Raw genomic sequence first — 57,671 nt, forward strand, 5'->3', positions numbered from 1 at the left:
CAGCTGCGATCGGTCCTTATTCTCAAGGGATCACTGTAAATAATATGTTTTATAGCTCAGGCCAAATTCCATTAACAGCTGAAGGAGTAATTGTTGAGGGAGATGTACAGGCACAAACCCATCAAGTATTCAAAAATCTTCAAGCTGTACTAAAAGAGGCAGGTGCTTCTTTAGAAACGGTTGTTAAGGCAACTGTATTTATTAAAAATATGGATGAATTCGCAGCAATTAATGAAGTGTATGGGGAATATTTCCACACTCATAAGCCAGCACGATCCTGTGTAGAAGTGGCTCGGCTACCGAAAGATGTATTAGTAGAAATTGAAGTTATCGCACTTGTTCAATTATAATTGGAAAAAAACTCGTCATTAGGCGGGTTTTTTTGTTTTTATTTATAACTAACATTATTAAGCATCTATGTATCTAAAGGCGTATATAATAGTGTTTATATAGTCATAATGAATTAGTGAGTAATCATATGGTCTTATTTTATAACCAAATAATTCTAAAAAAATTTCCAATTAAAGAAGGAGAAATTAAAATGATGTTGAATCTATTAATTTAGGTATGCATCTTCTAGCAAAGGTGGTGAACAGGATGGAAGTAACTGACGTAAGACTACGCCGTGTTAATACAGATGGTCGAATGAGGGCAATTGCATCGATTACATTAGATCATGAATTTGTTGTTCATGATATACGCGTTATTGATGGAAATAATGGATTATTTGTTGCAATGCCTAGCAAACGCACTCCTGATGGGGAATTCAGAGATATTGCTCACCCTATTAATTCAGGAACGCGGGGGAAAATTCAAGAAGCTGTATTAAATGAGTACCACCGGTTAGGTGAATTAGAAGTTGAATTTGAAGAAGCTGGAGCTTCTTAAAAAAATAAAAGCAACTAGGGCCTACTTCAAAAGTAAGGCTCTTTTTTAATTCCAGTAATGCTTCGTTTAGCGTTAAGTTTGGCTCATTCCTCTTTTGTTCCTCTTCCTTATTTTCTTCACAGAAATGAATAATCGTAATAAACATATTTTTAATATAATAACAAAATAATGTAGTTTTTTTGGATTCCTTGAAATGAGCTGATTTTTAAGATATATTTTTAATGGATAAAAAGGTAATGGAGGCCGTTTAATGGATAATCGTTATGCAGTCATTTTAGCTGCGGGCCAAGGGACAAGAATGAAGTCTAAGCTTTATAAAGTCCTACATCCTGTGTGCGGAAAGCCGATGGTTCAGCATGTAGTTGATCAAGTTTCATTGCTTAGCATAGAAAAAATTGTGACAATAATTGGTCACGGTGCAGAACAAGTTCAGGCTCAGCTTGGAGAAAAAACTTTGTATGCTCTTCAGGAAGAGCAGCTAGGAACTGCTCATGCTGTTATGCAAGCGAAGGAAATTCTTAATGGGAGAGAAGGTGTTACGATTGTTGTTTGCGGTGATACACCGCTCATTCGTCATGAAACAATGGAAGCCCTTTTAAAACATCATGAGGCCTCTGCTGCAAAAGCTACAATCTTAACTGTCATGGCAGATGATCCAACAGGCTATGGTCGTGTTGTTCGAAATGAAAACAATCATGTTGAAAAAATCGTCGAGCATAAAGATGCAACAGATGAGGAGCGGAAGATTCAAGAAATCAACTCTGGAACGTATTGTTTCGATAATAAGAAGCTGTTCGAAGTCTTAAATCGAGTAACAAATGATAATGTTCAAGGAGAGTACTATTTACCAGATGTTATTGAAATTTTGAAAAAAGATGGAGAAATAGTAACCGCCTATCAAGCTGATGAATTTGAGGAAACGCTCGGTATAAATGATCGAGTGGCCTTGTCAGAGGCTGAACGAATTATGAAGAAACGAATAAACGAACAGCATATGCGCAACGGGGTTACCATTATTGACCCAATAAACACATACATTGGCCCAGATGTGATAATTGGTCAAGATACGACATTGCACCCAGGAACTACTCTTTCAGGACCTACATCTATTGGTGCGAATTGCCATATCGGCCCGTATAGTCAAATTGAAGATTGCATGATTGGTGAAAACACAATTATTCGACAATCAGCTGTATTTGATAGTCAAATTGGCTCAAGTGTACAAATTGGTCCATTTGCTCATATTCGTCCGAAATCAGATATTCATGATCATGTTAAAATTGGTAATTTTGTTGAAGTGAAAAAATCTGTCTTTGGAGAAGGAAGTAAAGCTTCCCACCTTAGTTATATCGGTGATGCGGAAGTCGGTCGTGATGTGAACATTGGCTGTGGTACAATAACAGTAAATTATGACGGCAAAAACAAATTTCTAACAAAAATTGAAGATGGTGTTTTTGTAGGCTGTAATTCAAATCTTGTAGCCCCTGTAACAATTGGGAAAAATGCATATGTTGCAGCAGGCTCAACGATTACTGAAGATGTTCCTGGGGAAGCGTTATCAATTGCTAGAGCCCGTCAAGTGAACAAAGAAAACTACGTAGCAAAATTAAACTTAAAGAAATAAAGCAATTGGAGGATAACATGTCAAATCAATATTTAGATCCGAATTTAAAGGTTTTTAGTCTGAATTCAAACCTTGATTTAGCTAGGGAAATTGCAAAGGTAATTGGTGTAGAATTAGGAAAGTGTACAGTTCAGCATTTTAGTGATGGAGAAATTCAAATAAATATTGAAGAAAGTATTCGTGGTTGTGACGTATATGTCATTCAATCTACAAGTTCTCCAGTAAATGAACATTTAATGGAACTGTTAATTATGATTGATGCGTTAAAACGTGCTTCTGCAAAAACAATTAATATTGTGATGCCTTATTATGGCTATGCACGCCAAGATCGGAAGGCAAGATCACGTGAGCCAATTACAGCAAAATTAGTAGCAAACTTACTTGAAACAGCAGGAGCTACTCGTGTGATAACACTTGACCTGCATGCACCACAAATCCAAGGATTTTTTGATATACCGATTGACCATTTAATGGGTGTACCTATTTTATCAGACTACTTTAAAAGTAAGGCAATGAATAAAGATATTGTTATTGTTTCTCCAGATCATGGCGGTGTAACTCGTGCTCGTAGAATGGCAGAGCGCTTGAAGGCTCCAATTGCAATTATTGACAAACGTCGTCCAAGACCGAATGTAGCAGAAGTCATGAATATTGTTGGTAATATTGATGGAATGGTTGCAATATTAATTGACGATATCATTGATACTGCTGGAACGATTACCCTTGCAGCCAATGCACTCGTTGAACATGGTGCATCTGAAGTGTATGCATGTTGTACACACCCAGTTCTATCGGGGCCAGCTATTGAGAGAATCCAAAACTCTTCCATAAAAGAATTAGTTGTAACGAATTCAATTGCACTTCCAGAAGAAAAGAAAACTGGAAAAATTGTTCAATTATCAGTTGCTCCATTAATTGCGGAAGCGATTATTCGTGTTCACGAGCATCAGTCAGTAAGTAAATTATTTGATTAATCATGTAATATGCGGTTTAGGCACCATGCTTAAACCGCTATTTGTAGTTTGTCCAAAACATACAGTTGGCGTTTCTGTCATTCTTTTCATTTTAATGATATAGTTGATATTGTTAGAAGGTTTAGACTCCCCCCATTTAGGGCATTTTTATATAGAGTCTGTAATTAATGTAATAAGGAAAGGGGACCTACTTATGACAACAGTATTACAAGCAAAGGAAAGAAAAGAATTTCGAGGATCTACTTTAACGCGTATTCGCCAAGAAGGAAATATTCCAGCAGTCTTCTATGGAGCAAAACTAGAAAGTAAGCCAATTTATTTTAGTGAGAAGGATTTTACACAGCTCATCAAAAAGGTTGGTAGAAATGGAGTTATCTCTTTAGATTTAGACGGTGTTAAGCACAATGTTGTTTTGAGTGACTATCAGGCAAATCCGTTGAAAAACGAGATTATTCATGCGGACTTACTTGCTGTTGATATGTCACAGGATATTACCGCAAATGTACGCCTCGTTCTAGTAGGTGACGCTCAAGGAGTGAAGGACGGCGGTGTTATGCAGCAGTCGGTACATGAGGTTTCTGTAACTGCCAAGCCAGATCTCATTCCACAATCTATTGATGTAGACATATCAAATCTTCTAGTTAATGAAACGATTTCGATTGCGGATTTGAAAACAAGTCATGAAATTGTTATTAATCATGAGCAAGAAGAAGTGATTGCCTCGATCCTTCCACCTAAACAAGAGGTAGAAATTGATAGTGGGGAAAAGCAAAATGAAGGCACACCAGAGAATGAAGAAGGAAGAGAAACACAATCAAGTGAGGAATAATTTCCTCTATAAATAAACATGAAGGGTCTGGCTTAGTCAGTCCCTTATTTTAAATTGCATAAGAAAAAGCTAAGGCATTCGCTGAGAGGACTTGGCGAATGCCAAGTTTTTCTGAATAAGTAACCGCTGTTAAAAGGAAATGTTAATTTGGCAGAGGAAATAGATAAGAAAGTATTAGTTCCGAAAGCGGTGAGAAAATGAAGTTAGTTGTTGGACTAGGGAATCCTGGTAAGCAATATGAAAAAACAAGACATAATATTGGTTTTGAAGTGATCGATGCACTTTCGGAACGATTAAACATCCCTCTTAATCTGGCAAAGTTTCAGGGAGTGTATGGGGTTGGCCATATTCATGGGGAAAAGGTTTTTTTGTTAAAGCCATTAACATATATGAATTTATCTGGTGAGTCCATTCGTGCCATGATGGACTATTTCGAAATCAATGATGACGAACTTGTTGTCATTTACGATGATTTAGATCTGCCTGTCGGTAAAATTAGACTGCGGCAAAAAGGCAGTGCAGGTGGACATAATGGCATTAAGTCTACAATTGCTCATCTTGGTACACAGGAGTTTAACAGAATTAGAGTAGGCATTGATCGTCCACCAAGTGGAATGAAGGTTCCTGATTATGTATTAGGACGTTTTTCTAAGGAAGAGCAAGAAGCGATGAGTGAGGTAATTCCAAAGTGTGCGGCTGCATGTGAGGAATGGGTTTTGAAACCATTTTTACAAATAATGAATGAATATAATCAGTAACCTACATATCTTATTTGCTTTTTCATAAAGATAAGTTAAACTGAATAATTTTATCCCCTCATGTTCATACTATTGTTATTCGAATGGGAACGATGATGGGGGGCGTTATATAAATGGCAATACAATATATTTGCCGTCATTGTGGAATAGAAATAGGGAAAATTGAGAGCAAGGATATGTATTCAGAAAGTCTTGGCTTTCATACGTTAAATGACGAAGAGCGCATGGAAATGATATCATATGATCAAACTGGTAATCTTCAAGTTAAAGCAATATGTGAGGACTGTCATGAGCTGCTTCAGCGTAATCCTGAGTATCATCAGCATGACTTTTTGATTCAATAACAGGCTTTGGACGACAATCCAAAGCATTTTTCTGTTGAAATAACAAATTTTCAACTTTGAAGCTAGACAACTATCTAGTTCTAGCGCTTTTCTAGAGAGATAAGAGGTATAAAATTTTTGAAGTTAGAGAACTGTCTAGCTCCAGCGCCTAGCGCCTAGCGAACTTCCCTCCCCCTCCTACGATAAGTCAACATCGACTCGCTACACTCGTCGTGTTTCCTTTATCTCGTCGGGGTCAGTCCAGTTCGTACGTCGCTGAGCAAGGCGCTTGCGCTTTTCTAGAGAGGAGGTTAGTGATGTTAGGACTTAAACAGAAAATAAGCCAGCAGGATGATTTTCGCTCTCTTTTAGCTGGTATTAATGAAGGGCTTAAGGAACAGCTCATATCAGGATTATCAGGTTCAGCACGCACAATGTTCCTTGCGGCTGTTTATGAGCAAACACGTAGGCCATTGCTTGTCGTTACGCATAATCTTCTTCAAGCACAAAAGCTTTATGATGATTTTGTTCAATTGCTAGGAGAAAGTGAAGTGCTTTTATATGCGGCAAATGAATTGATTGCGGCAGAGATTAGTATTGCCAGTCCGGAACTCAAAGCTCAACGTATTGACGTATTAAACTATTGGAGTAAGAATCAAAATGGAATTATTGTTGCTCCAATGTCTGGTTTGAGAAAAATCCTTCCCCCATCATCTTTATGGAGAAATTGCCAATTAACCTTAAAAGTAGGGGATGAATTTCTTGAAGAGCAATTAATGAACTTTGTTCGGATGGGCTATTCGCGTGTAGGTATGGTTTCGTCTCCAGGAGAATTTAGTGTGAGAGGCGGAATTATTGATATATATCCGTTAACTGAGCAGGATCCGATCCGGATAGAGTTATTTGATACAGAAGTAGATTCGATTCGTACCTTTTCAATGGATGATCAACGTTCAAAGGCAAAATTATTGGAGGTTACAATCGGACCAGCCACAGAGTATCCTTTAGATATTGAACATTTTCATACAATTATTGAAAATGTTGAAATCGGTTTAGGGCATAGCTTGAAAAAGCTGAAAGATGAGAAAGCAAAAGCTCAATTAGCTCAAAATATTGGCTATGAGCTTGAGCAACTAAAAATGGGCAATAAGCCTGACCAACTATTCAAATACCTTTCCTTCGCCTATAAGGGAGGAAATAGTTTAGTAGACTATCTTCCTCATAATGGACTCATTTTTATCGACGAGATTAGCAGAGTTCAGGAAATGAATGATTCTCTCGAAAAGGAAGAAGCCGAATGGTATACTAATTTATTAGGTGAGGGACAAATCATTCATGATGTGAAAATCTCTCATCATTTACGGGAGTTTTTGCAAAGAAGAAAGCAGCCTGTTATTTATTTGTCATTATTTTTAAGACATGTTCCAAATACGAATCCAGAAAATATTTTAAACATTTCCTGCAAACAAATGCAGAATTTCCATGGGCAAATGAATGTGCTCAAAGGTGAACTTGAACGTTGGAAAAAAGGGAACTATTCTGTTGTTTTTTTAGGACCAGATGAAGAAAGAGTTAAGAAATTAATGCGAGTTTTAGAAGACTATGAAATCGAAGCAACATTTATTAGCGAAGAACAGTCTCTTCTTATCGGAAAAAATCAAATAGCTGAGGGGAATTTGCACACAGGTTTTGAACTTCCTAGTTTAAAAATAGCTGTTATAACGGAAGAAGAGCTTTTTAATAAAAAGACAAAAAGAAAGACTCATCGCCAAAAGCTATCGAATGCCGAACGTATTAAAAGCTATTCAGAGCTTAAAGTTGGTGATTATGTTGTTCATATTAACCACGGTATTGGGAAATATTTAGGGATTGAGACGCTTGAAATTAATGGTGTCCACAAGGACTATCTTCATATTCGCTATCAAGGAAATGACAAGTTATATGTCCCTGTTGAGCAAATTGAACTTGTACAAAAGTATGTTGGCTCTGAAGCGAAAGAACCCAAAATTTATAAGCTTGGTGGAAACGACTGGAAGAGAGTAAAGAAAAAAGTTGAATCATCCGTTCAAGACATTGCCGATGATTTAATTAAGCTTTATGCAGAGAGAGAAGCGATGAAAGGGTATGCATTTAGCCCAGATGGCGAAATGCAGCGCGACTTTGAAGCATCATTTGCCTATCAAGAAACAGACGATCAAATTCGTTCCATTCATGAAATTAAAAAGGATATGGAAAGAGAGCGTCCAATGGATCGTTTGCTTTGTGGTGATGTTGGTTATGGAAAAACAGAGGTCGCTATTCGTGCAGCCTTTAAAGCGATTGCTGATGGAAAGCAGGTTGCCATTCTCGTTCCGACTACGATTCTTGCCCAACAGCACTATGAAACAATGCGTGAGCGTTTTCAAGATTTCCCTATTGAAATTGGTTTATTAAGTCGTTTTAGAACGAGAAAACAACAAACAGAAACAATTAAAGGGTTAAAGACAGGAACGATTGATGTAGTTGTTGGGACCCATCGAATTTTATCAAAAGATGTATCTTACCGTGATTTAGGCTTGCTTATTGTTGATGAGGAGCAGCGATTCGGTGTAACGCATAAAGAAAAAATTAAACAACTGAAAACAAATGTGGATGTGTTGACTCTCACGGCTACACCGATACCGAGAACACTTCACATGTCTATGCTTGGTGTACGAGATTTATCTGTCATTGAGACACCTCCCGAAAATCGTTTTCCTATTCAAACCTATGTGATGGAGTATAATGGTGGGATTGTTCGTGAGGCCATTGAGAGAGAGCTTGCAAGAGATGGGCAAGTATATTTTCTATATAACAGAGTCGAAGATATTGAACGAAAAGCAGAGGAAATTTCGATGCTTGTTCCAGATGCTAGGGTAACCTATGCTCATGGGCAAATGTCTGAAAATGAATTAGAGGCTGTTATGTTAGGCTTCCTTGCTGGAGAATTTGATGTACTTGTTAGTACAACGATTATTGAGACTGGTGTTGACATCCCTAACGTGAATACATTGATTGTGCATGATGCGGATCGAATGGGACTTTCACAGCTTTATCAACTGCGAGGCAGGGTCGGACGGTCAAATCGAATTGCTTACGCTTATTTCACGTATCGAAAAGATAAAGTATTGACGGAAGTTGCCGAAAAGCGACTTCAAGCCATTAAAGAATTTACTGAGCTTGGATCAGGCTTTAAAATTGCAATGCGTGATTTAACGATTCGAGGAGCAGGAAATTTATTAGGTGCGGAACAGCATGGCTTTATTGATTCGGTTGGCTTTGATTTATATTCGCAAATGTTAAAAGAAGCAATTGAGGATCGAAAAGGGAATATACATGAGGCCGCTAAACAGCAGATGGAATTGGATCTCGAGGTTGACGCATATATTCCTGATGCATACATTTCTGATGGTCATCAAAAAATTGAAATGTATAAACGGTTTAGAGGTGCAGCATCTATTGAGGATGTCGAAGAATTAAAAGAAGAAATGCTCGATCGCTTCGGGGACTATCCAGAGCAGATCGCTTATTTATTCCAAATGTCAGAAATAAAGGTTCATGGCGAACTTATCGGAATAGAGACGATTAAACAGACGAAAAATGAAGTGTTAATGCTTTTAAGTGAAGAGGCAAGCTCACATATAGATGGTCAGAAAATATTCCAAATTACAAGTAAATACGGAAGAATGGTTGGCCTTGGGATGGATGGCAAAAAACTAAAGACCGTTCTTCATATTAAAGGAATCGAACCAAGAGAATGGCTAAAGATAGCTCTTGAGATCGTTCTCGGACTGTATGAATCAAAAAAGGAAGAACAAAGCCAGCCTTAAAAAATTAGAACTGTATTGTAAAGGTTAGTTTATTTATCCAAACGTGGTAAAAATTTCACTAATGACAAAAAACTATTGAACGTGTATATTACTTTCCATATGAAAGATACTAAGTTTAAACATGGCGGTGCTTTCAATTTATCCCAGCAAAAGTTAAGGGCATTGCTAAAATAAGTAAGAATATATCTTATAATCATCAGATGAAAGTGAGGCAACATTGGATGAAAGCAACTGGTATAGTTCGTCGAATCGATGATTTAGGTCGTGTCGTCATCCCGAAGGAAATCCGTAGAACTTTACGTATTCGTGAAGGGGATCCATTAGAAATTTTTGTGGATCGTGATGGAGAAGTTATTTTAAAGAAATATTCTCCGATTAATGAGCTTAGCGATTTTGCCAAAGAGTATGGAGAGGCATTGTTTGACAGTTTAGGGAATCCGGTCTTAATCTGCGACAGGGATACCTTTATCGCAGTAGCAGGCATTTCTAAGAAGGACTATTTGAACAAGAATATAAGTGAGTTAGTTGAAAAAACGATGGAAGACCGTAATTCTGTCCTCATGAATGAGCAAAGTGAAATTTCACTTGTTGACGGAATTACAGAAGCTGCCTCTGCTTATACAATCGGACCAATTATCGCGAATGGTGACCCGATTGGATCCGTCATTATTTATGCAAAAGAAGGTACACTCGGAGCAGTTGAGCAAAAAGCAGTTGAAACTGCTGCAGGCTTCCTTGCAAGGCAAATGGAATCATAGGGACAAGCATAAGGAAAAGAGGGTGTGTAAAATTGAGATTTTACACACCCTCTTTTATATGGTTCGTTTATTTTAGTTACTCAAGGCTTTGGATTTTTTTACTCCCAATAAAGTTTTAAAGCCTTTCATGAGTGTTGAGGAAAATGCAGTTATGATCGTAACAATTCCAGCGATTGCTGTAATCGAGATAGCACCGAAATAAGTTGATAATAATCCTCCAAGTAAAATACCTATAATTACCCCTAAATTGGAAAGCATTTGTAATATTGACACAGCACGCCCTCTAATTGCATTCGGAGTAACAGTTAAAAATAATGAGCTTACTGGGATATTTAAAAATGCATTAAATAGACCAATAATTAATACCCAGCTATATAGGAAAAGCAAGCTAAACGCTTCGCCATATAAATAGATTGGCAAAATAACAATCATCCACAATCCTAATGATCCTGTTGCAAAAATAAAGAATAAACTTGGCTTAACACGTTTAATGATGGACGGACCAGTTAACGAGCCAATGATTCCTCCTACTCCCATTGCAGCACTAATTAATCCGTAATGATAACTAGATATTTTGAATTCTTGAAGAAGAATCACTTCAGAATTCGCATTAAAAATTCCTGCACAAAACATCACCATCACGATTAATAACAGCAAAAAGCGAAGTGGTGCGATTTGGAAAGTTTCGTTAACACCGATTTTTATTGATTGGATAATTGATTCCCCTGAAGAAGTAACTGACTTCGTACGTTTTTTAATATTTGCATGTTTCGCAGCGAAATAAATAAATGCTGTCGATGCCAAAAATGTAAAAATATTAATAAGTAGAATTTGAGTAGGCTGCAAAAATAAAAGCAATAATCCTGCAATAGAGGGTCCGATAATAGCCATTGCCTGATAAATGCTTTGTGAGTATCCAATTGCTTTAGCAAGCAATTCACGATCAACAATTTCTGACACAAAGGCTGATCTAGCAGGTTGATAAAATGAAGCACCGACACCTTGTAGGAAAATTAAACATATAAGAAGAACAGGATGATTCAAAGCAAATATGATGGCAACAACCGTTAGAATTTGAAACCATTCGCTAAATATCATAATGGAATGTCTTGGGAAGCGATCAGCAATTGTTCCGGAGAATAACCCAATGATGACCATTGGCACAAGCTGGGCAAATAATACGAAACTAACATAAAGAGGCTGATTTGTCGTTGTTGCGATGATGTACATCAAAAGTACAGCTGTAATACTATTTCCAAATCTTGCAGTGATTGTTGAAAATAGTAAAAGTCGATAAGGTTTATTATTTATTAAAAGTTCCTTCATGTATTATCCTCCAATGGCAAAAATGTTAGGCTTAAATGAATATATTTTGCCACTTCATTATTTTCATCACATTGATTCTCTTTCATAAATTCATAAATGCTTTTAATTTTATTTCGCAAGATATGATAATTTTCTTCACTTACATAAATGTCACTAGTCACTTGAATAATGTGATTGCTTATTTTATTTAAGTTTTGAAAATGTTCGATCGTTGTTGATAAAGAGTTGTAAGCACTTTCTTTCAAAGTGTCTTCGAACATAACACGATCAACGCCATTCAATACTCTTGAAATTTTCTCAAGTGAAATCGTTTTAGCAATAGGTTGAAAAAATTTTTGTTGGATGCCGTTTTTTAATTCTGTTTTTACAAGCACGATTAAACCAACACGCTCAAGCTCTGTTAAATGATAGCGCATTTTAGAAGGGGGGATATTAAATTGATCAGCTAACATTTTCCCGGTTTTTGGAGTGATATCCATTTCCCATAATATTTTAACTCGAAAAGGATCACTAAAGACTTTTAACTGTTCTAAGTCTTGGATATAGTAAACATCATTCATAGAATTTCATCACCAATTTATTTATACGTACAAATTTTTTTTTCAAAGTATATTTTAAAAAAGCTGTCTTATAAAATTAAGACAACTTTTATTGACTTAAAATAATCCCAGATTACTCTTCAATAATAATAATAATTATAATGATTCCACCGTTAGCTGCCATTACTATCACCTCCTAATTTATAAATATATTATCATATTATTCTCATTATTATGATATTTCTGATTAAAAACAAAAGATACGTGTTAATTCTTCATTTTAATCAAGTTTTGATGATTGTGATTTTGTATTACTTCAAAATTCATATCTAAAAAAGGACATTTAATAGGCTTTTATTTTAAATGAGTATTAATTTGACTAATTACCAACTATTGTAAATAATTAATGTGTAGAATAAACTTATGAAAGGGGACTGGTTATATGGACATAGGAAGAAGAGTTCTCTTTATAAGAAAAAAGAAAGGAGTTTCCCAGAAGGAATTAGCGAAAGCCATTATCTCGGTTAGTCATCTTAGTAATTTGGAAAGTGGCAGATACTCTGTTTCTATTGAAACCTTGCATTTGCTTAGTAAAAGATTAGAAATCCCCCCTTCCTTTTTAATGAATGAATTAAAAATGAATAAGGAATTCATTAATCTTCTAGAAAAGGCATTGGATGACATCATTTCTTCAGTTGAAAAGGGGATCGAAACGATTAATTCAATCCCTCGTCAGTTTGAAGATTTGTTTTATGAGATAAGCTATTATCTTCTCGTAGGTTGCTTGTATTATAAATCAAATAAACTTGAAAAGGCTAAATTAAATGAAGCTGAAAACTTCCCAGATCTTAGCTCTTTTATTCAGATAGAGACAACCCCAGAGTATTTTAAAAAAATCTATTTTTACTATAAGGGAATCAAGAATTATCGAAACAATCAATTGGACGCGAGTCTTAATTACTACCATCAGCTAATCGAACTCTCTTTGTCTGAACAAGTTAAGGCGGGTATTAATTATAATTTATCACTTATTTATTATAAAAAATTAAATTTGTTTAAAGCCTTGAAATATGCTGATATTTCCCTAGAAAGATACACGGATTGTGGACATTGGGAAAATGTTGTTGCCTTAAATAACTTTTTAGGAGGATTATATTCTGAAGTAAATTTATATGAAGATTCGCTTGCTCATTTAAATAAGGCATTGCATTTAGCTGAGCAATTAAAGCTAATCAAAATCGTAGCTATGACTTATCACAACAAAGGACTCCTATATAAGAGCCAGGGAATATTAAATTTAGCCATTGCTGAATTTAATAAGTCTTTAAAGTTAAAAGAAAAACATAAACTGCCCAATGTAGCATTAACGATCTTTGAAATTATTTCAGTGTATACATTATTAAATAAGCAAACACAAGTCAAAAGTCTATTAAAAAAGTGCGCGACGTATATCTCAAGTGATTATGAAAATCATAAACTGCAATCATTAAAGGCAGACAATGAATTAATAGAAGGTCGAGAAGATCATTTTGTGAAATTAAAAGAAAAAAGTCTTGAATTTTTCTTAGAGAAGGGCTTTGTCCAAGATGCAATAGGAATTAATAAGTCATTAGGAGATTATTATTTTCAAAGGAAGAAGTATAAAAGCGCAGCTTTATACTATAAAAGTGAATTAACAATAAAAAGTATGAAAGAGAGGGTTAAGTATGAATGAACGTAAACAATTAGTAAAACTATCAGTTGTGTTGTTAGTATGGGTCCTTACTGGTGAATATCAGCCAGATAGCATTGATACAATTGATATTATTTAAGCTAAGATGTGTTGGCTAGATACTTATTGACATGAATGAAATCTTAGGGTGGACTGGCTTGGAGAAAAAAATAAGCGGGTGCATAAAAGGCTGACTTTTATGCACCCGCTTATTTTTTTCTGGGCAATTTCTGCAAAATATTTGCGTTGCTAGATCTAGAATAGTAGCTAAACTATAAAAGTAGGATGAAAACCTATATAATAATGTCCATAATGAGTAAATAATAGTCAGGCGTATTGGAAGGAGATGGGCTTGTTGTGCCCGAAATGCAATCGAAAGATATTTTTAAGGGAGCATTTATATTAACGATTGCTGCCCTTATAGTGAAAATATTAAGTGCTGTTTACCGAGTGCCATTTCAAAATATTGTTGGTGACGTCGGATTTTACATATATCAACAAGTATATCCTTTTTACGGGGTTGCCTTACTATTGTCAACACAGGGCTTCCCTGTTGTTATTTCTAAGCTGTATGCTGAGCAAGTAACTCGTAAGGATAAACAGGCTGTCGGAAATTTATTTATGATCGCAGCCATTATTTTAACGTTTATTGGCCTTCTAGGATTTTTGTTTTTGTATTTAGGAGCGGATTGGCTTGCAGCCAAAATGGATGATCCACAGCTTGCCTCGCTGTTAAAAGTCATTTCGATCGTATTTCTCATTTTCCCAATCGTTTCTTTGCTACGCGGTTATTTTCAAGGGAAGGGCAATATGGTTCCAACAGCAGTTTCACAAGTAGGGGAGCAGCTTTTTAGAGTGTTAACGATTTTTGTAGCAGCTATATTTCTTACGAGGCATGGTTATCATTTATATATAGTTGGTAGTGGAGCGGTATTTGGGGCAGTTGCTGGCGGAATTGTAGCTGTGCTTATTTTAACTTTGTTTTGGATGCGGAGAAAGACAGAGCCAACACCGTTTGTAAGCTTTGATTTTAAAGAGAGTGTGAGAATGACGAAAGCGATCCTCATTCAAGGCTTTGCTATTTGTGTAAGCAGTCTATTGCTTATCTTTATTCAAATGGCGGATTCATTAAATCTGTATTCTCTTCTTATCTCATCTAGTTATAGCACTTTAGATGCTAAAGTGATAAAAGGTATTTATGATCGAGGTCAGCCATTAATTCAGCTCGGTACAGTTGTCGCTACATCTATGTCATTAGCGCTTGTACCAATCATTACAAGAGAAAAAATAAACATGCAAGCTGAATTTATATACGAAAAAATTAGTTTGGCCCTTAGAATAGGCTTACTTATCGGTGTTGGTGCAACAATAGGATTATGGAGTATTATAAAACAAACGAATATTTTGCTATTTGAAAATAGTGACGGTTCAGATGTTCTTTCGGTGTTAAGTTTGTTGATATTATTAAGCTCCATCATTATTACGACGACAGGAATTCTTCAAGGACTTGGAATAATCCTTTTCCCTGCTAATATTATTCTCATCGGTTTTGGAGCAAAATATATGTTTAATATTATGCTTGTCCCTGCATTTGGCACGATGGGAGCTGCCATCGCATCATGTCTTTCCCTAAGTCTAATCATGCTCCTGCTATTATTGAGATTGCGAATCTATATGAAAAAATCTATTTTCGAAGTCCGTTTTTTGATGATAGTTGGAATTGCAGCTCTTTCAATGTTTATAGTATTAAAGGCATACTTATATATAACGGGTTTTATATTTACTTTCGGTCATGAGCGTTTGAATGCAGGTGTTCAGGCGTTAACTGCTGTAATGCTTGGTGGCTTCACCTATTTATTAATTGTATTAAAAGGTAACACGTTTAAAAATGAGGAAATTGCAATGCTGCCTTTTGGGAGTAAGCTAATGGTGCTCCTGCCAAAAAGGAATAGGAGATGGAATAACGATGAAGAAAATTAAAATTGTCGGTTTAGGAGCGGGAGATTCAGCTCAACTTCCCCTCGGTGTTTATCGGGCAATAAAAAATGCCAAATCACTCTTTTTACGGACAAAAGAGCATCCAGTCGTAAAGGAGTTAGAAGAAGAGGGACTGACATTCACATCCTTCGATGCGATTTATGAAAAACATGATCAATTTGAAGAAGTTTATGAAGAGATTTGTATATTTTTGCTTGAAGCTGCCTCAAATGAGGATATTACTTATGCAGTTCCTGGACATCCACTTGTTGCTGAGCGTACAGTCCAGCTATTGCTTGAACAGGCTACAGAACATAGTGTCTCAATTGAAATAGGAGGAGGGCAAAGCTTCCTTGACGGACTATTCCAATCGCTCAAAATTGATCCAATTGATGGTTTTCAGCTTCTTGATGGTACTGCATTAAAGAAAGAAGAAATAGAGCTTAAACATCATATTATTATTGGCCAAGTGTATGATCGGTTTATCGCCTCTGAAGTGAAGCTAACCTTAATGGAAATGCTTCCATATGATTATGACATTTATATTGTAACAGCTGCAGGTAGTAAGGAAGAGAGCATTCAACAAGTTCCATTATTTGAACTTGATCGTGAAATGGAGCTGAGTAATTTAACGTCCATTTATGTACCACCTGTTACAGATGAAACACTATTATATAAAAAGTTTGCGAAGCTTAGAGAAATTATTGCTGAATTACGAGGTCCAAATGGCTGTCCATGGGATAAGAAGCAAACACATGAAACACTTAAGAAATATTTAATTGAAGAAACATACGAGCTCATTGAGGCGATCAATGAAGACGATATTGACCATATGATTGAGGAACTTGGTGACGTCCTTCTACAAGTATTGCTACATGCACAAATTGGTGAGGATAACGGCTATTTTTCAATAGATGATGTGATAGAAGGGCTATCTCAAAAAATGATCCGTCGTCACCCACATGTGTTCGGTCATGTTAAAGCACATACGGAAGCGGATGTTTTGCGAAATTGGCAAGCGATTAAGCAAGAAGAAAAAGGAATGGTTGAAACATCGCTTCTTGATGGAATCGGCAAATCATTGCCAAATTTAATAGCAGCAGAAGAAATTCAGAAGAAAGCAGCAAAAGTTGGCTTTGATTGGAAGGAAGTTCAGCCAGCTTGGGAGAAAGTAAAAGAAGAGATTCGAGAATTTGAAATGGAAGCAGAGAAAAACAGTGACAAAATGATCATCGAATTCGGCGATATTCTTTTTGCTTTCGTCAATATTGCGCGCTTTTATAAAATTAATGCTGAAGAAGCGTTATTTCAAACGAATGAGAAATTTAAACGTCGTTTTTCTTACGTGGAAAAAAAGGTCAAGGAGAGCGGAAAGGATTTTGCTGACTTCCAATTAGAGCAGTTAGACGAATATTGGGAGGAAGCGAAGGAATTAGAGAGGAGAACAAAATGATGAGATTAGATAAATTTTTAAAGGTATCAAGATTAATAAAGAGAAGAACTCTTGCAAAAGAGGTTTCTGATCAAGGGAGAGTTACAGTGAATGGCCAGCAGGCAAAGGCAAGTACGACTGTTAAAGTCGGGGATGAACTTGTTATTCGATTTGGCCAAAAACTAGTGACAGTAAAGATTGATCGTCTTCAAGAAACGACGAGGAAAGAAGAAGCTGCAGAAATGTATACCGTTGTGAAAGAAGAGAAGGTCGAGGCAGAAGCATAAAAGGCTTGTTCTATTTCCTTGCATCCATTCATAAACATGTACAAAAAGCTTGTACTTTGTGATTGTGAGGGATGAAAGATGAGTCAATATTATGAGAAAAATCCAGCAAAATCGAATGTCCAGGAACATGATGTCATTATGCGCAGCAGAAGACTTTTGGATATTACTGGGGTTAAACAGGTTGAAAGCTTTGATAATGAGGAGTTTCTTTTAGATACGGTGATGGGCTTTCTTGCTATAAAAGGACAAAACTTGCAAATGAAAAATTTAGATGTCGATAAAGGGGTTGTCTCGATTAAAGGGAAAATTTTCGATCTCGTTTATCTCGATGACCAGCATGGAGATAAAGCTAAAGGCTTCTTTGGCAAGTTATTTCGATGAGCTTACCTACACAATTTATTACAATGCTAGCCATGATTGGTATGGGAATTGTATTCGGGGCAACACTTGATACGTATAACCGTTTTTTAAAGCGGGCAAAACGAAAACGTTGGATTGTGTTTATTAATGATATTCTCTTTTGGACTGTACAAGGATTAGCTATATTTTATGTTTTATTTTTAGTTAATCGCGGTGAATTAAGATTTTATATTTTTATTGCCCTTCTATGCGGTTTTGCAAGTTATCAAAGTTTATTTAAAGGGATATATATCCGCTTGCTTGAGATTATCATCTCGATGGTAATCTCTATTTATCGCTTTTTGTTGAAAATGTTCCATTATGTTCTTTATAAACCAATTCGTGGTATCATTATTTTTATAATTTCTTTCATCGTAATGGTCGGAAAGGGACTTTTTTCCCTTTTCAAAACCCTTCTAAAGACCGTAATATGGGTATTGAAGATTATTTTACTACCTGCCAAATGGATTAGTTTCCTAATATGGAAACTTTTGCCGAAAGGTCTTAAAAAAAGCGTCGAGAAATTATATAATAAAATAGCAGGATTATTAAGTCATGTAAAGAATTACTTATATCAGTTCATTAATCGATGGAAAAAAAATAAAAAGTAAGGAGGGATGCGAAGTGGGTGCTGTAAAAAAACGAAATATTACCCAATTGCAGACAAGCTATGTAAAGAAACAAGCTGAAGCTGAAATGAATGTAGGAAGAAAAAGAAAGCGACTATATAGAAGATTAACAGCCTTTTTTATTATTGCCGCTGCTATGTCCTTTTTTATGATCTCAACAATCCTTTCGCAAACCTCTACACTTGCAGATAAAGTAATAGAAAAAGAAAAATATACGAATCAATTAGCAAAGTTGCAACAAGAAGAAGCGATTTTAGAGGAAGAAATTATGAAGTTGAATGACGATGAATATATTGCGAAGCTCGCTCGGAAGGAATATTTCCTCTCTGAAAATAATGAAATTATTTTTAGTCTGCCAAATAAAAAGGAAAAAACTGAGAGTGAAGGAAAGTCATCTGACTAAACCTTATATTGAACTCTTTTTCTAAATTCGGTATACTATAGTATAAGTATGATTTTTTTATATCACTCAAGGAGGCAGTTTCTTTTTATGTCAATCGAAGTGGGCAGCAAGTTAGAGGGAAAGGTAACAGGAATTACAAATTTTGGAGCGTTTGTGGAGTTACCGGAAGGCTCAACAGGTCTGGTGCATATTAGTGAAGTCGCAGACAATTATGTAAAGGATATTAATGATCACTTGAAGGTCGGTGACATGGTCGAGGTCAAGGTCATTAATGTTGAAAAAGATGGAAAGATTGGTTTATCCATTAAAAAAGCAAAAGATCGACCTGAACGACCTGAGAGAACGGAAAGACCAGAGCGACCTGAAAGAGGCGAAAGAAGAGAGTCTAGAGGACATTCACAATCTCAACGTCCACGTCAAGGCAGAACGAATGATAATCGCCCTTCGAGAGAAAACTTTGAAGCTAAAATGGCTCGTTTCTTGAAGGATAGTGAAGATCGTCTGTCATCATTAAAACGCAATACTGAATCAAAACGTGGGGGAAGAGGCGCTAGACGAGGTTAACTTGCTGCTTTGTTGATTATATATATGAGCATGGTTTATCGTTGATTATTCCCATAGTAAAAAGACAAGTCTATTGATGGCTTGTCTTTTTTTGTTGTTGCAATAAAAAAACGGAAGCAAGTCGCTTCCGCATTTCAATATAGCGGCGGAGGGGATCGAACCCCCGACCTTACGGGTATGAACCGTACGCTCTAGCCAGCTGAGCTACACCGCCAAAATTATATTCGTAAAAGACGAATATGTGCTTCTATTTTATCGAGTCTGCTTGATAAAATCTATTGAATACCTTAGGCACAAATTCTATAATACAAAGCTTTAAAAGGAAAGTCAATGTATTTTAAATGTAAATATTTTGTTTCCTTTTTGAATTTAAGCAGGAAAACCGTCGAACGAAAAATAGTAGCTTGTCTCCTATTTTGACAAACTTCTAATTCTCCTAATTTTATAATGATCAGAACAATAAGGAATGGGGAGTTGAGTGAAAGTGGAAAAGCTAGAGGGTAATGTTATAGAACCGGTCGGAGAAGTTCGTTTTAATCAGCCAAAACTGGATGTCACAAAAGGGGTAAAAAAATTGCAATCTATGATGGAAGTCTTTTTTATACAAAAAGGCATCCTTCTATTATTGATTGGTTTTTTACTTGGGAGGGCCTTAATATTAGCAAAATTAACTCCTTTCAGTCTTCCATTTTTTGCAGCTGTTTATTTTAGTAGAAGAGATAAAGCTCCATTAGCCTTAATTGGTTTGATCGCTGGAGCAGCTACTTTAACGATTACAAATGCTTTCTCTGTATTTGGAACTGCTTTTTTATTTTTATTTGCTTTTCGAGTTGCAAAAAAATGGCTTAGTAATGAAATAAAGGCATTGCCTGTTTTTGTTTTTTTTACGCTAGCAGCAGGGAAAATATTAGAAAGCTTTATTTTAACAAATAAACTAACTCTTTATGATGGGATGATGGCTGGAGTTGAAGCAAGTCTTGGGTTTATTCTCACTCTTATTTTTCTTCAAAGCCTTCCACTTTTATCATACAGCAAACGCAGGCAAACATTAAAAACGGAGGAAATTGTTTGCTTAATTATTATGCTTGCCTCTGTTATGACTGGAACAATCGGATGGTCAGTGTATGACATTTCTGTTGAGCATGTGATGTCCCGCTATTTAGTCTTGCTTTTTGCTTTTATTGCCGGCGCGACCGTTGGGTCTACTGTTGGGGTAGTGACAGGGTTAATTTTTAGCCTTGCAAACGTATCAAGCTTCTACCATATGAGTTTACTTGCATTTGCTGGTCTTCTTGGTGGACTGTTAAAAGAAGGAAAAAAGATTGGTGTTGCCATCGGACTAATCATTGCAACTCTATTAATTGGTATGTATGGAGAAGGAGGAGGAAATCTCCTCAAAACAGTCATGGAATCGGCTGCAGCTATCCTCTTATTTTTGTTAACTCCACAGACATTACTATCAAAACTAGCAAAACATATTCCAGGAACACCTGAATATGTCCAAGAACAACAGCTATATATGCGAAAAATGCGGGACGTCACTGCTCAAAGGGTGGCGCAATTTTCGACTGTTTTTCAAGCACTATCAAAAAGCTTTTCTTCCTACGATGAACAAATTAGATGGGAGGAGGGCGAAGAGACTCGTGAATTTGATTATTTTTTAAGTAATGTTACTGAGAAAACATGTCAAATGTGTTTTAAGAAAGACCACTGTTGGGCAAGGAACTTTAATACAACTTATGACTATATGAAGGAAATCATGCATGAAATGGAAGATAATCAAGGAGTTTTATCGTTGAAACTAACGCGTAAATGGGAAAAACACTGCAACCAATCAAAGAAAGTGACCGAAGCTATTCGCCGGGAGCTCTCCTTTTACCATGCAAACCAAAAATTAAAAAAACAAGTACAAGAAAGTCGAAGATTAGTAGCGGATCAATTGCTCGGCGTTTCGGAGGTGATGGGTGACTTTGCAAAGGAAATTCAAAGAGAGCGGGAAAATCATCATAAACAGGAAGAGTTAATTTTAGAAGCGCTTCAAGACTTTGGAATTCACATTGAACAAGTAGAAATATATAGCTTAGAACAAAGAAATGTCGATATTGATATGACTATTCCTTATTGTCAAGGACATGGGGAGTGCGAAAAATTAATCGCCCCGATGCTCTCAGATATTCTTGGTGAAACGATAGTTGTCGATAAAGAAGAATGTTCAGTTTATCCAAACGGCTTCTGCCATGTCACCTTCCGTTCAGCAAAAGCTTACACGGTTGAAACAGGAGTTGCCCACGCAGCAAAGGATGGGGGTTTTTTATCTGGTGATAGCTTTTCGACGATAGAATTAGGAGGAGGAAAGTATGCAATTGCTATAAGTGATGGGATGGGCAACGGCGAACGGGCTCATGTAGAAAGCAAGGAAACCCTTCAGCTTTTACAAAAAATATTGCAATCAGGAATTAAGGAAAATATTGCGATTAAATCCGTCAATTCCGTATTATCGCTACGAACGACAGATGAAATCTTCTCAACTTTGGATTTAGTCATGATTGATTTGCAAAATGCCGGAGCTGAATTTCTAAAAATCGGGTCGACACCAAGCTTTATTAAGAGAAGTAATAAAGTGCTTAAAGTGGAAGCAAGTAATTTACCAATGGGCATTTTACATGATTTTGAAGTTGAAGTTGTAAGTGAACAGCTAAAGGCGGGCGATCTATTAATTATGATGAGTGACGGGGTGTTTGAAGGACCGAAGCATGTAGAAAACTTTGATATATGGATGAAGAGGAAAATAAGTGAATTAAAAACAGAGCATCCTCAGGAAATAGCAGATTTGATTATGGAAGAAGTTATTCGGTCAAGATCAGGTCTTATCGAGGATGATATGACTGTAGTTGTTTCGAAGATTATGCATAATACCCCAAAATGGTCGACCATACCTGTTCATAAATTTCTTCATAAGGCCAACTAACACAATCCATTAATTTAACCAAATAAACGAAAGAATATGTATAATTCCCCTCTTTAACGTCGAAAATGGTAATAACATTACGAAGCTGGAGGGGATTTTATATGAAGACAGGGACATTAAAGCAAATTTTATTAATAACCGATGGCTACTCAAACCAAGGTGAGGATCCAATTGCAATGGCGGCATTGGCAAAAGAGCAAGGAATTACGGTCAATGTCATTGGTGTGATGGAAAAAGACGCAATGGATGAAAAAAGCATGAACGAAATAGAAGGAATCGCTTTGTCAGGAGGTGGTGTCAGTGAAATTGTCTATGCGAGTCAGCTGGCACATACTGTACAGATGGTAACGAGAAAAGCGATGACTCAAACATTACAAGGGGTTATAAATCGAGAGCTTCAACAAATTCTCGGCACTTCCAAAACTGTTGAGGACCTTCCACCTGAAAAGCGTGGTGAAGTAATGGAGGTTGTAGATGAGCTAGGAGAAACGGCTAGTTTAGAAGTATTGATTTTAGTTGATACGAGTGCAAGTATGAAGCAAAAGCTTCCAACAGTTAAAGAAGCACTTCTTAATTTATCATTAAGCTTAAATGCCCGGGCAGGTGAGAATCGTTTCTCTGTCTTTGTATTTCCAGGGAAAAAGCAAGAGGTTGAAAAGCTCCTTGATTGGACACCTAATTTAGGAATGCTGACAAGCATATTTAGTAAATTAACGACTGGTGGCATTACCCCTACAGGACCTGCAATTCGAGAAGCTTTATCCTACTTTAATAAAAAAAGATCGTTAAGGAGTCTGCTTTCCCGTGATGATGAATCATACTTTGAAGAATCTATTTAAGGTAAATCCGGGTACAGTAATTGAAGGAAAATGGCATGGCAATCGATACACAATTATAAGAGAACTTGGCTTTGGGGCAAACGGAATTGTATATTTAGCTCAATTAGGCAATAAATATGTGGCATTGAAAATGAGTGAAAATGGGATGAATATAACTTCAGAGGTGAATGTCCTCAAATCCTTTGCGAAGGTCCAAGGCGATTGCCTCGGACCTTCTTTGCTTGATGTCGATGATTGGCTTCAAAAGGGGAGAATGACTTCCTTTTATGCTATGGAGTATATACAAGGTCCTGATTTATTGACATTCATTGAACAAAAAGGTTCATCTTGGATAGAAGTTCTTATTTTGCAGCTTTTAAGTGATTTGCAACAGCTCCATGAAAATGGTTGGGTATTCGGGGATCTTAAGCCAGACAATCTTATCGTCACAGGCCCGCCACCGCGAGTCCGTTGTATAGATGTAGGAGGAACGACGATTCAAGGAAGAGCAATAAAAGAGTTTACAGAATTTTTTGATCGAGGATATTGGGGGCTTGGGACAAGAAAAGCGGAAGTAAGCTATGATTTATTTGCTGTTGCGATGATAGTCATTAATATTGCTTATCCGAAGCGCTTTAGCAAGACATCCGGCGACTATCAGCAGCTCGAGCTTATGGTTCGGCAAAAAAATCAACTTCGAAAATATGAACCAGTCATTTTACGGGCACTAAAGGGGAAGTATGGGTCAGCGAAAGAAATGCGAGACTCCTTGCTTATGCTTACAATGAATGAACCTGACAAAAAAAAACCACAGTCATCTTTCCATGCAAATAATGCAGGGAAAAAGGGAACAAAACTAAGTCGAAGAACGTATGTTAAGAGGAAAAAAAGATGGGGAGTATTAGAAACAAGTTTCATTGTTGTCGTCATTACCTTCCTTTATATGTTGTATATTTATGGTCAAATTCAGTAAATCTCGCTCTGAAGGTTTTAACTGGTTATTTAATAGGCGAGAAGTGATATGCCCCCAAAAATTCCGTTTCATCTTTGGTATAGTGAGATTAATCATGGTATGATCTAATTAATAAATGAATTATCTGAAGGAAGAAGCGAGAAGCATGCTAGATGATAAAGTTCGAGTATTTTTGAAACAAAAAGGGATAAAATTAAATCAATTAAAGCTATTAGTCGGCGTGTCTGGAGGTCCTGATTCATTAGCGCTTCTTCATTATTTATGGTGCAAGAGTCAAGAAAATCATCTTTCTATTATTGCTGTTCATGTTGATCATATGTTTAGAGGTGAGGAATCTTTCGCTGAGTCGCAGTTTGTAAAGGAATTTTGTAGGGAAAAAGATATCCCTTTCGAAATGACGCAGATAGACGTCCCTGCATATATCAAAGAGTCGGGGAAAAGTGTACAGGTTGCCTCAAGAGAATGTAGATATGCTTTTTTTGAGGAAATGATGGTTAAATATAATGCTGACTTTCTTGCTTTAGGTCACCATGGAGATGATCAAGTCGAAACGATTCTCATGAGATTAACGAGAGGAAGCTCAGGAGATGCTAGAGGTGGAATCTCATTCATGAGACCGTTTGGCAAGGGAAAAATTATTCGTCCATTTCTATGTGTAAGTAGACAGGAAATTGAAGATTATTGCATTGCTGAAGGGCTTGAACCGAGAAGAGATCCGAGTAATGAAAAGGGAATATACAGTCGCAATCGTTTTCGGAAGGAAATTATGCCCTTTTTAAAAAAAGAAAATCCCCAAGTTCATGAGCATTTCCAACGGTTTAGCGAGGAAATTAAGGATGATGAGGCCTTTTTACTTGAATTGACAGTCGAAAAAATGAATATGGTAATAGAGAAGAAAAGTGCTGAGGAAATCGTATTAAATATTAATGGTTTTCTTGTAATTCCAATGCCTTTACAAAGGAGAGGTATTCAACTAATATTAAACTATCTTTATAAGAAAAAACCTTCTTCTTTATCTGTTTTACATATTGAGCATTTAATTTCGTTAATGAATAGTCCTCACCCATCTGGTTCGTTAAATTTCCCAAACGGTTTAAATATTGTACGTTCATATGAGAAATGTTCTTTCTTTTTTCATCGTCAAGCTGTACAGACCTACCGTTTTGAGTTGGCTAAACAAGGAAAAATCGAGCTGCAAAACGGGTGGACAATGATTATGGAGTTTACGAATAGCTCTAATTATCGTTCCTCTGCTCATACTCTTCTCTTAAATCGTGAGGAGGTTAGTCTTCCTCTTGTAATTAGAACGAGGCAAGAAGGAGATCGCATGTCATTGCAAGGAATGGAAGGAACGAAAAAGGTGAAAGATATTTTTATTGATAGGAAGGTACCTTTGCTTGAGCGAAAGGAATGGCCAATTGTCACTGATAGCAAGGGTCAAATTCTTTGGGTGCCTGGGCTGAAAAAGTTTAATCATACAGTTAGGCAAAAGTCTAACTCAAGCTATATTTTGTTAACGTACATAAAGAGCAATGATCTTCTAGGGGGCACACTAAATGAAAAATGATATTAAAGAAATTTTGATAAGCGAAGAGGAAATCCAAGAAAAAATTAAAACCCTTGCCGCTGAGCTCACAGAGGAATATAAAGAACGTTTTCCGCTTGTGATCGGAGTATTAAAAGGGGCAATGCCATTTATGAGCGATTTATTGAAACGAGTCGATACTTATCTAGAAATGGATTTCATGGATGTTTCAAGCTATGGTAGCTCAACAGTTTCATCAGGAGAAGTTAAAATTGTTAAGGACCTTGACACTTCTGTTGAAGGAAGAGATATTTTAATTATTGAAGATATTATTGATAGTGGCTTAACTTTAAGCTATTTAGTGGAATTATTCCGCTATCGAAAAGCAAAGTCCATCAAAATTGTGACTTTACTGGATAAGCCGACAGGTCGGAAGGCAAAAATTAGCGCTGATTATGTAGGTTTTATCGTCCCTGATGAATTCGTAGTTGGTTATGGCCTTGATTACGCAGAAAAGTATCGTAATCTCCCTTATATTGGGGTTCTTAAGCCAGAGGTTTATAGCAATAAGGAATAACCGAAAAGCTTCTTTATGAATAATCTGTGGAAGGGCTATATTTATCGCATCCAATACAATTGTTTTAAAAAGTGTAAATCCTTGAACTAGCACGATTTCCTGTGCTACTATACATTATAGTTTGTTGACAGTGGGAGGAGGTAAGGGATGAATCGGATCTTCCGTAATACCATCTTTTATTTATTAATATTTTTAGTAATAATCGGTGTTGTCAGCTTTTTTAATGGCAACAATGAACCGACGGAACAAATTTCATACAATGAATTTGTTGGTTATTTAGAAAAAGGTGAAGTTAAATCTGTTTCTTTACAGCCTGAAAGAGGCGTTTATGAAGTTCGTGGCCAGCTTAAAAGCTACGATGAAGGTAAGTTTTTTATAACTTACATTATGAATAGTGATAAGATTATTGATCGTATTGATCATGCAGCTCTGCAAAAGTCGATAGTTAAGATTGAACCTGCTAAAGAAACAAGCGGGTGGGTTACGTTCTTTACGTCAATCATTCCGTTTATCATTATTTTATTCTTGTTCTTCTTCTTAATGAATCAAGCACAAGGCGGTGGTGGCCGTGTAATGAATTTCGGTAAGAGTAAAGCTAAGCTTTATGACGAAAGTAAAAAGAAAGTTCGTTTTAAAGATGTAGCAGGTGCTGATGAAGAGAAACAAGAGCTTGTGGAAGTTGTTGAATTCTTAAAGGACCCAAGAAAGTTTTCGGAGTTAGGAGCAAGAATTCCGAAAGGTGTTTTATTAGTAGGTCCTCCAGGAACTGGTAAAACATTGTTAGCACGCGCTGCTGCTGGTGAAGCTGGGGTACCATTCTTCTCTATTAGTGGTTCGGATTTTGTTGAAATGTTTGTCGGTGTTGGGGCATCTCGTGTTCGTGATTTATTTGAAAATGCGAAGAAGAATGCACCTTGTATTATTTTCATCGATGAAATTGATGCTGTTGGACGTCAGCGTGGTGCTGGATTAGGTGGCGGCCACGATGAGCGTGAACAAACACTAAACCAATTGCTAGTTGAAATGGATGGATTCGGTGCTAATGAAGGGATTATCATTATAGCTGCAACAAACCGTCCAGATATTCTTGACCCTGCGTTATTACGCCCGGGACGTTTTGACCGTCAAATTACAGTTGATCGCCCAGATGTAATTGGCCGTGAGGCTGTACTTAAAGTACATGCTCGTAATAAGCCTTTAGATGAAAGTGTTAACTTAAAAGCCATTGCTCAGCGTACACCAGGTTTCTCTGGCGCTGATTTAGAAAACTTATTGAATGAGGCAGCTCTAGTAGCAGCCCGTAGAGATAAGAAAAAGATTGATATGGAAGATTTAGATGAGGCTTCAGACCGCGTTATTGCTGGCCCTGCGAAGAAAAGCCGCGTCATTTCTAAGAAGGAAAGAAATATTGTTGCTTTCCATGAAGCTGGTCATACCGTTATCGGTGCCGTTCTGGAAGATGCCGAAATGGTGCATAAGGTAACCATCGTTCCTCGTGGCCAAGCGGGAGGATATGCCGTCATGCTTCCGAAAGAAGACAGATTCTTCATGACAAAGCCAGAGCTTCTTGACAAAATTGTTGGTTTGCTTGGTGGACGTGTAGCGGAAGAAGTTGTTTTCGGGGAAGTAAGTACTGGTGCACATAATGACTTCCAACGGGCAACTGGAATTGCTCGAAGAATGGTAACTGAATTTGGAATGAGTGATAAACTCGGCCCATTACAATTTGGTCAGTCACAAGGTGGTCAAGTGTTCCTTGGAAGGGATTTCAATAATGATCAGAATTATTCTGACGCCATTGCTTATGAGATTGACTTAGAAATTCAACGCATTATTAAAGAATGCTATGAAAAAGCAAAAACCGTTCTTACTGAAAATCGCGACAAACTTGATTTGATTGCAAACACACTTCTTGAAATAGAAACTTTAGATGCAGAGCAAATTAAGAACTTAATGGAGCATGGCAAATTGCCAGATCGCCCAACTGCTAAAGAAAAATCTTCTGATGAAGTAAAAGTAAATATTAACATTAAAAAAGAAGATGAAGAAAGTGTAAGTGGAGATATTCCTGAAGCAAGAGAGAATTCAACTCCTGCTGAGGAAGTAAACCCGCCGGCAATTGATGAAGAACGTAAGGAATAAGATAAAACGATTATAAAAGCGCTCATATTTGAGCGCTTTTTTGTATCGCGTTTTCCGATTATACGATCGCTAGCGAGATATGTTATGATATTTTTTAGGCCAAACAATATCGTTCACAATGAAACTTAAAGACAAAGTGGTGAGAAGATTGATTTTTGTTTTTGATATTGGAAATACAAATATGGTATTAGGTGTTTATGATGGTGATAAGCTTAAGCACCATTGGAGAATTGAGACAAACCGCAATAAAACAGAAGATGAATATGGCATGTTAATTAAATCTTTATTCGAACATGTGAATCTCTCATTTTCTGATATAAATGGGCTGATTATTTCTTCTGTCGTACCGCCGATTATGACCGCACTTGAGAGAATGTGCGATAAATATTTCCATATTAAGCCTTTAATTGTTGGACCTGGAATAAAGACGGGGCTGAATATAAAGTATGAAAACCCTAGAGAGGTTGGCGCTGATAGAATTGTAAATGCAATTGCAGCCATCCATGATTACGGGAGTCCGTTAATTATTGTAGATTTTGGAACAGCAACAACGTATTGTTATGTGAATGAGAAGAAACAATATATGGGTGGTGCAATAGCTCCTGGAATTGGAATTTCCACTGAAGCGTTATATTCAAAAGCTGCTAAGCTGCCAAGAATCGAAATAGCACGTCCAGATAATATTATTGGCAAAAACACAGTTGCAGCTATGCAAGCAGGAATATTATATGGGTATGTTGGCCAAGTAGAGGGTATTGTAAAAAGGATGAAAGCACAAGCAAATGAAAATCCAATGGTTATTGCGACTGGAGGACTAGCAAGCTTGATCGCAAAGGAATCAAACGTTGTTGACGTTGTTGATCCGTTTTTGACTTTGAAAGGTTTACAGCTTATTTATAAACGGAATACAGAAGAATAAATGTAATAAATAATTGGACGATGGAAGGAGTTTATGAATGAACGATTATTTAGTAAAAGCACTCGCGTTTGATGGACAAATACGTGCATATGCGGTTCGTACAACGGAAACGGTTGGCGAAGCCCAAAAAAAACATCACACATGGCCGACTGCTTCTGCAACACTTGGAAGATCCATGTCCGCTGCAGTTATGATGGGTGCGATGTTAAAAGGTGAAGAAAAGCTTACAGTCAAAATTGAGGGCGGTGGCCCGATAGGAGCCATATTAGTTGATAGTAATGCAAAGGGTGAAGTAAGAGGCTACGTGACAAATCCGCAAACTCACTTTGATTTAAATGAGCAAGGAAAGCTTGATGTAAGACGTGCGGTAGGAACAGATGGAACATTAACGGTTGTGAAAGATATAGGGATGAGAGACCATTTTACAGGACAGGTTCCAATCGTATCAGGTGAGTTAGGAGAGGACTTTACTTATTATTTTGTCACCTCTGAACAAACACCAGCTTCAGTTGGTGTTGGCGTCCTCGTAAATCCTGATAACTCAATACTAGCAGCTGGAGGATTTATTTTACAGTTAATGCCTGGTACAGATGATGAAGTGATTACAGAAATTGAAAATAGATTAGGGAAAATCCCGCCTGTCTCTAAATTGATACAAGATGGATTAACACCTGAAGAGTTATTGCAGGAGTTACTAGGAAAAGATAATGTAAAAATATTAGAAAGGCTGCCTGTTGCTTTTACATGCACTTGCTCAAAGGAACGGTTTGCTAATGCGATCGTAAGTCTTGGGGCGGAGGAAATTCAGGATATGATTGATACGGATGGGAAAGCAGAGGCGCAATGTCATTTCTGCAACGAATTTTACCGATACACGAAAGAAGAGCTTGAGGAATTAAAACAAGCTGCAAAGTAGAGGGGAGCCTATTTTGAAAAAAGATAAGCTTTTAATCATTATTGCCGGTCTGATTCTATTAAATATTTTAACGATTGCCTTCTTCTTAACAAAAGGAAATACGGGAAATAGTGAGACGGTTGCAACAGTAGGGAAAGAAAAGATTACGAGGCAGGACTGGCTCAATGAGATGGAGTCAAGGTATGGGAAAGAAGTTTTAAGTGAGCTAGTGGATCAAAAAGTAATTGAAACGTCGGGGAAAAAATATGGAATAAAAATCTCGAATAAAGCAGTTGAACGAGAGTTAAAAATGATCAAGACGATGTATGGTAGTGCGGGTGGCTATCAATTAGCTGATGAAGAAAAATGGCTGGCGCAAATAAAAAATAGTTTAATTTTAGAGGAATTACTTACGAAAGATGCAAATGTTTCTGAGCAAGAAATTAAAAGCTATTATGAACAAAATAAAAGCCAATTTATTTTGCCTGATTCTTATCATATTTCCCAAATCGTTGTGAAAACAAAAAAAGAAGCAGAGCAAACAGTAAAGGAATTAGAGCAAGGGTCTAATTTTTCCGTTTTAGCAATGGAGCGCTCTATCGATGAGTTTACAGCCCATCAAGGCGGAGACGCAGGGTACATAAACGAAAAAAGTGAGCATTACTCTGAAGAAGTTTTCAAACAAATTAAGAAACTAAAACAAGGTAAATGGAGTGGCCCAATCAAGTTCGGAGATGACTATGTAATTATAATGCTTCACGAATTTGTCAAAGGTAAAGAATATTCCTTTAAAGAAGTAAAGGATCAAATTCGTCGTCAAATTGCTTTAGCACAAATGGATACACCAGTCTCAGCTAAGTCACTTTGGAACGAAGCAGATGTTGATTGGTTTTATGGAAAGACAGAAGCACAATAAGAAAAGCGCAAGCGCCTTGGTCAGCGACGTACGAACTGGACTGACCCTGACGAGATAAAGGAAACACGATGAGTGAAGCGAGTCGATGTTGACTTATCGTAGGAGGGGGGAAGGAAGTTCGTACGTCGCTAGGCGCTGGAGCTAGACAGTTCTCTAACTTCAAAAATTTTATACTTTCTTATCTTTTAAAGAATGCAAGCGCTATCCTGTAAGTAAATGATACTTATCGGATAGCTCTTTTTTCGTAAAGATGTTCTTATATATACTCATAATTTTCTTTAACATAATGTAAAAACAGAACAATTAGTAAGCCGATAAAAATAGAAAATAGGGCTATACTAATCGATGATTATGAATGACTAGAAGTGGGTAAGTTATAAAGCGAACCTTCAATCAGAGGGGGTTTCTCCCATCCCCTACTTAGAAATTTCCGTTTCCTCAAAATCCTATAGTGGGAGTCCTACAGCCCGTTAATCTGCGACTAATTGGGCGAAAGGATGAATATTTGTAAAATAAGGCAATTTTACAGATAAAATAATTGACATTGTAGGCGATAGTTGTTAAATTTTAATTAAACCAATATAAATACTCGGAATAAGGAGTGGGGATAGATGTCACGCGTAGCAAATTCAATTGCAGAACTAGTAGGGCAAACGCCAATTGTTAAACTTAATCGACTTGTAGATGAAAATAGTGCAGACATATACTTAAAACTAGAATATATGAACCCAGGAAGCAGTGTAAAGGATCGGATTGCACTTGCAATGATAGAAGCAGCAGAAGAAAGTTGCGATTTAAAACAAGGAGCTACAATTATTGAACCGACAAGCGGCAATACCGGGATTGGCCTTGCGATGATTGCAGCAGCGAAAGGGTATAAAACGATTCTTGTTATGCCAGAAACGATGAGCTTGGAACGCCGAAACTTACTTCGTGCATATGGAGCTGATCTTGTTTTAACACCAGGACCAGAAGGAATGGGTGGGGCTATCCGTAAAGCTGAGGAGCTAGCAAATGAACATGGCTATTTCATGCCGCAACAATTTAATAATCTTTCTAACCCAGAGACTCATCGCCGCACGACAGGTAAGGAAATTACGGAGCAAATGGGTGACCAGCTTGATGCGTTTATTTCTGGAGTAGGCACAGGCGGAACGATTACAGGTGCAGGTGAAGTTCTACGTGAAAAGTATGAGAATATAAAAATTTATGCGGTAGAGCCAACAGACTCTCCTGTCCTTTCAGGTGGGAAACCAGGTCCACATAAAATCCAAGGAATTGGAGCTGGGTTTGTTCCAAAAGTTCTTAATACGGAAATTTACGATGGAATTATTAAAATTACGAATGATGAAGCATTTGAATATGCACGTAGGGCAGCGAAAGAAGAAGGAATTCTTGGTGGGATTTCTTCAGGCGCAGCCATTTCTGCGGCTTTAAAAGTAGCGAAAGAGCTTGGAAAAGGAAAAAAAGTTCTTGCTATCATTCCGAGTAACGGTGAGCGCTACTTAAGTACACCTTTATATCAATTTGAAACAGAGTAAAATAGCAAATGCATGGTAGAAGCTAGACATTGATAAGCAACAGTCTCATATAAAATGTTTTATAGAACGACTTTTTAACCGTCTATTCTATAAGGAACATTTTCAATATGGATGTTGCTTATTTTTTTTACATAAAAAATGAAAGCAGCTCTATCTTCATGTATGATAAAAAAGAGAAATGATTAGAGGTGATATTCCTATGGAACGATTTAAAATACATGCTAAAAAGATTCCTTTTTCTTATCATCAGTTTTTTTTGCAATATCGTCAGCTTGCAGGAGAGAGAAACCATCATGTCTTATTGGAAAGTGGACGAGGTGGTCGCTACAGCATTGCAGCTTTTGAGCATGAAGTGGAGTTGATTGGAAAAAACTCAAGTTTAGAAGTTATTCATGCTAATGGAAAACAAGTAGAAGAAGGTAACCCTCTATATTTAATGAAAAATTGGCTTAACCAATATGAAGTTGAAAGAAGAGAAGATCTGCCTGATTTTCAAGGTGGAGCGATCGGCTTTATTAGTTATGATTACGGTCGCTATATTGAGCTTCTGCCTGATTTAGCAAAGGATGATCTTCAAATTCCGGATATTCATTTTTTATTTTATAAGGAATGGTTTGTTTTTGATCATGAGGAAGAAGTGTTATGGTTCATGTTCCTTCATAAAGAAAATGAAGAACAACTCATGGAAAAAAGAGCAGATGAATGGGAAGTGGCTTGGACGAAGGAATATCCCGTCATTAAGTCAAAAGCTGTGTTGAAAATAGACAACCAATTAGACGTGTCCTTAGATGAGGAGCATTTTATTCAAGCGGTTGAAAAGGTACAGCATTATATTTCACAAGGGGATGTTTTTCAAGTTAATTTATCCGTTCGCCAAAGCAAGCCAATTCATGTGGAAGCATTGGATGTTTATGAACAGCTTAGAGTATTAAATCCGTCGCCATATATGGGCTATTTTCATACACCACAATATCAACTTGTGAGCGGTTCTCCTGAGTTATTGATCAAGAAAAAAGGGAATGAGGTTAGCACTCGTCCGATCGCTGGAACACGTTCACGTGGGAAGGATGAAGATGAGGATTTAAAGCTTGCAAATGAATTGATAGAAAATGAAAAAGAGCGTGCAGAGCATGTTATGCTTGTCGATTTAGAAAGAAACGATCTTGGCCGAGTATGTGAATACGGGACAGTCAACGTAAATGAGTTTATGGTGATCGAGAAATACTCCCATGTTATGCATATCGTTTCTAATGTTCAAGGGAAAATAGCAGATGATAAAGATAGTATTGATTTAATTGATGCTGTTTTTCCGGGTGGGACCATTACTGGTGCACCAAAGGTTAGGACAATGGAGATTATTGAGGAGCTTGAGCCAGTTACGAGAGGACCATATACAGGCTCATTAGGTTGGATTGGTTTTAATGGAGATTTAGAATTAAATATCATTATTCGGACAATGCTTGTGAAGGATGGAAAAGCACATGTACAAGCAGGAGCGGGGATTGTCATTGATTCAAATCCGAAAAATGAATATGAAGAATCACTAAAGAAAGCGATAGCTTTATGGAAAGCGAAGGAACTAGCTGAGGAGAAAGCAGGTGATGTTCGATGATCTTTATGATTGATAACTATGATTCATTTACATATAATCTTGTTCAATATCTTGGCGAATTAGGTGAGGAATTAATCGTTAAGCGCAATGATGAAACATCACTTGCAGAAATCAACCAATTGAAGCCGAAGTTTTTAATGATCTCCCCTGGGCCAAAAAGTCCGAATGAAGCAGGTATTAGTCTTGAGGCTATAAAAGAATTTGCGGGAGCGATTCCTTTATTCGGAGTTTGTCTTGGGCATCAAGCCATTGCACAAGTTTTTGGTGGAGATGTCGTTCAAGCTGAGCGATTAATGCATGGAAAAACATCAGACATTTATCATGATGGCAAAACCATTTTTCACGGGTTACCAAACCCATTTCCTGCAACACGTTATCATTCTTTAATTGTAAAAAAAGAAACGCTCCCATCCTGCTTAGAAGTGTCAGCTTGGACAGCAGAAGGAGAAATAATGGCGGTTCGTCATAAAGAGATGCCGATTGAGGGTGTTCAATTTCATCCTGAATCGATCATGACAACAGCGGGTAAGGATTTACTAAATAATTTCTTGAACCACTATTGCAAATTAACAGACAATCCGACCTTGCTTCAGGAAGCTAAGGCACCCCAAATTTAATTGACTATAAGTAACATGACTACAGGCTTTGAAAATAAGGGGAGATACAATTTGTTTGTCTATTTAAATGGAGAAGTTGTAAAGAAGGAAGAAGCTGTTATCTCACCTTTTGATCATGGTTTTCTTTATGGAATGGGGCTTTTTGAGACCTTTCGGGTGTATAATGGGCATCCTTTCTTGCTTGATGATCATTTGGAGCGGCTAAACAACGGTTTAAAAGCATTGAATATTCAAGTGCAATATACGAGAGAGAAAATCCTTTCTCCACTCTCGATCTTGATCGAAAAGAACAATTTAACAGATGCCTACATCCGATTAAATATATCTGCTGGGATAGGCGAAATTGGCTTGCAAACAACTCCTTATGTGGAGCCTAATCTGATGATTTTTGCAAAATCACTGCCGCAAATGAACACTCTAGAAAAGACAGCGGTGATTTTAAATATAAAGCGCAATACTCCTGAGGGATATGAGCGGCTTAAGTCACATCATTATCTAAACAATATTTTAGCCAAAAGAGAAATAGGTGATAAGCCTGACTATGAAGGTATTTTTCTTACAACGGAAGGCTATTTAGCTGAAGGGGTCGTCTCTAATTTATTTTGGATAAAAGACAATGTCTTGTATACACCTACGATAGACACAGGAATTTTAAATGGAATTACAAGACAGTTTGTTATGAAGCTCGCTCGTAAAAATGGGATGGACATTCAAGAAGGATTTTTTCTCAGAGATTCTGTAATGGAGGCAGACGAGATTTTCGTAACAAATTCCATTCAGGAGATCATCCCAATTGTCAAGATAGATGGAATAAGTAAGCCAGGGAACAACGGTGAAGTAGTAAATGTTCTCAAGCAGCAATATCGAAATTATACTGATGCAATATGGAGCAGAAAGGAAATTTAGTGATGGCAAGTGTGATTCAGTGTGGCCCCTATACTTTAGATTATGGAAAAAAGACACTTATTATGGGGATTTTGAATATGACTCCTGATTCTTTTTCAGATGGAGGAATCTATAATCGAATTGATAAGGCGGTTGAGCGTGCACAACAAATGGTGGAGGATGGTGCACATATTATTGATATTGGTGGTGAATCAACCCGCCCTGGGTTTGCGGCTGTTCCATTAGAAGAAGAGTTGGAACGGGTTATTCCTGTTATTCAGGCAATTTCAAAAGCAGTAAAAGTCCCGATATCGATAGATACGTATAAGGCTGAAGTTGCTAAACAGGCCATTGAAGCGGGTGCTCACATTATTAATGATGTATGGGGAGCTAAAGCGGATGATCATATGGCGAATGTAGCAGCTAATTATGATGTTCCGATTATTTTAATGCACAATCGTGATAATCAACATTATACTGATTTTTATAGAGATGTCGTGAATGATTTATACGAGAGTATTGCTTTAGTGAAAAAAGCGGGTGTCAAGGATGAAAATATCATCTTAGATCCAGGTATTGGATTCGCGAAAAATCTATTTTACAATCTTGAAATGATGAGACACTTGAATAAGCTTGTTTCGATTGGTTATCCAGTATTATTAGGGACATCTAAGAAATCGATGATTGGAAATGTGCTTAATTTACCTGTGGAAGAAAGGATGGAGGGCACGGGAGCGACCGTGTGCTACGGAATCCAAAAAGGGTGCCAAATTGTTCGAATTCATGATGTAAAGGAAATGGCAAGAATGGCAAAAATGATGGATGCATTAGTTGGAAAGGATCTTTCTAATGGATAAAATTATTTTAACTAAAATGGCTTTCTACGGATATCATGGTGTTTTTTCTGAAGAAACGACACTAGGGCAACGATTTATACTTGATTTAATTGTTGAGACTGATTTGAAAAAGGCTGGCGAAACAGATAGCCTCGAGGCATCAATCAATTATGGAGAAATCTATCAAGTTTGTAAAGATATCGTTGAAGGAAAACCATATAAGCTAATTGAGAGTGTAGCTGAAACAATTGCAAAGGAATTATTAGGTCGGTTTCACGCCATTTTTCAAGTAACGGTAAAGGTAATAAAGCCTGATCCTCCTATTCCGGGACACTATGAATCAGTGGCTGTTGAAATTACAAGGAGTAGGTAAAATGATGGAAAATATTGCATATATCTCTCTTGGTTCAAATATGGATGATCGCAGTGGGAATTTAAAGGCGGCGATCTCATATTTACATGCACATTCTGAAGTGTTAGTCGTAACCACTTCTTCTACTTACGAGACAGATCCTGTTGGTTATGAAGAGCAAGATCAATTTTTAAATATGGTTGTAGAAGTAAAAACGAAATTAAGCCCGTTTGAATTACTAATTATTTGCCAAGAAATCGAAAAAAATCTTGGGAGAAAAAGGGAAATTCGTTGGGGCCCTCGAACTATAGATCTTGACATCTTATTGTATAATCAAGAAACGATTACATCAGAGAAGTTAATCGTGCCTCATCCTCGGATGCATGAGAGGGCCTTTGTTATTGTTCCTCTATTAGAGATCGAGTCTAGTATTAAGCTCCCGATGATGGAAAAACCTTTACGATCGGTCTTAGAGGATATATCTGATAGAGAGGGAGTACGAATATGGAAGCAGAAAAATGGGGAAGACGTATTCGCGCTTTTCGAAAATTAAAAGGGCATACTCAGGAAGGCTTCGCTAAAGAGTTAGGTATATCTGTTTCGATACTAGGGGAGATTGAAAGAGGAAATAGAATGCCTGATTCTGATTTTATTAAGCAAGTTGCTGATGTGTTAAATATTACCGTTGGAGATCTGACTCCAGCAGAGGATAATGAATAAGTGAAGAATTGACGAGTTGGTGAATTAGCTTCAGTACCTCCCCCAACGATAGACACACTGAGTCACTCGGGAGCCTGACTTTGTTTTCAAAGGATTGAAGTTTAATGTAAAAACACTTAAGTCGGCAATGCGTATTTCTTAGGAGGTTCATTTATGTTTAAAATAGGCGATATTGAGTTAAAAAACCGCGTCGTCTTAGCGCCTATGGCAGGAGTATGCAATTCGGCATTTCGCTTAACAGTTAAAGAATTTGGTGCAGGATTAGTTTGTGCTGAGATGGTTAGTGATAAAGGAATTGTTTTTAAAAACGAGAAAACGATGAATATGCTTTATATAGATGAACGAGAAAAGCCATTAAGCCTGCAAATCTTCGGTGGGGAAAAAGAAACGTTAGTTGAAGCAGCGCAATTTGTTGATAAAAATACAAATGCAGATATTATTGACATCAACATGGGCTGTCCTGTTCCGAAAATAACAAAATGTGATGCAGGTGCCAAATGGCTGCTTGATCCAAATAAAATTTATGAAATGGTTTCTGCTGTAACAGCTGTCGTAGAAAAGCCAGTAACGGTTAAAATGCGCATGGGCTGGGATGAAAATCATATTTATGCTGTAAAAAATGCTCAAGCAGTTGAACGTGCGGGAGGGAAAGCAGTATCTTTACATGGTCGTACACGTGTACAAATGTATGAAGGAATAGCTAATTGGGATATTATTCGTGAGGTTAAACAAAATCTTAATATTCCTTTGATTGGCAATGGGGATGTTAGTAGTCCTCAAGATGCTAAACGCATGCTTGAAGAAACAGGCTGCGACGGAGTGATGATCGGAAGAGCTGCATTAGGAAATCCGTGGATGATTTATCGTACAGTTAAATATCTTGAGACAGGTGAATTAATGGATGAGCCAAGTGTACGCGAAAAGATCGATGTATGCATTCTTCATTTAGATCGTTTAATTGCCTTAAAGAATGAAGATATTGCTGTTCGGGAAATGCGCAAGCATGGCGCTTGGTATTTGAAAGGAATTCGCGGCAATGCTATGGTTCGTAATGCTATAAATGAGTGCAACACGAGAGAAGAGCTTGTTAGTCTATTAAATGATCTTGTAATAGAAGCTGAGCAGAAAGAAAGAAGCCAAAGCCAAGCAGGATAAGGGCTACTGTTTGACACAGTTGCCTTCTTTAACTATAATACCTTTATTACAAAGACAACTGCCAGTGGACTTGCTGGCAGTTTTTATTCTATTTATAAATATAAATGATGTCTGTATTTGCAGCTTTGTGTAAAATATAGAAGGATAGCAATTCCTTGAAATCGTAGTTATTATGATTTACATAAAAGTTTTACAAAATGGAGATGATACAAGTGAGTCAAAGTCATGAGGAGTTAAATGACCAAATAAAAGTGAGAAGGGAAAAAATGCACAGCCTACGTGAAAGTGGGCTTGATCCGTTTGGAAAAAGATTTGTCCGTTCTCATCAATCTAAAGACATTATTGATCAATATGAAGCCCTTGAAAAAGAACAACTAGAAGAGAAAAATGTATCTGTAACGATTGCTGGACGCATTATGACGAAGCGAGGAAAAGGTAAAGCGGGCTTCGCTCATATCCAGGACCTTACAGGACAAGTTCAAATCTATGTTCGAAAAGACGCAGTCGGTGACGAAACATATGAAATTTTTGATTCAGCGGATTTAGGAGACATTATTGGAGTATCAGGAACACTTTTTAAAACAAAAGTAGGGGAGCTTTCTATTAAAGTTCATGAGTTTGAATTATTAACGAAAGCATTGCGACCTCTTCCTGACAAATTCCATGGATTAAAGGATGTTGAACAGCGCTATCGTCAGCGTTATTTAGATTTAATTATGAGTCAGGAAAGCAAATCTACTTTTGTTACCCGCAGCCGCATTATTCAATCCATGCGCCGCTATCTTGATAATCATGGCTACCTCGAAGTTGAAACACCAATGATGCATGCTATTGCAGGTGGAGCTTCAGCCAGACCATTTGTTACTCATCATAATGCGCTTGATATGGAACTATATATGCGTATTGCGATCGAACTTCATTTAAAGAGATTAATTGTAGGTGGATTAGAAAAGGTTTATGAAATTGGTCGTGTTTTTAGGAATGAAGGAGTTTCAACAAGACATAATCCGGAATTTACAATGATTGAATTATATGAGGCTTATGCTGATTACCGTGATATTATGAGCCTGACTGAAAATTTAATAGCTCATATTGCAAAAGAAGTACTCGGAACAACAACAGTGCAATACGGAGAATATGAAGTTGACTTAAAGCCAGAATGGAAGAGACTTCATATGGTTGACGCAATTAAGGAATATACAGGTGTGGACTTCTGGAAAGAGATGAGTAAAGAAGAAGCACATGCATTAGCAAGAGAGCATGGAATCGAAGTGACAGAGCACATGCAATATGGTCACGTTGTAAATGAGTTCTTTGAGCAAAAAGTGGAGGAAAAGTTAATCCAACCGACATTCATTTATGGGCACCCAGTTGAAATTTCCCCACTTGCTAAGAAAAATGAAGCTGATCCACGTTTTACTGATCGCTTTGAGTTATTTATTGTTGCACGTGAACATGCGAATGCATTCACAGAATTAAATGATCCAATTGACCAAAGAGAACGCTTCGAAGCACAACTTAAAGAACGTGAACAAGGAAATGACGAAGCTCATATGATGGATGATGATTTCGTTGAAGCATTAGAATACGGAATGCCACCTACAGGTGGACTAGGAATCGGAATTGATCGTCTTGTTATGCTATTAACCAATTCTCCATCTATAAGAGATGTACTACTGTTTCCACTTATGCGTCATCGTTAATTATAGTATTAAAGGAAAGCAAAGCGTTTTTTATGCGCTTTGCTTTTTCTTCAAAAGTGTAGAATTATATGAATAGTTTTTCTTTGCTTTTCTTTAAAAAAGGATTGCAACACATTAAATCTGGTGGTATATTATTATCTGTTGCCGAAAGAAATGACTTTCATCATTATGTTTTTTTAAAAAAAGTTATTGACTTTAAGCAGTGGATTTGATAGTATTAAAAAGTCGCCTTGAGCGATAAGTTATAAAACAACTTACTGAAATCAATAATAAATTGACGTCAGTAACCTTGTTCTTTGAAAACTGAACGAACAAAAACGTCAACGTTATTCTTTAGTCTTTTTTGAAAAGACAATTTATGAGCTAATCAACTCACATCTTATCGCGTATTAACGCGCAGTAATATCCTTGCGGATAACTGCCCGTAAATACCCGATTGATTCGACTAACCATCACGGGGAAAAACACCCCGCGAAGGAAGTCTCATCTTATTGGAGAGTTTGATCCTGGCTCAGGACGAACGCTGGCGGCGTGCCTAATACATGCAAGTCGAGCGAACTTTTGGGAGCTTGCTCCCAAAAGTTAGCGGCGGACGGGTGAGTAACACGTGGGCAACCTGCCTGTAAGACGGGGATAACTTCGGGAAACCGGAGCTAATACCGGATAACTCTTTTCCTCCCATGAGGAAAAGCTGAAAGATGGCTTTTGCTATCACTTACAGATGGGCCCGCGGCGCATTAGCTAGTTGGTGAGGTAACGGCTCACCAAGGCCACGATGCGTAGCCGACCTGAGAGGGTGATCGGCCACACTGGGACTGAGACACGGCCCAGACTCCTACGGGAGGCAGCAGTAGGGAATCTTCCGCAATGGACGAAAGTCTGACGGAGCAACGCCGCGTGAGTGATGAAGGTTTTCGGATCGTAAAACTCTGTTGTTAGGGAAGAACAAGTATCGGAGTAACTGCCGGTACCTTGACGGTACCTAACCAGAAAGCCACGGCTAACTACGTGCCAGCAGCCGCGGTAATACGTAGGTGGCAAGCGTTGTCCGGAATTATTGGGCGTAAAGCGCGCGCAGGTGGTTCCTTAAGTCTGATGTGAAAGCCCCCGGCTCAACCGGGGAGGGTCATTGGAAACTGGGGAACTTGAGTGCAGAAGAGGAAAGTGGAATTCCACGTGTAGCGGTGAAATGCGTAGAGATGTGGAGGAACACCAGTGGCGAAGGCGACTTTCTGGTCTGTAACTGACACTGAGGCGCGAAAGCGTGGGGAGCGAACAGGATTAGATACCCTGGTAGTCCACGCCGTAAACGATGAGTGCTAAGTGTTAGGGGGTTTCCGCCCCTTAGTGCTGCAGCAAACGCATTAAGCACTCCGCCTGGGGAGTACGGCCGCAAGGCTGAAACTCAAAGGAATTGACGGGGGCCCGCACAAGCGGTGGAGCATGTGGTTTAATTCGAAGCAACGCGAAGAACCTTACCAGGTCTTGACATCCTCTGTCAACCCTAGAGATAGGGCTTTCCCCTTCGGGGGACAGAGTGACAGGTGGTGCATGGTTGTCGTCAGCTCGTGTCGTGAGATGTTGGGTTAAGTCCCGCAACGAGCGCAACCCTTGATCTTAGTTGCCAGCATTCAGTTGGGCACTCTAAGGTGACTGCCGGTGACAAACCGGAGGAAGGTGGGGATGACGTCAAATCATCATGCCCCTTATGACCTGGGCTACACACGTGCTACAATGGATGGAACAAAGGGCTGCGAGACCGCGAGGTTAAGCCAATCCCATAAAACCATTCTCAGTTCGGATTGCAGGCTGCAACTCGCCTGCATGAAGCCGGAATCGCTAGTAATCGCGGATCAGCATGCCGCGGTGAATACGTTCCCGGGCCTTGTACACACCGCCCGTCACACCACGAGAGTTTGTAACACCCGAAGTCGGTGGGGTAACCTTTTGGAGCCAGCCGCCTAAGGTGGGACAGATGATTGGGGTGAAGTCGTAACAAGGTAGCCGTATCGGAAGGTGCGGCTGGATCACCTCCTTTCTAAGGAAAATGAAGTGGAAATTTCATAAAAAGACGTCATTTGTTCGTTCGGTTTTGAGAGAACAATCTCTCTTAATTATCTTGCGTAAGTAAGATGAAATAGCTGCTTAACTTTATATTGATTCGTGAATGTAAAGAGTATTTGCTCCTGCGCCACAGCCTATTCGAGGAAGTAATTCTTCAGCTCGTCGCAAGGCAGCACGAAGCTTTATCTAAGAAGCTTATTCACGATGTGATTGAAGTCAGTAGCCTCGTTCCTTGAAAACTAGATAATGAAAGAAGAAGAAAAACCGAGTAATCGCCATTTTAGTATTTCTCTCTATTATTTAATAGAGTAAAAACCAATCACAATTCTTGCGAATTGTGAGGGTAATGAGAAGCAAGTAGATCAAGGAACCAAGTGAGTGAACCCCGGAGTGTGCATCAGCACATGAGGAGGTGAACGAGCGTAGGTGACGCAGAGATACGCCGCTTATCATTAGCCGAACAGGTTAAGTTAGAAAGGGCGCACGGTGAATGCCTAGGCACTAGGAGCCGATGAAGGACGGGACTAACACCGATATGCTTCGGGGAGCTGTAAGTAAGCTTTGATCCGGAGATTTCCGAATGGGGGAACCCGCTGTTCGTAATGGAACAGTATCTTTACCTGAATACATAGGGTATAGAAGGCAGACCCGGGGAACTGAAACATCTAAGTACCCGGAGGAAGAGAAAGCAAACGCGATTCCCTGAGTAGCGGCGAGCGAAACGGGATTAGCCCAAACCAAGAGGCTTGCCTCTTGGGGTTGTAGGACACTCTACACGGAGTTACAAAGGAATGAGGTAAATGAACAGGTCTGGAAAGGCCGGCCAGAGAAGGTAAAAGCCCTGTAGTTGAAACTTCGTTCCCTCCAGAGTGGATCCTGAGTACGGCGGGACACGTGAAATCCCGTCGGAAGCAGGGAGGACCATCTCCCAAGGCTAAATACTCCCTAGTGACCGATAGTGAACCAGTACCGTGAGGGAAAGGTGAAAAGCACCCCGGAAGGGGAGTGAAATAGTTCCTGAAACCGTGTGCCTACAAGTAGTCAGAGCCCATTAACGGGTGATGGCGTGCCTTTTGTAGAATGAACCGGCGAGTTACGATTACATGCGAGGTTAAGTTGAGAAGACGGAGCCGCAGCGAAAGCGAGTCTGAATAGGGCGAATGTAGTATGTGGTCGTAGACCCGAAACCAGGTGACCTACCCATGTCCAGGTTGAAGTCCAGGTAACACTGGATGGAGGACCGAACCCACGCACGTTGAAAAGTGCGGGGATGAGGTGTGGGTAGCGGAGAAATTCCAATCGAACTTGGAGATAGCTGGTTCTCTCCGAAATAGCTTTAGGGCTAGCCTCATGTAGTAAGAGTCTTGGAGGTAGAGCACTGTTTGGACTAGGGGCCCCCATCGGGTTACCGAATTCAGACAAACTCCGAATGCCAAAGACTTATCCATGGGAGTCAGACTGCGAGTGATAAGATCCGTAGTCAAGAGGGAAACAGCCCAGACCACCAGTTAAGGTCCCAAAGTATACGTTAAGTGGAAAAGGATGTGGAGTTGCTTAGACAACCAGGATGTTGGCTTAGAAGCAGCCACCATTTAAAGAGTGCGTAATAGCTCACTGGTCGAGTGACTCTGCGCCGAAAATGTACCGGGGCTAAACGTATCACCGAAACTGTGGATGGACACCGTATGGTGTCCGTGGTAGGAGAGCGTTCTAAGGGCGTTGAAGCTAGACCGTAAGGACTAGTGGAGCGCTTAGAAGTGAGAATGCCGGTATGAGTAGCGAAAGATGGGTGAGAATCCCATCCACCGAATGCCTAAGGTTTCCTGAGGAAGGCTCGTCCGCTCAGGGTTAGTCGGGACCTAAGCCGAGGCTGAAAAGCGTAGGCGATGGACAACAGGTTGATATTCCTGTACCACCAAATTACCGTTTGAGCAATGGGGGGACGCAGGAGGATAGGGTAAGCGCGCTGCTGGAATAGCGCGTCCAAGCAGTTAGGCTGATAATGAGGCAAATCCCATTATCGTGAAGGCTGAGCTGTGACGGCGAGGGAAATAGAGTACCGAAGTTCCTGAATCCACACTGCCAAGAAAAGCCTCTAGCGAGGTAACAGGTGCCCGTACCGCAAACCGACACAGGTAGGCGAGGAGAGAATCCTAAGGTGAGCGAGAGAACTCTCGTTAAGGAACTCGGCAAAATCACCCCGTAACTTCGGGAGAAGGGGTGCTCATTTGGGTGAATAGCCCGGATGAGCCGCAGTGAATAGGCCCAGGCGACTGTTTAGCAAAAACACAGGTCTCTGCGAAGCCGCAAGGCGAAGTATAGGGGCTGACGCCTGCCCGGTGCTGGAAGGTTAAGAGGAGGGGTTAGCGTAAGCGAAGCTCTGAATTGAAGCCCCAGTAAACGGCGGCCGTAACTATAACGGTCCTAAGGTAGCGAAATTCCTTGTCGGGTAAGTTCCGACCCGCACGAAAGGCGTAACGATCTGGGCACTGTCTCAACGAGAGACTCGGTGAAATTATAGTACCTGTGAAGATGCAGGTTACCCGCGACAGGACGGAAAGACCCCGTGGAGCTTTACTGTAGCCTGATATTGAATTTCGGTACAGCTTGTACAGGATAGGTAGGAGCCTAGGAAGCCGGAGCGCCAGCTTCGGTGGAGGCATCGGTGGGATACTACCCTGGCTGTATTGAAATTCTAACCCGCGCCCCTTATCGGGGCGGGAGACAGTGTCAGGTGGGCAGTTTGACTGGGGCGGTCGCCTCCTAAAGAGTAACGGAGGCGCCCAAAGGTTCCCTCAGAATGGTTGGAAATCATTCGTAGAGTGTAAAGGCACAAGGGAGCTTGACTGCGAGACCTACAAGTCGAGCAGGGACGAAAGTCGGGCTTAGTGATCCGGTGGTTCCGCATGGAAGGGCCATCGCTCAACGGATAAAAGCTACCCCGGGGATAACAGGCTTATCTCCCCCAAGAGTCCACATCGACGGGGAGGTTTGGCACCTCGATGTCGGCTCATCGCATCCTGGGGCTGTAGTCGGTCCCAAGGGTTGGGCTGTTCGCCCATTAAAGCGGTACGCGAGCTGGGTTCAGAACGTCGTGAGACAGTTCGGTCCCTATCCGTCGTGGGCGCAGGAAATTTGAGAGGAGCTGTCCTTAGTACGAGAGGACCGGGATGGACGCACCGCTGGTGTACCAGTTGTCTTGCCAAAGGCATAGCTGGGTAGCTATGTGCGGACGGGATAAGTGCTGAAAGCATCTAAGCATGAAGCCCCCCTCGAGATGAGATTTCCCATAGCGCAAGCTAGTAAGACCCCTGAAAGATGATCAGGTTGATAGGTTTGAGGTGGAAGCGTGGTGACACGTGGAGCTGACAAATACTAATCGGTCGAGGACTTAACCAAAAACGAAAAGCGGAAGTGCCTTGCTTAGGGGCGACAAGCTTAAGACGAGACGGCGAGAAGGTTGTACTTTAACCTTCTTGACGGATTGGCTTAAGACCTCGAGCCCCTAGGCACTGGAGCTGGACACGCTTTAAGATTACTCTTTCTTCTTCTTATTATCTAGTTTTGAGGGAACGAAACCTCAATTTAATAAAAAGTTTAGTGGCGATAGCGAGAAGGTCACACCCGTTCCCATCCCGAACACGGAAGTTAAGCTTCTCAGCGCCGATGGTAGTTGGGGGCTCTCCCCCTGTGAGAGTAGGACGCCGCTAAGCTTTTAATATGGAGGATTAGCTCAGCTGGGAGAGCATCTGCCTTACAAGCAGAGGGTCGGCGGTTCGATCCCGTCATCCTCCACCATAATGAGCCGGCCTAGCTCAATTGGTAGAGGATTCTGGAAGCTTGCAGTCCGGAGCTTTACGTCCTCGAATAGCTAGCTGGAGGAATCTGCAACAAATCACACAGGGATTTGCCGCACATATACTAATGCTATTTAAATTCTAAACATATATTTCATATGCCGGCCTAGCTCAATTGGTAGAGCAACTGACTTGTAATCAGTAGGTTGGGGGTTCAAGTCCTCTGGCCGGCACCAGATTTTAAAAGATTACAGCCACGAAGCTTTTCTTCAACGAATGGTAAGCTTTTAAAATCTGCGACAAAGACCAAAGGGCTTTGGAGCATATTTATTACTACTATCAAAATTCAGTTTTTAAAACTTTGAATTTGAGCCATTAGCTCAGTCGGTAGAGCATCTGACTTTTAATCAGAGGGTCGCAGGTTCGAATCCTGCATGGCTCACCACTTTAAATATGCGGGTGTGGCGGAATTGGCAGACGCACTAGACTTAGGATCTAGCGCCGCGAGGCGTGGGGGTTCGACTCCCTTCACCCGCACTTTTCATAATATGCGGAAGTAGTTCAGTGGTAGAACACCACCTTGCCAAGGTGGGGGTCGCGGGTTCGAATCCCGTCTTCCGCTCCATAATGTGCCGGGGTGGCGGAACTGGCAGACGCACAGGACTTAAAATCCTGCGGTAGGTGACTACCGTACCGGTTCGATTCCGGTTCTCGGCACCATTATATTGCGCCCGTAGCTCAATTGGATAGAGCGTCTGACTACGGATCAGAAGGTTATGGGTTCGACTCCTTTCGGGCGCGTTTGTTTTTTCGGGAAGTAGCTCAGCTTGGTAGAGCACTTGGTTTGGGACCAAGGGGTCGCAGGTTCGAATCCTGTCTTCCCGACCACTAAATTTACGGGGCCTTAGCTCAGCTGGGAGAGCGCCTGCCTTGCACGCAGGAGGTCAGCGGTTCGATCCCGCTAGGCTCCACCAAAAAAACAAAAAAGTTGTTGACATGATATTTCAAACATGTTATCATTGAAAAGTCGCTTTAGAGTGATGGAGTAAAAACAACTTACTGAAAAACAATGATAAATTGTAATCAGTAGCCTTGTTCTTTGAAAACTGAACGAACAAAAACGTCAACGTTATTCTTTAGTCTTTTTTGAAAAGACAATTTATGAGCTAATCAACTCACATCTTATCGCGTATTAACGCGCAGTAATATCCTTGCGGATAACTGCCCGTAAATACCCGATTGATTCGACTAACCATCACGGGGAAAAACACCCCGCGAAGGAAGTCTCATCTTATTGGAGAGTTTGATCCTGGCTCAGGACGAACGCTGGCGGCGTGCCTAATACATGCAAGTCGAGCGAACTTTTGGGAGCTTGCTCCCAAAAGTTAGCGGCGGACGGGTGAGTAACACGTGGGCAACCTGCCTGTAAGACGGGGATAACTTCGGGAAACCGGAGCTAATACCGGATAACTCTTTTCCTCCCATGAGGAAAAGCTGAAAGATGGCTTTTGCTATCACTTACAGATGGGCCCGCGGCGCATTAGCTAGTTGGTGAGGTAACGGCTCACCAAGGCCACGATGCGTAGCCGACCTGAGAGGGTGATCGGCCACACTGGGACTGAGACACGGCCCAGACTCCTACGGGAGGCAGCAGTAGGGAATCTTCCGCAATGGACGAAAGTCTGACGGAGCAACGCCGCGTGAGTGATGAAGGTTTTCGGATCGTAAAACTCTGTTGTTAGGGAAGAACAAGTATCGGAGTAACTGCCGGTACCTTGACGGTACCTAACCAGAAAGCCACGGCTAACTACGTGCCAGCAGCCGCGGTAATACGTAGGTGGCAAGCGTTGTCCGGAATTATTGGGCGTAAAGCGCGCGCAGGTGGTTCCTTAAGTCTGATGTGAAAGCCCCCGGCTCAACCGGGGAGGGTCATTGGAAACTGGGGAACTTGAGTGCAGAAGAGGAAAGTGGAATTCCACGTGTAGCGGTGAAATGCGTAGAGATGTGGAGGAACACCAGTGGCGAAGGCGACTTTCTGGTCTGTAACTGACACTGAGGCGCGAAAGCGTGGGGAGCGAACAGGATTAGATACCCTGGTAGTCCACGCCGTAAACGATGAGTGCTAAGTGTTAGGGGGTTTCCGCCCCTTAGTGCTGCAGCAAACGCATTAAGCACTCCGCCTGGGGAGTACGGCCGCAAGGCTGAAACTCAAAGGAATTGACGGGGGCCCGCACAAGCGGTGGAGCATGTGGTTTAATTCGAAGCAACGCGAAGAACCTTACCAGGTCTTGACATCCTCTGTCAACCCTAGAGATAGGGCTTTCCCCTTCGGGGGACAGAGTGACAGGTGGTGCATGGTTGTCGTCAGCTCGTGTCGTGAGATGTTGGGTTAAGTCCCGCAACGAGCGCAACCCTTGATCTTAGTTGCCAGCATTCAGTTGGGCACTCTAAGGTGACTGCCGGTGACAAACCGGAGGAAGGTGGGGATGACGTCAAATCATCATGCCCCTTATGACCTGGGCTACACACGTGCTACAATGGATGGAACAAAGGGCTGCGAGACCGCGAGGTTAAGCCAATCCCATAAAACCATTCTCAGTTCGGATTGCAGGCTGCAACTCGCCTGCATGAAGCCGGAATCGCTAGTAATCGCGGATCAGCATGCCGCGGTGAATACGTTCCCGGGCCTTGTACACACCGCCCGTCACACCACGAGAGTTTGTAACACCCGAAGTCGGTGGGGTAACCTTTTGGAGCCAGCCGCCTAAGGTGGGACAGATGATTGGGGTGAAGTCGTAACAAGGTAGCCGTATCGGAAGGTGCGGCTGGATCACCTCCTTTCTAAGGAAAATGAAGTGGAAACTTCATAAAAAGACGTCATTTGTTCGTTCGGTTTTGAGAGAACAATCTCTCAAAACTTCGTTCTTTGAAAACTAGATAATGAAAGAAGAAGAAAAACCGAGTAATCGCCATTTTAGTATTTCTCTCTATTATTTAATAGAGTAAAAACCAATCACAATTCTTGCGAATTGTGAGGGTAATGAGAAGCAAGTAGATCAAGGAACCAAGTGAGTGAACCCCGGAGTGTGCATCAGCACATGAGGAGGTGAACGAGCGTAGGTGACGCAGAGATACGCCGCTTATCATTAGCCGAACAGGTTAAGTTAGAAAGGGCGCACGGTGAATGCCTAGGCACTAGGAGCCGATGAAGGACGGGACTAACACCGATATGCTTCGGGGAGCTGTAAGTAAGCTTTGATCCGGAGATTTCCGAATGGGGGAACCCGCTGTTCGTAATGGAACAGTATCTTTACCTGAATACATAGGGTATAGAAGGCAGACCCGGGGAACTGAAACATCTAAGTACCCGGAGGAAGAGAAAGCAAACGCGATTCCCTGAGTAGCGGCGAGCGAAACGGGATTAGCCCAAACCAAGAGGCTTGCCTCTTGGGGTTGTAGGACACTCTACACGGAGTTACAAAGGAATGAGGTAAATGAACAGGTCTGGAAAGGCCGGCCAGAGAAGGTAAAAGCCCTGTAGTTGAAACTTCGTTCCCTCCAGAGTGGATCCTGAGTACGGCGGGACACGTGAAATCCCGTCGGAAGCAGGGAGGACCATCTCCCAAGGCTAAATACTCCCTAGTGACCGATAGTGAACCAGTACCGTGAGGGAAAGGTGAAAAGCACCCCGGAAGGGGAGTGAAATAGTTCCTGAAACCGTGTGCCTACAAGTAGTCAGAGCCCATTAACGGGTGATGGCGTGCCTTTTGTAGAATGAACCGGCGAGTTACGATTACATGCGAGGTTAAGTTGAGAAGACGGAGCCGCAGCGAAAGCGAGTCTGAATAGGGCGAATGTAGTATGTGGTCGTAGACCCGAAACCAGGTGACCTACCCATGTCCAGGTTGAAGTCCAGGTAACACTGGATGGAGGACCGAACCCACGCACGTTGAAAAGTGCGGGGATGAGGTGTGGGTAGCGGAGAAATTCCAATCGAACTTGGAGATAGCTGGTTCTCTCCGAAATAGCTTTAGGGCTAGCCTCATGTAGTAAGAGTCTTGGAGGTAGAGCACTGTTTGGACTAGGGGCCCCCATCGGGTTACCGAATTCAGACAAACTCCGAATGCCAAAGACTTATCCATGGGAGTCAGACTGCGAGTGATAAGATCCGTAGTCAAGAGGGAAACAGCCCAGACCACCAGTTAAGGTCCCAAAGTATACGTTAAGTGGAAAAGGATGTGGAGTTGCTTAGACAACCAGGATGTTGGCTTAGAAGCAGCCACCATTTAAAGAGTGCGTAATAGCTCACTGGTCGAGTGACTCTGCGCCGAAAATGTACCGGGGCTAAACGTATCACCGAAACTGTGGATGGACACCGTATGGTGTCCGTGGTAGGAGAGCGTTCTAAGGGCGTTGAAGCTAGACCGTAAGGACTAGTGGAGCGCTTAGAAGTGAGAATGCCGGTATGAGTAGCGAAAGATGGGTGAGAATCCCATCCACCGAATGCCTAAGGTTTCCTGAGGAAGGCTCGTCCGCTCAGGGTTAGTCGGGACCTAAGCCGAGGCTGAAAAGCGTAGGCGATGGACAACAGGTTGATATTCCTGTACCACCAAATTACCGTTTGAGCAATGGGGGGACGCAGGAGGATAGGGTAAGCGCGCTGCTGGAATAGCGCGTCCAAGCAGTTAGGCTGATAATGAGGCAAATCCCATTATCGTGAAGGCTGAGCTGTGACGGCGAGGGAAATAGAGTACCGAAGTTCCTGAATCCACACTGCCAAGAAAAGCCTCTAGCGAGGTAACAGGTGCCCGTACCGCAAACCGACACAGGTAGGCGAGGAGAGAATCCTAAGGTGAGCGAGAGAACTCTCGTTAAGGAACTCGGCAAAATCACCCCGTAACTTCGGGAGAAGGGGTGCTCATTTGGGTGAATAGCCCGGATGAGCCGCAGTGAATAGGCCCAGGCGACTGTTTAGCAAAAACACAGGTCTCTGCGAAGCCGCAAGGCGAAGTATAGGGGCTGACGCCTGCCCGGTGCTGGAAGGTTAAGAGGAGGGGTTAGCGTAAGCGAAGCTCTGAATTGAAGCCCCAGTAAACGGCGGCCGTAACTATAACGGTCCTAAGGTAGCGAAATTCCTTGTCGGGTAAGTTCCGACCCGCACGAAAGGCGTAACGATCTGGGCACTGTCTCAACGAGAGACTCGGTGAAATTATAGTACCTGTGAAGATGCAGGTTACCCGCGACAGGACGGAAAGACCCCGTGGAGCTTTACTGTAGCCTGATATTGAATTTCGGTACAGCTTGTACAGGATAGGTAGGAGCCTAGGAAGCCGGAGCGCCAGCTTCGGTGGAGGCATCGGTGGGATACTACCCTGGCTGTATTGAAATTCTAACCCGCGCCCCTTATCGGGGCGGGAGACAGTGTCAGGTGGGCAGTTTGACTGGGGCGGTCGCCTCCTAAAGAGTAACGGAGGCGCCCAAAGGTTCCCTCAGAATGGTTGGAAATCATTCGTAGAGTGTAAAGGCACAAGGGAGCTTGACTGCGAGACCTACAAGTCGAGCAGGGACGAAAGTCGGGCTTAGTGATCCGGTGGTTCCGCATGGAAGGGCCATCGCTCAACGGATAAAAGCTACCCCGGGGATAACAGGCTTATCTCCCCCAAGAGTCCACATCGACGGGGAGGTTTGGCACCTCGATGTCGGCTCATCGCATCCTGGGGCTGTAGTCGGTCCCAAGGGTTGGGCTGTTCGCCCATTAAAGCGGTACGCGAGCTGGGTTCAGAACGTCGTGAGACAGTTCGGTCCCTATCCGTCGTGGGCGCAGGAAATTTGAGAGGAGCTGTCCTTAGTACGAGAGGACCGGGATGGACGCACCGCTGGTGTACCAGTTGTCTTGCCAAAGGCATAGCTGGGTAGCTATGTGCGGACGGGATAAGTGCTGAAAGCATCTAAGCATGAAGCCCCCCTCGAGATGAGATTTCCCATAGCGCAAGCTAGTAAGACCCCTGAAAGATGATCAGGTTGATAGGTTTGAGGTGGAAGCGTGGTGACACGTGGAGCTGACAAATACTAATCGGTCGAGGACTTAACCAAAAACGAAAAGCGGAAGTGCCTTGCTTAGGGGCGACAAGCTTAAGACGAGACGGCGAGAAGGTTGTACTTTAACCTTCTTGACGGATTGGCTTAAGACCTCGAGCCCCTAGGCACTGGAGCTGGACACGCTTTAAGATTACTCTTTCTTCTTCTTATTATCTAGTTTTGAGGGAACGAAACCTCAATTTAATAAAAAGTTTAGTGGCGATAGCGAGAAGGTCACACCCGTTCCCATCCCGAACACGGAAGTTAAGCTTCTCAGCGCCGATGGTAGTTGGGGGCTCTCCCCCTGTGAGAGTAGGACGCCGCTAAGCAAAATGGAGAACAGCTAAAATTTTTAGCTGTTTTTTTGTTTTTCATCATCCATTACACATAGATTGAATAGTATTGATCAGCTTAAGTGTACAATCTATGAAAATAGAAATTTTAAAGGTGATGTGGTAGTGACAACAAAAGAAGGCAAGGTTATTGCCGAGGAAATTGTCATCGTCACAAATTATGTTTACAAAGTAATAGGAAGATCTATCATACCAGTCGAACGTTTAATAATTGCTATAGAAAACTATAGATCGATTTTCATAAGAGGTTGCTCCTGATCTCAGTAATATTGAACTAGGACTGAATGAGGGAAGATGAGCATTATGCAATTTACTTCAATTGAATTCAACTTTGCTTTAAGCCTATGGGGTTGTCCTATGGATTCGAACAGAGTAGCTTTTTCAGTCTAACTTTCTTGTTTCTAATATCAAGCTATGTTTGAAAACGAAAAAAATAGGAGAAATTAATAATACGTGTTCATTGCGCGGGAAATTAAAGTTATGTATAATTAATGTCAAATATAGTCAAAGTCAGATAGGGGGGAGGATTAGTGAGAAATATTTCAGATATCATCGAGAGCTACTTAAAAAAAGTTCTTGAGCTGAGCGAGAGGGAAATTGTTGAAATAAAAAGAAGTGAAATCGCTGATAAATTTCAATGTGTACCTTCACAAATCAACTATGTCATCAATACACGTTTTACTATTGAAAAGGGTTATGCTGTTGAAAGTAAACGCGGTGGCGGTGGTTATATAAGAATTATGAAAGTACAGTCGCATGATGACGCTCATTTGATTGAACAATTACTAACATTAATTCAATCTCGATTAGCACAAAGCAGTGCGGAAGATGTTATTTTACGACTTGTTGAAGAGAATATTATTACGGAAAGAGAAGCAAGGATTATGCTAAGTGCTATCGACCGTTCTGTATTATATATTGATCTTCCCTATCGGGATGAGCTTCGGGCAAGAATGTTAAAGGCAATGTTAACAACATTAAAATATAAATAAAGAATATCCGTTCAAGAAGGAGGACAAATTCCACTTTTTGAACATTCTTTCAGTAGTTGGAGAGGTGAAAATATGATCTGCGAAGAATGTAATCAAAGACCAGCAACACTTCATTTCACAAAAATAGTAAATGGAGAAAAAGCGGAGCATCATCTATGCGAAAAGTGTGCGCAGGAAAAAGGGGATATGTTCATGGTGAGTGGTACCCCTGGTTTTTCAATAAATAATTTATTAGCAGGATTATTGAATATCGAACCCGCCTTTCAACAAACAAAACAAGACCCATTCCAAAAGGAAAAGATTTTACAGTGTGAACAATGCATGATGACCTTTCAGCAATTTATTAATGTAGGAAGATTTGGCTGTGCCAATTGCTATGATGCTTTTAAAGACCAGCTTAATCCAATCTTAAAAAGATTGCATAGTGGGAACTTTGCTCATAATGGAAAAATACCTGCCCGTGTTGGAGGCACGATTCATTTACGGAAAAATATTAGTGAATTGAAGCAAAAGTTGAAAGATTTCATTTCAAACGAAGAATTTGAAAGAGCGGCAGAAGTAAGGGATGAAATCCGCATGCTTGAAAGTAAATTAAGTAGTAATAATGAGGGAGGGGAATAAGCTTGTCATTAGAACGTTTTATTAATCAAGCTGTCAGCTCCTGGATGAGTGATGAAGGCCCAGATTCAGATATTATTTTAAGTTCAAGAATTCGACTGGCAAGAAATATTAAACAATTGAAGTTCCCTACATTATTTACGAATGACGAAGGCGAGTTAGTTATTCATAAGATGAAAGAAAGGATTAGTCAGTCACCGTTTTCAAAGCTTGGAAACTTAGAGCTTTTATTAATGGATGAACTTCAGCCTCTTCAAAAAAGAGTGCTTATGGAAAAACATTTAATTAGCCCTCATCTTGCAGAGCAATCAACTTTTGGTGCATGTATTCTTTCAGAAAACGAAGAACTAAGCATCATGATAAATGAAGAGGATCATATCCGTATTCAATGTCTATTTCCAGGATTTCAATTGACAGAAGCATTAAGCTTGGCAAATGAAATTGATGACTGGCTAGAAGAAGAAATTGATTATGCATATGATGAAAATTTCGGCTATTTGACCAGTTGCCCAACAAATGTGGGAACAGGTTTAAGAGCATCTGTAATGATGCACTTACCAGGGCTTGTTCTTACACAGCAAATTAATCGAATTATCCCAGCAATCAATCAGCTCGGACTAGTAGTAAGAGGAATTTATGGTGAAGGCAGCGAAGCTTTAGGGAATATTTTTCAAATATCGAATCAAATTACCCTCGGAAAATCAGAAGAAGATATTGTTGAAGATTTAAAAAGCGTTGTCAGCCAGTTGATTTCGCAGGAAAGGTCTGCTCGCGAAGCATTAGCAAAAACTTCTGACATACAATTAGAAGATAGAGTCTTCAGGTCTTATGGAATATTATCCAACTGTCGAATTATCGAATCAAAAGAAGCGGCAAGATGCTTATCAGATGTTCGATTAGGAATTGATATGAAATATTTAAAAAATATTTCAAAAAATATTTTAAATGAATTAATGATTTTAACCCAGCCTGGATTTTTACAACAATATGCCGGAGGTCCATTAAGACCACATGAACGGGATATTCGCCGGGCATCCTTAATAAGGGAAAGAATAAAAATGGAAAAAGAAGAGATAGGAGGATGAAATCATGATGTTTGGCCGATTTACAGAAAGAGCTCAAAAAGTGTTAGCTTTAGCACAAGAAGAAGCCATTCGTTTAGGACATAATAATATTGGAACAGAGCATATTTTATTGGGTCTTGTTCGAGAAGGGGAAGGCATTGCGGCAAAAGCTCTTTACGCATTAGGACTCGGTTCTGATAAAATTCAGCAAGAGGTCGAAAATTTAATTGGTCGCGGAAAGGATTCATCCCAAGCACCTCCACATTATACACCTAGAGCCAAAAAGGTCATTGAGCTTTCAATGGATGAAGCTAGAAAGCTAGGGCACTCTTATGTTGGAACAGAGCATATATTGCTTGGTCTAATACGAGAAGGGGAAGGCGTTGCTGCAAGAGTGTTGAATAATCTTGGCGTGAGCTTAAATAAAGCTCGTCAACAAGTCCTTCAGCTATTAGGTAGCAATGAATCTGGAAGCCATCAAGGGGGTTCATCTGTTAATGCAAATACACCAACACTTGATGGATTGGCGAGAGACTTAACGGCGATTGCTCGTGAAGGGAGTCTTGATCCAGTTATTGGCCGCAGCAAGGAAATTCAGCGTGTCATTGAAGTATTAAGCCGTAGGACAAAAAATAATCCAGTGCTAATTGGTGAGCCAGGTGTTGGAAAAACGGCCATTGCTGAAGGTTTGGCACAGCAAATTATTAATAATGAGGTACCTGAGACACTTCGCGATAAAAGAGTGATGACCCTTGATATGGGTACAGTTGTGGCAGGTACTAAATATCGCGGTGAGTTCGAAGACCGATTAAAGAAAGTTATGGATGAAATTCGCCAAGCTGGCAATATTATTTTATTCATCGATGAGCTTCATACATTAATTGGAGCAGGAGGAGCAGAGGGGGCAATCGATGCTTCAAATATATTAAAACCATCTCTAGCTCGTGGTGAACTGCAATGTATTGGGGCAACAACACTTGATGAATACCGAAAATACATTGAAAAAGATGCTGCACTTGAAAGACGCTTTCAGCCTATTACTGTGGATGAACCAACTTCAGAGGAGTCCATTCAAATTTTGGAAGGCTTGCGTGATCGGTATGAAGCGCATCACCGCGTAACGATTACAGATGCAGCAATTGAAGCAGCGGTAAAGTTATCTGATCGATATATTTCTGATCGTTTCCTTCCAGACAAAGCGATCGATTTAATAGATGAGGCTGGTTCAAAGGTGAGACTTCGTTCGTATACGACTCCACCAAATTTAAAGGAGCTAGAAGTGAAGCTTGAGCATGTACGTAAAGAAAAGGATGCCGCTGTTCAAAGTCAAGAGTTTGAAAAAGCTGCTTCCTTAAGAGATACGGAGCAACGTCTTCGCGAAAAGCTTGAAGAAACGAAGAAATCATGGAAAGAAAAGCAAGGAAAAGAAAACAGTGAAGTAACAGTAGAAGATATTGCAAGTGTCGTATCGAGCTGGACGGGTATTCCTGTTTCAAAGCTAGCACAAACGGAAACAGAAAAGCTTCTAAATTTAGAAGAGATTTTACACTCAAGAATTATTGGACAGGAAGAAGCGGTTAAGGCTATTTCGAAAGCAGTCCGTCGAGCGCGCGCAGGCTTAAAAGATCCGAAACGTCCGATCGGTTCATTTGTTTTCCTTGGGCCAACGGGTGTAGGGAAAACCGAGCTCGCTCGTGCTCTTGCTGAAGTGATGTTTGGTGATGAAGATGCCATGATCAGAATTGATATGTCGGAGTATATGGAGAAGCATTCTACTTCAAGATTAGTTGGCTCTCCTCCGGGATATGTCGGGTTTGAGGAAGGTGGCCAATTAACAGAAAAGGTACGTAGAAAGCCATACTCAGTCATTCTTCTTGATGAGATTGAAAAAGCACATCCAGACGTGTTCAATATTCTTCTACAAGTACTAGAGGACGGCCGCTTAACAGATTCAAAAGGAAGAACGGTCGATTTCCGCAATACAGTGTTAATCATGACGTCTAATGTTGGTGCTCAATCATTAAAAACGAATAAATATGTAGGTTTTAATATCCAAGATGGTGAGCAGGATTATAAGGATATGAAAGGTAAAGTAATGGAGGAATTGAAAAAAGCATTCCGTCCTGAATTCCTTAATCGTATTGATGAAATCATTGTTTTCCATGCATTAGAAAGAAAGCATCTTCAGGAAATCGTTACACTTATGTCTGATCAATTAATAAAACGGTTAAAAGAACAAGAGATTGAACTTGAATTGACAGCTGCAGCGAAGGAAAAAATCG

General features: G+C 40.1%; 42 protein-coding genes, 10 tRNA genes and 6 rRNA genes (2 of these 58 cut by a window edge). 55 read left to right on the forward strand and 3 right to left on the reverse strand.

Annotated elements, in window-relative coordinates; translation table 11 throughout:
- From KDN24_RS00295 to spoVT, 9 genes are all read left to right on the forward strand, one after another.
- Positions 1 to 350 carry the 3' portion of a RidA family protein gene (locus tag KDN24_RS00295; RefSeq protein ID WP_409970760.1) on the forward strand. Its footprint begins 28 nt before the window's first position, so only the last 350 of its 378 coding nucleotides appear in the window; the start codon falls outside the window, past its left edge; the stop codon is at positions 348 to 350.
- Between the two features lie 247 nt (positions 351 to 597).
- On the forward strand, positions 598 to 888 hold the full coding sequence (gene spoVG / locus KDN24_RS00300) for a septation regulator SpoVG (RefSeq protein ID WP_409970759.1): 291 nt from the start codon (positions 598 to 600) through the stop codon (positions 886 to 888).
- A 250-nt stretch (positions 889 to 1,138) separates the two neighbouring features.
- Positions 1,139 to 2,512: a bifunctional UDP-N-acetylglucosamine diphosphorylase/glucosamine-1-phosphate N-acetyltransferase GlmU gene (gene glmU / locus KDN24_RS00305; RefSeq protein WP_409970758.1), complete on the forward strand. Its 1,374-nt coding sequence runs from the start codon at positions 1,139 to 1,141 to the stop codon at positions 2,510 to 2,512.
- 17 nt (positions 2,513 to 2,529) lie between these two features.
- A complete protein-coding gene (locus tag KDN24_RS00310; protein WP_409970757.1) occupies positions 2,530 to 3,486 on the forward strand; it encodes a ribose-phosphate diphosphokinase in 957 nt (318 codons plus the stop codon).
- 193 nt (positions 3,487 to 3,679) lie between these two features.
- Entirely contained in the window at positions 3,680 to 4,315 is a 636-nt protein-coding gene (locus KDN24_RS00315; RefSeq protein WP_409970756.1) for a 50S ribosomal protein L25/general stress protein Ctc, read from the forward strand.
- Between the two features lie 197 nt (positions 4,316 to 4,512).
- A complete protein-coding gene (pth, locus tag KDN24_RS00320; protein ID WP_409970755.1) occupies positions 4,513 to 5,073 on the forward strand; it encodes an aminoacyl-tRNA hydrolase in 561 nt (186 codons plus the stop codon).
- A 113-nt stretch (positions 5,074 to 5,186) separates the two neighbouring features.
- Complete coding sequence (gene fin, locus KDN24_RS00325) at positions 5,187 to 5,417, forward strand: anti-sigma-F factor Fin (protein WP_491348248.1); 231 nt, start codon at positions 5,187 to 5,189, stop codon at positions 5,415 to 5,417.
- A 296-nt stretch (positions 5,418 to 5,713) separates the two neighbouring features.
- Positions 5,714 to 9,244: a transcription-repair coupling factor gene (mfd, locus tag KDN24_RS00330; protein ID WP_409970753.1), complete on the forward strand. Its 3,531-nt coding sequence runs from the start codon at positions 5,714 to 5,716 to the stop codon at positions 9,242 to 9,244.
- A gap of 221 nt (positions 9,245 to 9,465) precedes the next feature.
- Positions 9,466 to 10,002, forward strand: coding sequence for a stage V sporulation protein T (gene spoVT, locus KDN24_RS00335; RefSeq protein ID WP_409970752.1), 537 nt, complete (start codon positions 9,466 to 9,468; stop codon positions 10,000 to 10,002).
- 72 nt (positions 10,003 to 10,074) lie between these two features.
- Here spoVT and KDN24_RS00340 read toward each other — a convergent pair whose 3' ends face one another.
- Together KDN24_RS00340 and KDN24_RS00345 are read right to left on the reverse strand one after the other, a co-directional pair.
- Positions 10,075 to 11,328, reverse strand: a complete 1,254-nt coding sequence (locus KDN24_RS00340; RefSeq protein WP_409970751.1) for an MFS transporter — start codon at positions 11,326 to 11,328, stop codon at positions 10,075 to 10,077.
- Complete coding sequence (locus KDN24_RS00345) at positions 11,325 to 11,888, reverse strand: helix-turn-helix domain-containing protein (protein ID WP_409970750.1); 564 nt, start codon at positions 11,886 to 11,888, stop codon at positions 11,325 to 11,327. The genes KDN24_RS00340 and KDN24_RS00345 overlap by 4 nt, the downstream gene beginning before the upstream one ends.
- Positions 11,889 to 12,309: 421 nt before the next feature.
- Between KDN24_RS00345 and KDN24_RS00350 the strand changes: the two genes are divergently transcribed.
- The 8 genes from KDN24_RS00350 to KDN24_RS00385 all read left to right on the forward strand — a co-directional run bounded on the left by KDN24_RS00350 (position 12,310) and on the right by KDN24_RS00385 (position 19,269).
- Positions 12,310 to 13,581: a helix-turn-helix domain-containing protein gene (locus KDN24_RS00350; protein ID WP_409970749.1), complete on the forward strand. Its 1,272-nt coding sequence runs from the start codon at positions 12,310 to 12,312 to the stop codon at positions 13,579 to 13,581.
- A gap of 363 nt (positions 13,582 to 13,944) precedes the next feature.
- Entirely contained in the window at positions 13,945 to 15,558 is a 1,614-nt protein-coding gene (locus KDN24_RS00355) for a putative polysaccharide biosynthesis protein (protein ID WP_409970782.1), read from the forward strand.
- A complete protein-coding gene (gene yabN, locus KDN24_RS00360) occupies positions 15,545 to 17,008 on the forward strand; it encodes a bifunctional methyltransferase/pyrophosphohydrolase YabN (protein ID WP_409970748.1) in 1,464 nt (487 codons plus the stop codon). Before KDN24_RS00355 ends, yabN begins: the two co-directional genes overlap by 14 nt.
- A complete protein-coding gene (locus KDN24_RS00365; protein WP_409970747.1) occupies positions 17,008 to 17,274 on the forward strand; it encodes an RNA-binding S4 domain-containing protein in 267 nt (88 codons plus the stop codon). Before yabN ends, KDN24_RS00365 begins: the two co-directional genes overlap by 1 nt.
- 78 nt (positions 17,275 to 17,352) lie before the next feature.
- Entirely contained in the window at positions 17,353 to 17,655 is a 303-nt protein-coding gene (yabP, locus tag KDN24_RS00370; protein WP_409970746.1) for a sporulation protein YabP, read from the forward strand.
- Positions 17,652 to 18,284: a spore cortex biosynthesis protein YabQ gene (gene yabQ / locus KDN24_RS00375; RefSeq protein WP_409970745.1), complete on the forward strand. Its 633-nt coding sequence runs from the start codon at positions 17,652 to 17,654 to the stop codon at positions 18,282 to 18,284. The genes yabP and yabQ overlap by 4 nt, the downstream gene beginning before the upstream one ends.
- Positions 18,285 to 18,297: 13 nt before the next feature.
- Positions 18,298 to 18,705, forward strand: coding sequence for an FtsB family cell division protein (locus KDN24_RS00380; protein ID WP_409970744.1), 408 nt, complete (start codon positions 18,298 to 18,300; stop codon positions 18,703 to 18,705).
- Positions 18,706 to 18,792: 87 nt separating this feature from the next.
- Positions 18,793 to 19,269 (forward strand): S1 domain-containing RNA-binding protein, encoded by a 477-nt coding sequence (locus KDN24_RS00385; protein ID WP_409970743.1) that lies wholly within the window; start codon positions 18,793 to 18,795, stop codon positions 19,267 to 19,269.
- Between the two features lie 140 nt (positions 19,270 to 19,409).
- Here KDN24_RS00385 and KDN24_RS00390 read toward each other — a convergent pair.
- Positions 19,410 to 19,483, reverse strand: a tRNA-Met gene (locus KDN24_RS00390).
- 270 nt (positions 19,484 to 19,753) lie between these two features.
- Here KDN24_RS00390 and spoIIE point away from each other — a divergent pair.
- The 38 genes from spoIIE to clpC all read left to right on the forward strand — a co-directional run.
- Entirely contained in the window at positions 19,754 to 22,237 is a 2,484-nt protein-coding gene (gene spoIIE / locus KDN24_RS00395) for a stage II sporulation protein E (protein WP_409970742.1), read from the forward strand.
- A 101-nt stretch (positions 22,238 to 22,338) separates the two neighbouring features.
- Positions 22,339 to 23,076 carry a vWA domain-containing protein gene (locus tag KDN24_RS00400; RefSeq protein WP_409970741.1) on the forward strand — a complete coding sequence of 246 codons (738 nt, stop codon included), beginning with the start codon at positions 22,339 to 22,341 and terminating at the stop codon, positions 23,074 to 23,076.
- A complete protein-coding gene (prkT, locus tag KDN24_RS00405; RefSeq protein ID WP_409970781.1) occupies positions 23,045 to 24,028 on the forward strand; it encodes a serine/threonine protein kinase PrkT in 984 nt (327 codons plus the stop codon). Before KDN24_RS00400 ends, prkT begins: the two co-directional genes overlap by 32 nt.
- Before the next feature lie 145 nt (positions 24,029 to 24,173).
- Positions 24,174 to 25,595: a tRNA lysidine(34) synthetase TilS gene (gene tilS, locus KDN24_RS00410; protein WP_409970740.1), complete on the forward strand. Its 1,422-nt coding sequence runs from the start codon at positions 24,174 to 24,176 to the stop codon at positions 25,593 to 25,595.
- Positions 25,585 to 26,130, forward strand: a complete 546-nt coding sequence (hpt, locus tag KDN24_RS00415) for a hypoxanthine phosphoribosyltransferase (RefSeq protein ID WP_409970739.1) — start codon at positions 25,585 to 25,587, stop codon at positions 26,128 to 26,130. Before tilS ends, hpt begins: the two co-directional genes overlap by 11 nt.
- Before the next feature lie 147 nt (positions 26,131 to 26,277).
- Positions 26,278 to 28,272 (forward strand): ATP-dependent zinc metalloprotease FtsH, encoded by a 1,995-nt coding sequence (gene ftsH / locus KDN24_RS00420; protein WP_491348249.1) that lies wholly within the window; start codon positions 26,278 to 26,280, stop codon positions 28,270 to 28,272.
- Positions 28,273 to 28,420: 148 nt separating this feature from the next.
- Positions 28,421 to 29,191 (forward strand): type III pantothenate kinase, encoded by a 771-nt coding sequence (locus tag KDN24_RS00425; RefSeq protein ID WP_525931266.1) that lies wholly within the window; start codon positions 28,421 to 28,423, stop codon positions 29,189 to 29,191.
- Between the two features lie 37 nt (positions 29,192 to 29,228).
- Entirely contained in the window at positions 29,229 to 30,107 is an 879-nt protein-coding gene (hslO, locus tag KDN24_RS00430; RefSeq protein ID WP_409970736.1) for an Hsp33 family molecular chaperone HslO, read from the forward strand.
- A gap of 13 nt (positions 30,108 to 30,120) precedes the next feature.
- Positions 30,121 to 31,002, forward strand: a complete 882-nt coding sequence (locus tag KDN24_RS00435; RefSeq protein WP_491348250.1) for a peptidyl-prolyl cis-trans isomerase — start codon at positions 30,121 to 30,123, stop codon at positions 31,000 to 31,002.
- 611 nt (positions 31,003 to 31,613) lie between these two features.
- Complete coding sequence (gene cysK / locus KDN24_RS00440) at positions 31,614 to 32,543, forward strand: cysteine synthase A (RefSeq protein ID WP_409970734.1); 930 nt, start codon at positions 31,614 to 31,616, stop codon at positions 32,541 to 32,543.
- A gap of 199 nt (positions 32,544 to 32,742) precedes the next feature.
- Entirely contained in the window at positions 32,743 to 34,155 is a 1,413-nt protein-coding gene (gene pabB / locus KDN24_RS00445; RefSeq protein WP_409970733.1) for an aminodeoxychorismate synthase, component I, read from the forward strand.
- Positions 34,152 to 34,772 (forward strand): aminodeoxychorismate/anthranilate synthase component II, encoded by a 621-nt coding sequence (gene pabA, locus KDN24_RS00450; protein WP_409970732.1) that lies wholly within the window; start codon positions 34,152 to 34,154, stop codon positions 34,770 to 34,772. Before pabB ends, pabA begins: the two co-directional genes overlap by 4 nt.
- A gap of 51 nt (positions 34,773 to 34,823) precedes the next feature.
- Positions 34,824 to 35,678: an aminodeoxychorismate lyase gene (pabC, locus tag KDN24_RS00455; RefSeq protein WP_409970731.1), complete on the forward strand. Its 855-nt coding sequence runs from the start codon at positions 34,824 to 34,826 to the stop codon at positions 35,676 to 35,678.
- A 2-nt stretch (positions 35,679 to 35,680) separates the two neighbouring features.
- Positions 35,681 to 36,514: a dihydropteroate synthase gene (gene folP, locus KDN24_RS00460; RefSeq protein WP_409970730.1), complete on the forward strand. Its 834-nt coding sequence runs from the start codon at positions 35,681 to 35,683 to the stop codon at positions 36,512 to 36,514.
- Complete coding sequence (folB, locus tag KDN24_RS00465) at positions 36,507 to 36,866, forward strand: dihydroneopterin aldolase (protein WP_409970729.1); 360 nt, start codon at positions 36,507 to 36,509, stop codon at positions 36,864 to 36,866. The genes folP and folB overlap by 8 nt, the downstream gene beginning before the upstream one ends.
- 4 nt (positions 36,867 to 36,870) lie before the next feature.
- On the forward strand, positions 36,871 to 37,398 hold the full coding sequence (gene folK, locus KDN24_RS00470) for a 2-amino-4-hydroxy-6-hydroxymethyldihydropteridine diphosphokinase (RefSeq protein WP_409970780.1): 528 nt from the start codon (positions 36,871 to 36,873) through the stop codon (positions 37,396 to 37,398).
- Entirely contained in the window at positions 37,350 to 37,565 is a 216-nt protein-coding gene (locus KDN24_RS00475; RefSeq protein ID WP_409970728.1) for a helix-turn-helix domain-containing protein, read from the forward strand. The genes folK and KDN24_RS00475 overlap by 49 nt, the downstream gene beginning before the upstream one ends.
- A 153-nt stretch (positions 37,566 to 37,718) precedes the next feature.
- Positions 37,719 to 38,720, forward strand: coding sequence for a tRNA dihydrouridine synthase DusB (dusB, locus tag KDN24_RS00480; RefSeq protein WP_409970727.1), 1,002 nt, complete (start codon positions 37,719 to 37,721; stop codon positions 38,718 to 38,720).
- 203 nt (positions 38,721 to 38,923) lie between these two features.
- Entirely contained in the window at positions 38,924 to 40,423 is a 1,500-nt protein-coding gene (gene lysS, locus KDN24_RS00485; RefSeq protein ID WP_491348454.1) for a lysine--tRNA ligase, read from the forward strand.
- Between the two features lie 488 nt (positions 40,424 to 40,911).
- Positions 40,912 to 42,461 (forward strand): 16S ribosomal RNA (locus tag KDN24_RS00490).
- Between the two features lie 489 nt (positions 42,462 to 42,950).
- Positions 42,951 to 45,886: ribosomal RNA gene (locus KDN24_RS00495) — 23S ribosomal RNA — on the forward strand.
- A gap of 197 nt (positions 45,887 to 46,083) precedes the next feature.
- Positions 46,084 to 46,200: ribosomal RNA gene (gene rrf / locus KDN24_RS00500) — 5S ribosomal RNA — on the forward strand.
- Positions 46,201 to 46,209: 9 nt separating this feature from the next.
- Positions 46,210 to 46,285: transfer RNA gene (locus KDN24_RS00505), tRNA-Val, on the forward strand.
- A 159-nt stretch (positions 46,286 to 46,444) separates the two neighbouring features.
- Positions 46,445 to 46,520, forward strand: a tRNA-Thr gene (locus KDN24_RS00510).
- Between the two features lie 133 nt (positions 46,521 to 46,653).
- Positions 46,654 to 46,729, forward strand: a tRNA-Lys gene (locus KDN24_RS00515).
- Positions 46,730 to 46,739: 10 nt separating this feature from the next.
- Positions 46,740 to 46,821, forward strand: a tRNA-Leu gene (locus KDN24_RS00520).
- Between the two features lie 13 nt (positions 46,822 to 46,834).
- A tRNA-Gly gene (locus tag KDN24_RS00525) sits at positions 46,835 to 46,909 on the forward strand.
- A 6-nt stretch (positions 46,910 to 46,915) separates the two neighbouring features.
- Positions 46,916 to 47,004, forward strand: a tRNA-Leu gene (locus KDN24_RS00530).
- Between the two features lie 7 nt (positions 47,005 to 47,011).
- A tRNA-Arg gene (locus KDN24_RS00535) sits at positions 47,012 to 47,085 on the forward strand.
- Positions 47,086 to 47,095: 10 nt separating this feature from the next.
- A tRNA-Pro gene (locus KDN24_RS00540) sits at positions 47,096 to 47,172 on the forward strand.
- A gap of 10 nt (positions 47,173 to 47,182) precedes the next feature.
- Positions 47,183 to 47,258 (forward strand) — tRNA-Ala (locus KDN24_RS00545).
- 317 nt (positions 47,259 to 47,575) lie between these two features.
- Positions 47,576 to 49,125, forward strand: a 16S ribosomal RNA gene (locus KDN24_RS00550).
- Positions 49,126 to 49,441: 316 nt separating this feature from the next.
- Positions 49,442 to 52,377 (forward strand): 23S ribosomal RNA (locus tag KDN24_RS00555).
- A gap of 197 nt (positions 52,378 to 52,574) precedes the next feature.
- Positions 52,575 to 52,691 (forward strand): 5S ribosomal RNA (gene rrf, locus KDN24_RS00560).
- Together the 16S, 23S and 5S rRNA genes with 9 tRNA genes alongside form the textbook arrangement of a ribosomal RNA operon.
- Positions 52,692 to 53,245: 554 nt before the next feature.
- Positions 53,246 to 53,707 carry a CtsR family transcriptional regulator gene (locus tag KDN24_RS00565; protein WP_409970873.1) on the forward strand — a complete coding sequence of 154 codons (462 nt, stop codon included), beginning with the start codon at positions 53,246 to 53,248 and terminating at the stop codon, positions 53,705 to 53,707.
- A gap of 72 nt (positions 53,708 to 53,779) precedes the next feature.
- A complete protein-coding gene (gene mcsA / locus KDN24_RS00570; RefSeq protein ID WP_409970872.1) occupies positions 53,780 to 54,328 on the forward strand; it encodes a protein-arginine kinase activator protein McsA in 549 nt (182 codons plus the stop codon).
- Positions 54,329 to 54,330: 2 nt separating this feature from the next.
- On the forward strand, positions 54,331 to 55,410 hold the full coding sequence (gene mcsB / locus KDN24_RS00575; protein WP_409970871.1) for a protein-arginine kinase McsB: 1,080 nt from the start codon (positions 54,331 to 54,333) through the stop codon (positions 55,408 to 55,410).
- Between the two features lie 4 nt (positions 55,411 to 55,414).
- Positions 55,415 to 57,671: the 5' portion of an ATP-dependent protease ATP-binding subunit ClpC gene (gene clpC, locus KDN24_RS00580; protein ID WP_409970870.1), read on the forward strand. Its footprint extends 197 nt past the window's final position; the window shows 2,257 of its 2,454 coding nt (coding positions 1-2,257); it begins with the start codon at positions 55,415 to 55,417; its stop codon lies beyond the right edge, outside the window.

The sequence above is a fragment of the Cytobacillus sp. Bva_UNVM-123 genome (assembly GCF_046351715.2).
Classification (GTDB): Bacteria; Bacillota; Bacilli; order Bacillales; family Cytobacillaceae; genus Cytobacillus.

Bases quoted from the DNA above. Each gene is read 5' to 3' on its own strand.
- fin (WP_491348248.1), top strand. From the start codon at position 5,187: ATGGCAATACAATATATTTGCCGTCATTGTGGAATAGAAATAGGGAAA.
- folP (WP_409970730.1), top strand. From the start codon at position 35,681: ATGGCAAGTGTGATTCAGTGTGGCCCCTATACTTTAGATTATGGAAAA.
- spoVG (WP_409970759.1), top strand. From the start codon at position 598: ATGGAAGTAACTGACGTAAGACTACGCCGTGTTAATACAGATGGTCGA.
- lysS (WP_491348454.1), top strand. From the start codon at position 38,924: ATGATACAAGTGAGTCAAAGTCATGAGGAGTTAAATGACCAAATAAAA.
- KDN24_RS00310 (WP_409970757.1), top strand. From the start codon at position 2,530: ATGTCAAATCAATATTTAGATCCGAATTTAAAGGTTTTTAGTCTGAAT.
- KDN24_RS00315 (WP_409970756.1), top strand. From the start codon at position 3,680: ATGACAACAGTATTACAAGCAAAGGAAAGAAAAGAATTTCGAGGATCT.
- hslO (WP_409970736.1), top strand. From the start codon at position 29,229: ATGAACGATTATTTAGTAAAAGCACTCGCGTTTGATGGACAAATACGT.
- folB (WP_409970729.1), top strand. From the start codon at position 36,507: ATGGATAAAATTATTTTAACTAAAATGGCTTTCTACGGATATCATGGT.
- mfd (WP_409970753.1), top strand. From the start codon at position 5,714: ATGTTAGGACTTAAACAGAAAATAAGCCAGCAGGATGATTTTCGCTCT.
- yabN (WP_409970748.1), top strand. From the start codon at position 15,545: ATGAAGAAAATTAAAATTGTCGGTTTAGGAGCGGGAGATTCAGCTCAA.
- KDN24_RS00400 (WP_409970741.1), top strand. From the start codon at position 22,339: ATGAAGACAGGGACATTAAAGCAAATTTTATTAATAACCGATGGCTAC.
- KDN24_RS00475 (WP_409970728.1), top strand. From the start codon at position 37,350: ATGGAAGCAGAAAAATGGGGAAGACGTATTCGCGCTTTTCGAAAATTA.
- tilS (WP_409970740.1), top strand. From the start codon at position 24,174: ATGCTAGATGATAAAGTTCGAGTATTTTTGAAACAAAAAGGGATAAAA.
- pabA (WP_409970732.1), top strand. From the start codon at position 34,152: ATGATCTTTATGATTGATAACTATGATTCATTTACATATAATCTTGTT.
- KDN24_RS00350 (WP_409970749.1), top strand. From the start codon at position 12,310: ATGGACATAGGAAGAAGAGTTCTCTTTATAAGAAAAAAGAAAGGAGTT.
- spoVT (WP_409970752.1), top strand. From the start codon at position 9,466: ATGAAAGCAACTGGTATAGTTCGTCGAATCGATGATTTAGGTCGTGTC.
- cysK (WP_409970734.1), top strand. From the start codon at position 31,614: ATGTCACGCGTAGCAAATTCAATTGCAGAACTAGTAGGGCAAACGCCA.
- KDN24_RS00385 (WP_409970743.1), top strand. From the start codon at position 18,793: ATGTCAATCGAAGTGGGCAGCAAGTTAGAGGGAAAGGTAACAGGAATT.
- pth (WP_409970755.1), top strand. From the start codon at position 4,513: ATGAAGTTAGTTGTTGGACTAGGGAATCCTGGTAAGCAATATGAAAAA.
- pabB (WP_409970733.1), top strand. From the start codon at position 32,743: ATGGAACGATTTAAAATACATGCTAAAAAGATTCCTTTTTCTTATCAT.
- hpt (WP_409970739.1), top strand. From the start codon at position 25,585: ATGAAAAATGATATTAAAGAAATTTTGATAAGCGAAGAGGAAATCCAA.
- dusB (WP_409970727.1), top strand. From the start codon at position 37,719: ATGTTTAAAATAGGCGATATTGAGTTAAAAAACCGCGTCGTCTTAGCG.
- KDN24_RS00355 (WP_409970782.1), top strand. From the start codon at position 13,945: ATGCAATCGAAAGATATTTTTAAGGGAGCATTTATATTAACGATTGCT.
- prkT (WP_409970781.1), top strand. From the start codon at position 23,045: ATGATGAATCATACTTTGAAGAATCTATTTAAGGTAAATCCGGGTACA.
- glmU (WP_409970758.1), top strand. From the start codon at position 1,139: ATGGATAATCGTTATGCAGTCATTTTAGCTGCGGGCCAAGGGACAAGA.
- ftsH (WP_491348249.1), top strand. From the start codon at position 26,278: ATGAATCGGATCTTCCGTAATACCATCTTTTATTTATTAATATTTTTA.
- yabQ (WP_409970745.1), top strand. From the start codon at position 17,652: ATGAGCTTACCTACACAATTTATTACAATGCTAGCCATGATTGGTATG.
- KDN24_RS00365 (WP_409970747.1), top strand. From the start codon at position 17,008: ATGAGATTAGATAAATTTTTAAAGGTATCAAGATTAATAAAGAGAAGA.
- yabP (WP_409970746.1), top strand. From the start codon at position 17,353: ATGAGTCAATATTATGAGAAAAATCCAGCAAAATCGAATGTCCAGGAA.
- KDN24_RS00345 (WP_409970750.1), bottom strand. From the start codon at position 11,888: ATGAATGATGTTTACTATATCCAAGACTTAGAACAGTTAAAAGTCTTT.
- folK (WP_409970780.1), top strand. From the start codon at position 36,871: ATGGAAAATATTGCATATATCTCTCTTGGTTCAAATATGGATGATCGC.
- mcsA (WP_409970872.1), top strand. From the start codon at position 53,780: ATGATCTGCGAAGAATGTAATCAAAGACCAGCAACACTTCATTTCACA.
- KDN24_RS00340 (WP_409970751.1), bottom strand. From the start codon at position 11,328: ATGAAGGAACTTTTAATAAATAATAAACCTTATCGACTTTTACTATTT.